Below are 56,563 nucleotides of genomic sequence, written 5' to 3'. Positions count from 1 at the left end.
GCCTCGCATGTCAGTACGCGCGTCATGCCAGGATTTTTCGCGGAGAAATTCAGCAGCATCAACGCGATTGCGCGCGCCTGCAGCACGCCGCTCTCCTCCTTGTCGACGATCTGGTTGATCAACCCGAAGATGGTCTGCTCGATGAACTCGATTAGTCCTTCGAACATTTGCGCCTTGCTTGCAAAGTGCCGATAGAGCGCGGCTTCCGATACGCCGAGCCGCGCCGCAAGCGCAGCCGTGGTGATTTTTTCGCTCTTCGGCGCTTCAAGCATGGACGCGAGCGTCTGGAGAATGTGCACGCGGCGCTCGCCCGGCTTCAGGCGCTGCGCGCGCGGTGCAGCCGGCGCGGCGGGATCGTGTTCGGCTAGGGCTTCGTCAGGCTTGTCGATCGGCTGCATGGCTGTCGTCCCGTCTGCTGGCGCTTCACTCGAACCGAGCGGGTGCTCAGTCGTAGCGATTTTAACGAACGAATGCTGCGATCGACATAGTGCGGCCGCCCTGTACCCGGCAGCCGCGTGGGCACGCCGTCCGCATGAGGCTTGCGCGGCAGATGGCCGGTGATCCACACCGTGCGGATGCCGAGCCGCCGGTAGTTCTTCAGGTGCGAGCGCGTGTCTTCGACGAGGATCACGTCTTTCAGCGACACATGAGCGTCGCGCATGGCCTTGCGCAACATCGCGTGGTCGGGTTTCGCGCGCCAGCGGCGCCGGTCGCGCATATGCTCGATGGCGATGACCTGCTCGAACAGACGCTCGATGCGAAGTTGCGCCAGCACCGCGCGCGCATAAGCTTCGGGTGCATTGGTCAGCACGATCTTGCGGCCGGGCAGCGCCGCGACGAGACGCGCGAGTCCACGCTCGTGACGGACCATAGAGCCGAGATCGGGGAACGTGTGCACGACCTTGAGGAAGTCGCTTGCGTCGAGCGGATGGTGGCGCGTCAGACCCAGCAGCGCAGCGCCGTAGCGCTGGGTGTAGCCGGTGCGCAGACGGTTGGCTTCGTCGAGCTCCACTTGCAGCGCGTCGATGATGTACTGCGTCATCGCCTGATTGATCGCGGGGAAGATGGCGTGCGACGCGTGGTGCAGCGTGTTGTCGAGATCGAACAGCCAGACCGGACGGCCGCCTGCGATGTGCGGACGGCGGCGTCGGGAAGTTGGAGTGCGCATGGTCAAGAAGGCCGTTCAGGCCGGAGCAATTGCTGCGCGCGGCGAACGTCGGCGTTCACGATACGGGCGGCGGATTTGCGGGGAAAAAGGAGGACTGGCTGGAGCGCCGTGGCGGCGCGCGGGAAGGCGCCGCGTTCTGCCGAATATGCCATGGAGGACATACGTTGCTGCAGTCTCGCCACAGGGCACATAAGGCGCGCCGGTTTGGCGTGCCTTATGTGCCGGGCGGGAGACAGCAATCAATGCGAGCGGATCATTGTGCCGAACGGCTGCTCGGTGAGAATTTCCAGCAGCACCGAATGCTCGATACGCCCGTCGATGATATGCACCGAGCGCACGCCGCTCTTGGCCGCGTCCAGCGCCGACGAGATTTTCGGCAGCATGCCGCCGGAGATCGTGCCGTCGGCAAACAGGCCGTCGATTTCGCGCGCGGACAAGTCGGTGAGCAGATTGCCTTCCTTGTCCATCACGCCGGGGATGTTAGTCATCATCACGAGCTTTTCGGCGTTCAGAACGACCGCCAGTTTGCCTGCGACGAGGTCCGCGTTGATGTTGTACGACAGGCCATCTTCGCCGAAACCGATTGGCGAGATCACCGGAATGAATGCGTCGTCCTGCAGCGCCTTCACAACCGCCGGATTGATGGCTTCGACTTCGCCCACCTGGCCTATGTCGACGTACTGACCAGGATTGTCGCGGTCGGGCATCAGCATCTTGCGCGCGTGGATCAGGCCGCCGTCCTTGCCGGTCAGACCGACCGCGTGACCGCCGAAGTGATTGATCAGCGTGACGATGTCCTGCTGCACTTCGCCGCCGAGCACCCATTCGACGACTTCCATCGTTTCTTCGTCGGTGACGCGCATGCCTTGAATGAACGTGCCCTGCTTGCCGACCTTCTTAAGCGCCTGGTCGATTTGCGGACCGCCGCCGTGCACGATGACCGGATTGATGCCGACCAGCTTCAGCAAAATGACGTCGCGCGCGAATCCCTGCTTCAGCCGCTCCTCCGTCATGGCGTTGCCGCCGTACTTGATGACCACGGTCTTACCGTGATACTGGCGAATGTAAGGCAGCGCCTCGGCCAGGATTTCAGCCTTCAGGGTGGGCGCAATCTGCGAAAGGTCGGGAAGCTCGGACATGGCGGCAGGCTCGGGCACGGAACAGTTAAAACACGGCGAATTGTACAGGACTGGCGCGCTGCAACAGGGTTTTCGACACGCGCGCCGGCGGCACGGGGCCGTCGTTTGCGCACTGCGCAAGCGGCGTTTGCAGCGCCAGCCGAAGACCGAGCGTACCGCGCTTGCCGCACGCCTGTGAACTAGCCGAACGGACGACTCACGGTAGGACGCCAGGCGTGGCATCATTTCCTCGTCGATGCTTCACGAGGCCATCTGCCTGCCATGAAACCGTCCGCTTCACGCCCGCAAGGCAGCGCGCGCTGCCCGCGCTGCGGCAACGCATTCGATTGCGCGATGCATGCAAAGCCTTTCGACTGCTGGTGCCGCGAAATGCCCGTACTGCCGCGCGACCGGCTGGACCCGGCCGGCCGTTGCCTTTGCCCTGAGTGTCTCGTTGCGGAAATCGCAAGAGCGGCTCAAGCCGAGCCTGGTGCGAATTTGCCGTGACCGCCGCAGGCTGCGGTGAAGCCGCGGCCGCGTCTTTGTCCCGTCAGGCCGCGCGGTGCCGGGCAGCGAGCGCATTGAGATCGCGGGCCACCGCCTCTAGCGCCGGGTCCCATTCGCCGAATTTTTCCTGGCGGTACAGCGTTGCGCCCGGATACCACGGGCTGTCGCGGCGACCGGTCAGCCACACCCAGTGCGGATTGACGTCGAGCAGCATCCACGTGCGCTGTCCGAGCGCGCCGCTCAGGTGCGCGGCCGACGTGCACACGGTAATAACAAGATCGAGCGCGCCGACAAAGGCGGCTGTATCGTCAAAGGTCGAAAATTCGGCGGTGTAGTCGGTGAGCGGCAGGCCTGCGGCGTTGGCCGAGCCAACATCGGCATGGGCACCGGGTTGCAGCGAATAGAACGCCACGTTCCGAATGCCGCCGAAGTGCTTCGCATAGCGTTCCCAGCCCACGCGGCGAAACGGATTGCGTTGATGACCATGGCTGCCGGTCCATGTGAGTCCGACCCTGAGCCTTGACTCGCCCGCAAGCCGTTGCTGCCAGCGCTGCACGGCAGCAGGGTCCGCATGCAGGTAGGGCGTGGTTGCGGGAATGGTCGCCTCGCGCGTGCCGAAGATCAGCGGCAGGCTCAGCAATGGAATCTCGAAGTCGAAAGGCGGCAGGGATTCGACGCCGCCGCCCGCCGAGTAGTGGTCGAGATGACCACCGAGACTCCGGGCGAGCAACGCGCCCATTTGCGGGAATGAATTCCATGCGAGGCGGCCACCTTCGCGATGCACACGCTCGGCCAGCATCGGAATGTAGCGGCTGAACTGCAACACATCGCCCATGCCCTGCTCACCCCAAACGAGCAACGTTTTGCCGGCGAGCGGCTCGCCGCGCCAGGTAGGTGCGGGCATGACGGGACGATTGCCGCGCAACTCGTACGAGCCGCTCCAGCGCGCCTCATGCGACAGCCAGCCGTTCGCATAATCGCCGCTCATGAGTTGCAGCATCGCGAGGTTCGAACGCATGCCGGCGTCAGCGGGCGCAAGCGTGCAAGCGGTTTGCGCGGCGTGCGTCGCCTCGGCCCAGCGTTGCGCTTCACGTAGTGCCAGCGCATAGTTGTTGTGGGCGTGCGGACTGAGCGGCGCGCACTGGACGGCTCGCGCGCCTGCTTCGAGCGCGCGAGGTACATCCATATTGTTGCGATAAACGTTCGACAGGTTGGTCCAGATGTTTCCATCGTCGGGTTGATCCCGGACCGCATGTTCGAGAAGCTCAATCTGTTCGCTCAGCTCGCCGTGGGTGAGCGCAAGCGCGCCGGCGAGATTGCAGCGGAGCGATGGCAAGGCGGGGTGGAGTGCGAGCGCGCTGCGATATGGAGCGATGGCTTCGCCGTGCCGGTTCGCCATTTGCAACGCGTAGCCGAGACGAAAATGCGCCTCGGCGTTGCTCGGGTCGAGTTGCGCAATAATGGCGGCCAGTTCAATTGCATCGCCGTGGCGCTGCTGGCCGATGAAAGCGTGGACGAGCGAGGCGAGCGACTCGTTCTCGTGAGGGTGCAGTTGCGCCGCGACATGAAGCAATTGCGCTTCGGATTCCGCAGCGCCGTTCTGCCCCGCCGCGGCGGCATGTCGGATAAAGTTAAGGAAAGCTGACGACATGTCAGAGGTGGCCATGGATAATTGCTGCCGAACGACCGGCGCGCGCTAACAAGGAAATCTATGGTATCGCCGTGCGGCGGCGAGATGATTCGGAAGCGTCCGAACGGGTAAACTGAAGTCATGCATCGTATAACCAACACGGGCCGGGTCAATCTGGGCCATCTGTTCTGGCTGCGCAGCCTCGCGATCATCGGTCAGTTACTGACAATCGCGTTCGTGCAGATCTTTATCGGCGTGCATTTGCCGTTGCCGGCCATGCTGCTCGTCATCTCGCTCGAGGTGCTCTTTAACGCACTCACGTGGTGGCGCGTCGCGCAGCAGCGGCCCGAATCGAACATGGAGCTGTTCGGTCAGATCTGGGTCGATCTCGGCGCGTTGTCTGCGTTGCTGTTTCTGTCCGGCGGCACGACCAATCCGTTTGTTTCGCTATACCTGCCATCGCTCGCCATTGCCGCAGCCGTTCTGCCGTGGCAACTGATGGCGTGGCTCGCCGCATTCGCCGTGGCCTGCTACGCAGTGCTCGGCTTCGACTCGGTGCCGTTGAATCTCGACAATCCCGCGAACCTGTTCGACTACTATCGCGCCGGCATGTGGGTCAACTTCATGGTGAGCGTCGGTCTGATTGCATGGTTCGTCGCGCGCATGTCACGAGCCCTGCGGCTACGTGACGCAGCGCTCGGAGACGCGCAGCAGCGCTTGCTTCACGACGAACGCGCGGTCGCGCTTGGCGTGCAAGCCGCTACCGTCGCTCACGAAATCGGCACGCCTCTGTCTACAATTGCGATGCTTTCCGAAGAACTGCGCGACGCGGCGCGAACCGATAAAGGGCTCGCGCCGTATAAGGCCGATCTCGAATTGCTCGAACAACAAATGGGCTTGTGCACGTCAGCGCTTGCCAGGTTGCGCAGCCGCGCAACGACCACGACCAACCGTCAACTCGTCGACGAGTGGCTCGAGTCGTTTGCCGAGCAGTGGCGCTTGCGTCATCCGCATGTGAAGTTCGAGCGGAGCGGCGCGCCGCCGGCCGATGTCAGTCTTGACGACACTGTTGCCGTCAGCCAGATTCTGACGATTTTGCTCGACAACGCCGCGCGAGCGAGCCGCGATCACGTCACGTTGTCGTGCAAGTTGACAGCGCGCGGCGATCAGGTCGAATTCGAAGTATGCGACGCCGGCCCCGGCATTCCAGCATCGCTGCGGGGCTCGCTCGGCGCTATGCCGGTCGAGAGCACGCAAGGCGGCCACGGCGTCGGCTTGTATCTGGCTTTTTCGGCGGCGGCGCGCCTCAAAGGTTCGATCGAATTGACCGACGTCAGCTCGATCAAGCCGCGTGGCACGCGCGCAGTTTTGCGGTTGCCGCTCACCGAGCGAAAAATTTCCGGCACGGGCCGTCAAGGCGCCGCACCATCCAACACGGAGAAACAGGCATGAGCGAAATGAATTTTCTGGTGATCGACGACGACGAGGTGTTCTCCGGCATCCTCGCACGCGGACTCACGCGGCGCGGGTACACGGTGAGCGAAGCGCACAACGCGGACGAGGCGATCAAGCTGGCAAACCAGCAGAAATTCAGCCAGATCACGGTGGATCTACACCTTGGCAACGACTCCGGCCTTACGCTCGTCGCACCGTTGCGCGATTTGCAGCCCGACGCTCGCATGCTGGTGCTGACCGGCTATGCGAGCATCGCCACTGCGGTGCAAGCCGTGAAAGACGGCGCGGACAACTATCTGGCAAAGCCTGCCAACGTCGAAACGATTTTGTCGGCGCTGCAAAGCGAGGCGAGCGCGCTTCAGGCGGAAGAGGCGATCGAGCATCCCACGCCGCTGTCTGTCGCGCGGCTCGAGTGGGAGCATATTCAACGCGTGCTTGCCGAGCATGGCGGCAACATCTCGGCCACCGCGCGCGCGTTGAACATGCATCGCCGGACCTTGCAGCGCAAACTCGCGAAACGGCCAGTCAAGCAGTAAGCGCGGCTTTATCGCTGAATATCACGCAAAAGAAAACGGGCTGCCTTTCTTCAGGCAGCCCGTTTTTTTGCGTTTGTTTAACGCTTCACGTCACTACGTCACTACGTCACAGCACGTAACGCGACAGGTCTTCGTCTTCGGCTACTTCGTTCAGCGCGCGGTCCACATATGCCGCGTCGATCTGCACCGTGCTGCCGGAGTGATTGCCGGCGGAAAACGACACTTCTTCAAGCAGCTTTTCGATCACCGTATATAGACGGCGCGCGCCGATATTCTCGGTCTTTTCGTTCACCGAATAAGCGATCTCGGCGAGGCGGCGAATGCCGTCGTCGGCGAATTCCAGATGCACGTCTTCTGTTGCGAGCAGTGCCTGGTATTGTTTGACGAGGCTCGCGTCCGTCGACACGAGGATCGACTCGAAGTCCTTCACCGACAACGAATCGAGTTCGACGCGGATCGGAAAGCGCCCTTGCAGTTCCGGAATCAGATCGCTCGGCTTGGCCAGATGGAACGCGCCGCTTGCGATGAACAGTATGTGGTCCGTCTTCACCATGCCGTACTTGGTGTTGATGGTGGTGCCTTCCACGAGCGGCAGCAGATCGCGCTGCACGCCTTGACGGGACACTTCGCCGCCGCCTGCCTCATTGCGCGACGCGATCTTGTCGATTTCGTCGAGGAACACAATGCCGTTCTGCTCGACGTTCTGGACAGCCTTGGTTTTCACCTCTTCGTCGTTGAGCATCTTGCCGGCTTCTTCGTCGGTGAGAACCTTCAGCGCTTCTTTCACCTTCATCTTGCGGCGGGTTTTCTTGCCGCCGCCGATGTTCGCGAACATGGAACGGATCTGCTCAGTCATGTCTTCCATGCCCGGCGGCCCCATGATGTCCATGCCGACTTGCGGCTGTTCGACGTCGAGTTCGATCTCCTTGTCGTCGAGCAGGCCTTCTCGCAGACGCTTGCGGAACGTCTGACGAGTGGCGCCGCCTTCGTCGGCGGTATCAGCGGCGCTCGAACTGGAGCCGAACCCAACTGGACGTGCGCTCGGCAGAAGGATGTCGAGAATGCGGTCTTCGGCCTGATCTTCCGCCTTGGTTCGCACTTTGCGCATTTCCGATTCGCGCGTCTGCTTGACCGATATCTCGATCAGATCGCGCACGATGCTGTCGACGTCGCGGCCCACGTAGCCCACTTCGGTGAATTTGGTGGCTTCGATCTTGATGAACGGCGCGTCCGCGAGCTTGGCCAGCCGTCGCGCGATCTCAGTCTTGCCGACGCCGGTCGGCCCGATCATGAGAATGTTTTTCGGCGTGATTTCCTGACGCAGCGGGTCTTCTACCTGCTGACGGCGCCACCGGTTGCGCAGCGCTACGGCCACCGCTTTTTTCGCGCGGCCTTGGCCGATGATGTGTTTGTCGAGTTCCGAGACGATCTCGGCAGGGGTCATGGTGCTCATCGTGGGTCCTTACTCGATCGTCTCGATGACGCGGTTATGGTTCGTGTAGATGCACATGTCGCCGGCTATCTCCAACGACTTTTCCACGATCTCGCGAGGCGACAACTCGGTGTTGTCGGCGAGGGCTTTCGCGGCGGCTTGCGCATACGCGCCGCCCGAACCGATCGCGCAAATGCCGCCTTCGGGGTCAAGCACGTCGCCGTTACCGGTGATGACGAGCGTGGTGGTCGCGTCCGCCGCAATCAGCATGGCTTCGAGACGACGCAACATGCGGTCCGTGCGCCAGTCTTTCGCGAGCTCCACCGCGGCTCGCGTGAGGTTGCCCTGATGCTTTTCGAGCTTCGCCTCGAAGCGGTCGAGCAGCGAAAATGCGTCTGCCGTGCCGCCTGCAAAGCCAACCAGCACCTTGCCGTTATAAATGCGCCGGACCTTCTTCGCGCCGCCCTTCATGACGATGTTGCCGAGCGTCACCTGGCCGTCGCCGCCGAGCGCGACCTTGTCGCCGCGGCGCACGGAGACGATCGTCGTGCCGTGAAATTGCTCCATATGCGTTCCTCTTTGCAAAGCGGGTAGGACGCGGCGGCCGGATGCGCCACCGCATGAATCCTGGAAGCGGACGGCGCGCGACGCCTGAAGTCATGGCGGTCGGCGCGCTCGTACAGCGCATGTCCGGTTTATTTTAGGGCTTGCGCTGTCATATCAAGAGCCGGCAAACGGCATAAGACAAAAAACGTGACTTCGCAGGATGACGTTCCCGCGTTATGCGCCAGATCCGCGCGCAAAAGAAAAAAGGCGCACGGATTACCGTGCGCCTCTCGACGAAGCAGCGTTTGTTGGCGCGGCGCCGAAGCCGCGCCGCCGGCGTTCAGTCGCCGAACAGCTTCTGGCGCAGTTCGCGGCGCTCCTGCGCCTCGAGCGACAGCGTAGCCGTGGGCCGCGCGAGCAGACGCGGAATGCCGATCGGCTCACCGGTTTCTTCGCACCAGCCGTAGTCGCCAGAGTCGATGCGCGCGATCGACTGCTGCACCTTCTTCAGCAGCTTGCGCTCGCGGTCGCGCGTGCGCAGTTCGAGAGCGTGCTCTTCCTCGATCGTTGCGCGGTCGGCCGGGTCCGGCACGATCACCGTCTCGCGCAAGTTCTCGGTCGTCTGGCCGGCATTGCGGAGAATGTCCGCCTGCAGCTGTTCGAGCTTGTTCTTGAAGAAAGCGAGCTGATCCTCATTCATGTAATCCTTGTCGCTCATCTTCAGGATTTCGGCTTCGGTCAAGAGTCGTTTCGTCGTCATCTGGCTTACTTCTTCAATGTGAGGCAAAACTCTGCATAGTGCCCGCACTTTCGTATTGCCCGCAAGGCGCTTGGGACGCTGAGCGCAGGGCGGACACGGACGATGGGCTGTCGTGACGCCGAAGCGTCTCTCGCCCACCTAGGGCGTCGCAACGCCAATGCGGGGCCGAACTCCTCTGGAAACCGATTCTCAAATGCTCCTGAGGTATTGCTCCCGGGCAGCAGCCTTGTCAGGCTGCGGCGGCGGGCACTGTCGGCGTGTTCCCCGGATCAGGTTTTCCGGCGCCGCTTCAGGCCCGGCGCGCAATACTCACTGACCGCGCACTGACCGGGCAAATCGTTCTCATTCTCCAGTGGGCACGTATTGTAACTGAATCACAATCCGGCACCGCAACTGGTGGAAATCCCTCTGCGGCGCACCGGTATCCCGAAAATATAACGCGCGAACGGTCAAAAAGCGATGGTCGTGCACGCATTAATACAGCAGGGTTTTCACGCGCTTTTCACACGTGTGCGCCAGCGCACATTTCACGGCGGCTATTGCGCCGCCGCGCCGTGTTTTTTCAGCTGACTATTGCCTGGAAGCGCCTGAAAGCCGCGAACGGCGTTCAGACGAGACAGGCGTCCAGGCCGTCTGTAATCAGGTCTTGCGGCAATTCGATACCGATAAACACCATCTTGTTGGTCTTCTTCTCGACCGGCTGCCATTTCGCCGCGAGATCGCTGCCCATCATTTGATGCACGCCCTGGAAGACGACTTTGCGATCGACACCCTTCATGTACAGCACGCCCTTATAGCGCAGCAGCCGTTCGCCGTAAATCTGCAGAATGCCGCCGAGAAAATCTTCCAGCTTGTTCGGATCGAACGGACGGTCGTTGCGGTACACGAACGACTTGATTTTGTCGTCGTGATGCGCGTGATGGTGGTGCGCGTGATCATGGCCTTCGTGATCGCAATGGCCATGGTCGTGATCGCAATTCGCGTGATCGTCATCATGACCGTGCGTGTGGCCGTGCTCGTCGTGCGCGTGCGCATGGCTATGCGCGTGTTCGTCTTCAACGAGGAAGTCCGGATCGATCTCGAGCTTCGAATTCAGGTTGAAGCCACGCAGGTCGAAGATTTCCTTGATGTCCGCTTCGCCGAAATTGACGACCTTGATCGCCGCCCTCGGATTCATATGCAGCAGACGGTGGCGCAGATCGGCCATGTGCTGTTCGTCGACGAGATCGGCCTTCGTGATGAACAGGCGGTCGGCGAAACCGACCTGGCGTTGCACGACTTCATGCTCGTCCAGTTGATGGTTCGCGTGCTTGGCGTCGACCAGCGTGATGATCGCGTCGAGCAGGAATTCGCTGGCGATCTGATCGTCCATGAAGAAGGTCTGCGCGACGGGACCCGGATTCGCGAGCCCTGTCGTTTCGATAACCACACGGTCGAAATCGAGCTGGCCCGACTGCTTCTGCGCGGCCAGGTCGCTGAGCACGCGCGACAGGTCGCCGCGGATCGTGCAGCAGATGCAGCCGTTGCTCATCTGGATGATCTGCTCGCTCGTGTCCTGCACGAGAATTTCGTTGTCGATGTTTTCTTCGCCGAACTCGTTCTCGATCACGGCGATCTTCATGCCGTGCTTTTCATTCAGGATGCGCTTGAGCAGGGTGGTTTTGCCGCTGCCGAGAAAGCCGGTCAGGATAGTGACTGGGATCATGTTGTTCGCCTATATGTCGTGAAACGATTCGTAATCGAATGGCTGTTCGCATGCATGAGCGCACGCATGAGCGTATGCAAAAGCGGGCGCGGCAGCCTTACGGCGCGCGGCCCGTCTAGCCGGTTATTGAAACATATCTGTCAAGCCGGCGCTGGCAGGCGGTATTCGGAAGCCGTCGCGGTACATGCCCCAGCGTGCCCCAGCGCGAAATAACCTTGAATCTATAGGCGATCAGGCGATTTGCAACAGCAGGCCTTTCAGGTATTCACCTTCCGGGAATGCTGTGAGCAACGGATGATCCACCCCGGCGCCCAGGCGCTTGAGGATGCGCGCGTCGACGCGTGCATCGGCGGCGGCGCTCGCCACGATTTTCTGAAACAACTCGGAATCGATCGCGCCGGAGCACGAATAGGTGAACAGCAGGCCGCCCGGGCGCAGCAGTTTGAGGCCGGTCAGGTTGATGTCCTTGTAAGCGCGCGACGCGCGGTCCACATGTTCGCGCGAAGGCGCAAACTTCGGCGGATCGAGCACGATCAGGTCGAAGCGCTCGCCTTCGTCGTAGAGGCGGCGCAGCGTTTTGAACGCGTCGGCGTCGAGCCAGGTCGCGCGTTCGGCGTCGAAGCCGTTCGCCGCCACGTTCTGCTGCGCAAGCGCCAACGCTTCGCCGGACGAATCGATCGAGACGACGCGCTTCGCGCCGCCTTTTAGCGCCGCCAGCGAAAAACCGCCGGTGTAGCAGAAGCAGTTCAACACGTCCCGATCCTGCGCGAGCTGCTGCACGAGCAGGCGATTGTCGCGCTGATCGACGTAAAAACCGGTTTTATGGCCGTTGCGCACGTCGACGTGATAACGCACGCCATTCTCGCTCGCGATCAGCGCCTCCGAAGGCGGCTCGCCCGCCAGCACGCCGGTGGTCTGTTCGAGCCCTTCCTTCTGACGAATCGACACGTCCGAACGCTCGTAGACATTCGGGCAGCCGGTCGCATCGGCCAGCGCCGCAACGATCGCCTCCTTCCACGTCTCCACGCCGGCCGCCATGAACTGGCACACGAGCTGGCTGCGCTGGCCTTTGTCTTCGGCGACGTAGTGATCGACGATCAGCCCCGGCAGGCCGTCCGCTTCGCCGAAAATGAGCCGCACTGCGCCGGTGTCGTGAACCATGGTTCGACGATGCGCGAGCGCGCGCTGCACGCGGCGCTTGAAGAACGCATGATCGATCGGCTCGCTTTCGTCGAAGCTCCACACGCGGGCGCGGATCTGCGAATGCGGGCTGTACGCGGCGCGTGCGAGGAACCGGCCGTCGTGCGTGCGCACCAGCACGGTCGCGCCGGGCGCGGGATTGCCGTCGATCCGGTCGATCGCGTTCGCATAGACCCACGGATGGCGGCGCAGCAGCGATTTTTCTTTCGACGGTTTGAGCGTAACGGTATTCATCAGGATGTCAGCGAGAACAAAGGGCCGCGCGGCTTGCTGCGCACGCGCGGCGTATGAAGCGAAGGCGGAGACCGAAAAACCGCAAAAGCGGCGTCAGTCGCGTTTTTTGGCGCGCGGATGCGCCTGATCGTAGACGTGCGCGAGATGCTGGAAATCGAGCCCGGTGTAGACCTGCGTCGCCGTGATGCTCGCGTGCCCGAGCAATTCCTGCACGGCGCGCAAGTCTCCGCTCGACTGCAGCACGTGCGTGGCAAACGAATGCCGCAGCACGTGCGGATGCACATTGGCGGGAATGCCGGCCACGAGGGCCGCGCGCTTCACGCGCTCGCGCACCACATTCGGCGACAGCCGGTTGCCGCGCGCCGACAGAAAAAGCGGATGCGGGTCGTGTTTCACCATCTGGTCGCGCACTGCCAGCCACGCGTTCAGCGCGTCGAGCGCCTTGCTGCCGACCGGCACGATGCGGCGCCGGTTGCCCTTGCCGAGCACTTCGACTTCGGCGGAATCGAGTTTGAGCCAGCCTGCCGAGCGATAACCGCCGCCGTCGACGAAACGGGCGTCCAGACCGACGAGTTCTGCGAGACGCAGCCCCGACGAGTAGAACAGTTCGAGCATGGCGTGATCGCGCAAACCTTCTGCCGATGCGGCGGGCGGGCTTTCCATCAGGCGGTTGGCGTCGTCGACGGACAGCGCCTTGGGCAGCGTCTTGGCCTGCTTCGGCGCGCGCACGGTGGCGACCGGATTGGCAGGCAGGCCGACGCGGCCGGCGAGCCAGCGGTAAAACGCGCGCCATGCCGACAGGCGGTGACTGATCGACCGCGCCGTCAGTCCGCCCGCATGCGCGCGCGAAACGGCGCCGCGAATGTCGACGGCGGTAAGGCTTTCGAACGGCCGGCCCTTGGCCAGCAGCCGGAGTTCTTCGAGTTCGTGCGTGTAGCCGCGCAAGGTATGCGCCGACAGCCGTCGCTCATGTTCGAGATTCGACAGATAGGCGGCGATGGGATCGGCTTCGGTCACGGTTGGCTTTTTAACCGGCAGTTGACGCGTGGCGCTCGCTGAATCAGCGCGGCAGCAGACGGCTGAGCGCCGCGCTCGCGAGCCCGCCGATCTGCGTGAGGAAGTCGGTCGCCATGCCTTCGTGGAAGCGCCGCGCATCCGCCGAGCCCATCACCAGCAGGCCGAAAGCCGACGCTTCTTCCTTGCCCTCCGGATCGCGCAGCGCGAGCAGCGCGATGGACTCTGTCGCATGCGCCGACTCGGGCGCGGCGCCCCCCGACGTGTTTTCGTCGGCCGCGCCGGTTGTGCCGGTTGCAGGCACCAGCCATTGCGCTGCCTCGAAACCCGTGTTCGCGCCGCAGTAGGGCGCGGTCAGGCTGTTCGCAAAAATGCGTACTTCCTCTCCGACGTGGCGCGCGAAGTCCGCCTGAGCGTACGGTTCGGCGACGTCCCAAACGCGCAGCGCGGCCTGAGGCACGTCGAAAATGTCGCGCAGGCCGTTGGCGATCGTGCGCGGCAGCGCGTACGAATCGCGCTCGGACATTACGCGGATCGTCCAGCGGTTAAAGCGGGAGGCGATGCTGTCGTTTTCATGGCCGTAGCGCAGCAGTTCGGCAAGCCGGCGCTCGAGATGCTTGTTCTTGTCGCGCAGCATTTCCATCTGCCGCTCCTGCAGCGACACCGCAGCTTTGCCGTGCGGGTTCGCGAGGCGGATGGTCGCGAGGATTTCCGCGTGTTCGGCGAAGAATTCGGGGTTGGCAAGCAGGTATTCGGCGACTTCGCGATCGTTCATGGTTTCGGCTGTAGGACTACGGGACGACGCCTTCATGCGACGCGTCGGTCAATGAGTTAGTGGATCAGTCATGCGCGATTGAACCGGACGCGTTCAATCGGCCAGTTCGATCTCGCCCTGAAAAACGGTTGTGGCGGGGCCTGCCATCAGCAGAGGCTCGTTTGGATGCTTGCTGTCCCATGTGATGGTGAGCTTGCCGCCATGCGTATGGACGAGCACCGGCGCGTCGAGCAGTCCGCGGCGAATGCCCGCTGCGACCGCCGCGCACGCGCCCGTGCCGCATGCCAGCGTTTCACCGGCACCGCGCTCATACACGCGCAGTTTGATTTCGCTGCGACCGACGATCTGCATGAAGCCCGCGTTGACCCGTTGCGGAAAGCGTGCATGCCGCTCGATCACCGGACCTTCGACGAGCACGGGAAACTCCTCCACGTCGTCGACGACTTGCACTGCGTGCGGATTGCCCATCGACACGGCCGAAATCCAGCGCGTGGTGCCGTTGACGTCGAGCGGCCACAGTGTGTCCGCGCCTTCCCGGCGCCCTTCGAGACCTTTGGTAGCGAAAGGCACGCGTTCCGGGTCGAACACCGGCGCGCCCATATCGACCAGCACTTCACCGTTTTCCTGCATGGTCAGCGTGATCGTGCCGTTCTGGACCTGCACGCGCACGCTGCGCTGATCGGTGAGGCCGCTGTCGCGGACGAACTTCACGAAGCAGCGTGCGCCGTTGCCGCAATGTTCGACTTCGCCGCCGTCGCAATTGAAGATGCGATATCTGAAATCGACGCCTTCTACCGTCGGCTTCTCGACCAGCAGAAGCTGGTCGGCGCCCACGCCAAAATGCCGGTCCGCGAGCGCGCGCACCTGCGCCGGCGTCAGGTTGACCGGTTGGGTGTAGCCGTCGAGCACGACGAAGTCGTTGCCCGCGCCGTGCATTTTGGTGAATTTCAGTTTCATCACGCTATTGTAAGTGACGCGCCCAGAAGTGAGCCAAGTCGGTGAGCCAAGTCGGTGAGCCGAACGGCGCGTTAATTCCGCGCTCGCCCGGCAGGCCCATGGTAGGCGGCCGGACGCGCGCCAGTCGGGCAACCGGCGTCAATACACGCTCGGCACGCCGGGCGGCCGCGTCTTGAAACGCTTGTGAACCCAGTAGTACTGCTCGGGCATCAACGGAATCTGTTCTTCGAGGAAAGCGTTCATGCGTCGCGCATCCTCGTAGTCGTCGCCGGTCGGATAGTTCTCCCACGGCTTGAACACCTTCAGGCGATAACCCTTGTAGTTAGGCAGCACTTCGCCGATGAACGGCACTACTTGCGCATGACCGACTTTCGAAAGACGCCCGACGGCGGTCAGAGTGCAGGTCTGCACACCAAAAAACGGCACGAAGGTTGAATTGCGCGCGCCGTAGTCCATGTCGGCGCCAAGCATGACCGGCTTGCGTTCGCGCAACCAGCGCAGCACGATGCGCGCGCTGTCGGCGCGGCTTGCCATGTCCGCGCCGAAGCGCGCGCGCGCCGCCTTGGCGACTTCTTCCAGCTCCGGGTTCGACATCGGCTGATAAAGCGAGCCGCAACGGCGCTTGAGCGAGTAATTGAGAAAGATCGAGCCCGCCTCGATGCCGACGAAGTGAAAGCCCAGAAAAAGCGTAGGCGGCAGATTCGGGTCGGTCAGGTCGATCGCGCTGTCGAGCTGGATCAGCTTCTCGAGTTTCTTTGCAGAGCCGAACCACTGCACGCTGCGTTCGAGGTAGCTGCGGATCGCGTGGCGGAAATGCTTCTGCGCGACGTCTTCACGCCGCTCGTCGCTCCATTGGGGGAAACACAGCTTCAGGTTGATATGGACGATGCGCTTGCGCCGGCTGGGAATCTGATACAGCAGCCAGCCGAGTCCGTCGCCGAGACGGGCGATGAAACCGTACGGCAGCAGCGCGAAGAGTTTGAGAAGGCCGATCGCGAGCCGGGCGCCATAGCGGCTCAGCATGTAGCCTCCGCGGAGGCGCTTTGCGGGACGGGGTTCAGGAAAGCGGAGAGGGGGACGTAATACCGCACTCGTGGACACTCTGTGACAATCAATGGAAGTCGCTATAATAAGGGCTTCGCCGAGTTAATAGACAACTTGCGGGGCGAAGCCGGGCGGTGCGATCCACGTGATATGCGCCTGCCGGTAAGGTAATCCGCTAAAGCGTCGCCGCTTCAGACTCCCGAAGCTGGCTACGTGAAACTCAACCGTAACCACAAAACAGGAGTCTGCAACGTGGCAAACGACTATTTCTTCACCTCCGAATCCGTTTCCGAAGGCCATCCCGACAAAGTCGCGGACCAGATTTCCGACGCGATTCTCGACGCCATCCTGACGCAGGACAAATACTCGCGGGTTGCCGCGGAAACGCTTTGCAACACGGGTCTCGTGGTGCTCGCGGGCGAAATCACCACCACCGCCAACGTCGACTACATCCAGATCGCGCGCAACACGATCAAGCGCATCGGCTACGACAACACCGACTACGGTATCGACTACCGCGGTTGCGCGGTGCTCGTCGCGTACGACAAGCAGTCGCCGGACATCGCTCAGGGCGTGGACCGTGCGCACGACAACAACCTCGATCAGGGCGCGGGCGACCAGGGCCTGATGTTCGGTTACGCGTGCGAAGAAACACCTGAATTGATGCCGTTGCCGATCCACCTGTCGCATCGTCTGGTCGAGCGCCAGGCGAATCTGCGCCGTGACGGTCGTCTGCCCTGGCTGCGTCCGGACGCGAAATCGCAAGTCACGGTGCGCTATGTCGACGGCAAGCCGCACTCCATCGACACTGTGGTGCTGTCCACGCAGCATTCGCCGGACATCGACCTCGGTACGCTGCGCGAAGCCGTGATCGAAGAAGTCATCAAGCCGACGCTGCCGGCTGAGCTCATCAAGGGCGACATCAAGTTCCTCGTGAACCCGACGGGCCGTTTCGTCATTGGCGGTCCGCAAGGCGATTGCGGTTTGACTGGGCGCAAGATCATCGTCGACACGTACGGCGGCGCGGCGCCCCACGGCGGCGGCGCGTTCTCGGGCAAGGATCCGTCGAAGGTCGACCGTTCGGCTGCTTATGCGGGCCGTTATGTCGCAAAGAACATCGTGGCCGCCGGCCTCGCATCGCGCTGCCTGATTCAGGTGTCGTACGCAATTGGCGTCGCGCAGCCGACTTCGGTCATGGTCAACACGTTCGGCACTGGCCGCGTTTCTGATGCAACGATCACGCGCCTCGTGCAGGAGCATTTCGATCTGCGTCCGAAGGGCATCATTCAGATGCTCGACCTGCTGCGCCCGGTCTACGAGAAGAGCGCGGCTTATGGTCACTTTGGCCGCGAAGAGCCGGAATTCACGTGGGAAGCCACCGACAAGGCTCTGGCGCTCGCCGAAGCTGCAGGTACCGAGCCGGTCGCTGCGCTGGCGGACTAACGCTAGCCGTACGCATCTTCAGCTTCAGTGTGAAAAAACCCCGCCGGCTTGCGCCGCGCGGGGTTTTTTATTGGCCGTCGATTGTCGGCGCGGACATCAAGCAATGCGTCGGCATCGCGCGTGGCTTGAGCAGCTCGTGCTTAAGCCGTCCGAAGCCGCTGGATCATTGCGCCTAGCGACGCTTTTGCTGATTAGCGGCTCGCGAACGCGAACGCAAACCAGCCCGTGCTGCCGTTCGTCGACATTCGGCGGGGACGGCGGCTCGCGCTTTGCGCCGGCACGGCGACCGGCGCGCGCTGAATAGCGCTCAGACGCAGCGGTGTCGGTTTGCGCAGGAGAGTGCGTAGTGAGAAGCGGCGCGAACCGCCGCGTGTGCGCAGCGCCGAGAAGAAAGTATTGAACCAGGTGCGAATGCCGTCGACCGCTTTGGCGTCGCGCCATTGTTCGCCTAAAGCGCGCGTGCGCGTGGCGTGGTGACGCAGGGCGCGCACCACGTGGCGGCGTGCGGGACGGGCGGCTTTGAGTGCGGCTCGGGTGAAACGGGTGCTCAGAAGAGTATGCATGGCTTCACAGGTAGGCAGCGTGTCGCGCGATCAAATGTGCGCCAATAGCAGCACCAAGCATGCCAATGGCGGCATCGCGATCGACTGCGCGGGAGCCCGGGATTCGATGGAAAACTGCCCGGCGGACAGCCGGGCGGGCCTTGATGGCCGGTGCAGCGTGCAAACAGGCGGGAATAGCAATCAACATGCGTGCAGGCTACACGTGATTCGTGACGTCTGAAAGTCGGTTTTTACCCTGCGGGTACGGGTTTTCACGAGGTGCGCGAAGACGTTGAACCGAATAGCGCTCGCTCCCCTTGCGTACGATTCGTGTGCGCGGTTGCCCGAGAAACGTGCGGCGTCGTCGCGAGCTGCATGCAAACAGTGCGCAACTGGCAGACTTGCATCAAGTTCATCGCAACACGCGAACGTCAAACAGCAGGCGGTATGATCGCGCCCGTTTTACAATCGAACATCGGTTTGTCGACGGTCACGGAACACCATGTCATTTCATTCGAAGAAAGAGCAGATTCAGACATTGCGGGAGCAGGGCTTCGTCGTCGTGCCTGGCCTTGTGCCGGCCGAGCGTTGCGAGGAAATGAAACAGGTCGCGCAACGTCAGTTGCAGGAAGCCGCGGCGCCCATCGAGTTCGAAGCGGATCTGCAATACCCCGGAGCGCCGTCTTCCAGACATGCGCCTGGCGGCCAGACCGTGCGGCGATTGCTCGATGCGTATGCCCGCGACCGCAGTTTCGCCCAATGGGCGACTGCCCCGGAAATTCGCGGCTGGATGGAACTGTATTTCGGTGAGGAACCGCGCCTGTCGCGCGCCCATCACAATTGCATGATGACTAAGCACCCGGCATACGGCAGCCTGACCGGCTGGCATCGCGATGTGCGCTACTGGTCGTTCGAGCGCGACGACCTGGTTTCGGTATGGCTCGCGCTAGGCAGCGAAACCGTCGACAACGGCGCGCTATGGTTCGTGCCTGGATCGCACACCGCTGTATTCACGGGTGAACGCTTCGACGACATGAAGTTCTTCCGCTCCGATCTCGAGGAAAACCAGGCGTGGATTCGCGCTGCCGTATCGCCCGAACTGAAAGCCGGGGACGTGGTGTTCTTTCATTGCAATACGCTGCATTCCGCGGGCAAGAACATCAGCGATCAGGTGAAGTTCTCGCTCGTGTACACGTATCACGGCGCGAGCAATGTGCCGTTGCCGGGCACCCGCTCAGCGGCGAAGCCTGAAATCGCCTTCTGATTTTTCGGCGCTTTCTGCCGCCGCCGAGGCCTGCGCCGCTTCGCGCCTAGCGCTTGCGGCCAGACAGGGCGATGCCCGTTATTCCCGCGAGCGTCGCCACCACGCCGCCTACGATCAGCATGATTGCCTTGTTCGACGGCGAACCTGTAAAGACGCGGGACAAGTCGCTGCTTACCGAATTGAACGCCTGCCCGCCGAAATACAGCAACACGATGCCACCCACAATCAGCGCGATTGAAATCGCCTTCGTCATTTAACGCTCCATAAGCTCGATCGGCGAAAGTGTAGGGGACCTGCAAGCAGTAGTCCATCCTGCATAGAGGCGTCTGCACGCATTCCGTCGATTGGCTACCATAGCGGTCTGGCCGCACATAAAAACAAACCCACAGCAGCACGCCTCCCGCAGCATGCGATTGCCCATGCCCGTAGATTCCCGGGCGACATCACCATCAAGGACACCAGCAATGGCTTACGAAGCAGCTTCAGAACGCTATTCGGACATGCAATACCGCGTGTGCGGCAAGTCAGGTCTCAAACTTCCCGCACTGTCGCTCGGCTTGTGGCACAACTTCGGCGATACGACGCCGCTCTCCACTCAACGTGAAATTCTGCGTACCGCGTTCGACCTTGGCATCACGCACTTCGATCTCGCGAACAACTACGGGCCGCCGTATGGCAGCGCCGAAACGAACTTCGGCCGCCACTTCAAGGACGACTTCAAACCGTATCGCGACGAGCTGCTGATTTCGTCGAAGGCCGGCTGGGACATGTGGCCCGGTCCGTATGGACAAGGCGGCGGTTCGCGCAAATATGTGCTCGCGAGTCTCGATCAAAGTCTGAAGCGTATGGGCCTCGACTACGTCGACATTTTCTATTCGCATCGCTTCGACGCGAACACGCCGCTCGAGGAAACCGCCGGCGCACTGGCGAGCGCTGTGCAGCAGGGCAAGGCGCTTTACATCGGCATTTCGTCATACTCAGCGAGCAAGACGCTGGAAATGGCGAAGCTGCTCGCCGAATACAAGGTGCCATTGCTGATTCATCAGCCCGCGTACAACATGCTCAATCGCTGGATCGAACACGATCTGCTCGACACGCTCGAACAGGTCGGCGCGGGCACGATTGCGTTCACGCCGCTCGCACAGGGCCTGCTCACCGGCAAGTATCTGAATGGCGTGCCGCAAGACGCGCGCGTCAACAAGCCGGGCGGCGGTTCGCTGAAGGAGGAGCATTTGAGCGCGCAGAACATCGAGCATGTACGCAAGCTGAACGATATCGCTCAGCGTCGCGGACAAAGCCTTGCGCAAATGGCGCTTGCGTGGGCGTTGCGCGATCCGCGCGTGACCTCGGTGCTGATCGGCGCGAGCCGCGCGGAACAGGTGCGTGAGAACGTCGGCGCGCTGAAGAACCTCGCGTTCACGAAAGAGGAACTCGCGGAGATCGACCGCTACGCGACCGAGGGCGGCGTCAACTTGTGGGAAAAGCCGTCGACCGATCAGGCGATCTGATTCCGGCGGCCCTGGCGCCACGCAAATGAAAAACGAAAGCCGCCGGTGAGGCGGCTTTTTTCGCTATACGAGTGCGGGCAAGCCTTCGACCAGCACGACTGCGAACATTACGCCGAGCAGCGCGCCCAGCACGCGCAGCGCGTTGTGCCGCAATTCCGTCTTGCAAGGAAGCGCGCCTACGAACAATGCCCCGGCAAGCGCCATCGGAATGACCAGAATGAAATCGCCGATCGTGAAATAGGTCGTCATACCCGTCTCCTTTTGTATTCGCGGCGCAATGAGCGGCTCTCGTTCAGAGTCGCGCGCTGCAACGCTCGATTTGAGTATAGGTGACGGCTGAGCCGGCGGAGGCGCGTCCGGTAACTCCCCGACGTTTATTCGCAATCCGTAGAAGCCAACTGCCGCAAGGCTTCGCGCGGTTGCCGCGACGCAGCAAACGCAGCCCAAAGGTGTGAAGCGTTTGCTTACGCGCCCCTTACTTTTTGGCCTCTTTCGATGCAGCTTGAATCACCGGCGAACTGAGCGATGAGACAGTCGCGGATTCGCCGGCGGCATTCAAGCCTGATCGAGCCGGCGCAATCTGAGCGTCGCCAGCACGCCGATCGCGAGCAGTGCGCAGACTAATCCCGCAACGCCGTTCCAACCGTAACCGGCCCACATGTGGCCGCCGTACGAGCCGATCAGGCTCGAGCCGATGTAGTACGCAAGCAGATATAGCGCGGCCGCCTGGCCTTTGGCCTCTTTCGCGAGACGCCCGACCCAGCCGCTTGCGACGGCGTGCCCCGCGAAGAAGCCGAACGTCACGCATGCGATGCCGCCGACAATCGCCGAAAGCGGACTCAACATGGTGAGCGCGAGGCCCAAGGCCATCAACAGCAAGCTCGCCGTCAGCACCCGAGCGCGGCCGAATGTGTCGGCCATGCGCCCCGACCACGGCGACGCGATGACGCCCGTCAGATAGACCACGAAGATCGCGCCGATCTCCGTTTGACTCAACCGGTACGGCGGCGCGAGCAGCCGGTAGCCGATGTAGTTGTACAGCGTGACGAAGCTGCCCATCAGCACGAAGCCGAGCAGAAACAGCAGGGGCAGGCCCGGCCGTCTGAATTGCCTGACGAGCGCGCTGCGATGATGCGTGAAGCCGAGCCCGCGCCGCGGCACGAAATGACGCGACGGCGGTAGCAGCGCGCGAAACGCGAGCATCGACAGAATGCCGAGCACGCCAATCGTGCCGATTGCGACGCGCCACGAAAACAGATCGGCGACGATGCCCGTAATCACCCGCCCCGCCATCCCGCCGATTGCGGTGCCGCCGACATACAGGCCCATTGCGAGCCCCAAGCCGTCGGGATGCACTTCTTCCGCGAGATAAGCCATTGCGACGGCCGGCACACCGCCGAGCGCGAGACCTTCGAGCGCGCGCAGCACGAGCAACTGGTGCCATTGCGGCGCAATCGACACGCCGATGGTGAGGAGCGCGGAGACGGTGAGCGACATCGTCATCAGCTTGTGACGGCTCCAGCCTTCGGAGACGAAGCCGGCCATGAAGATGGCGACTGCCAGTGCGGCCGTAGTCAACGAGACAGTAAGACTGCTTTGCGCAGGCGTCACGTTGAATGCCGACGAAAACGACGGCAGCAGCGGCTGCACGCAATACAGCAACGAAAACGTGGCATAGCCCGCGAACAGCAATGCGATGCTGGCGCGCCAATAAGCGCGGGTGCCGCGTTCGAGATAGGGCGTGTCGGAGGTGTTGGGCACGGCAGAGAGCAAAAGAGCAGGAGGCGACACGAAGCAGATGAAGAACCGGCAGCGATGTATCGGGTGCGGCGCGATGGTGGTCGACGCGCGCGAGACGACGCTCGTGCAAAGCAGTTAAGGATACGCTGAAAATGGCGCATGCGTGCGCCGCAAACGCGCGAGTCGCGCCGACGCCGCACGTTTTTGATATCTCTGCCCACGAGGGTTTATGATGGTCTCGTCGCGATGCCGCGCGTCTCGACGAATAAAGCGAAACGACGGGCGAAGCGCCCTCAGTTCCCGCTTTCCAAGGCCCCGCAAAACGGGAACAATGACTCGAAGCTCTCACGTGTATTCACGCGCAGCTATTTGGGTGCGTACGCAACGTTACCGGCGAAGCGGCGCTTTTATCATCACCTTGACCGGCACGAACTTATAAAGCCGGCTATGGGAGAACGGGGAAACATCATGCAAATCGGTTCCATTGTCCGATCAGTGCATATCGCCGTGCCGCAAGGCGCGCGCGGAATCGTCATGCGCATTCTCGGCGACATGGCCATGGTGGCGTGGTATGCCGGCGAGCCCGGCGCTTCGCCGCAGCTGAACACTGAACCCTTTTTCCTCGAAGACCTTATCGACACCGGCGAACTCGTGCGTCCGTCAAGCGCGCAGATGCATTAAAGCGTTCATGGTTCGGCGCGTCTGTCGCCTGGCGGCAGACGCGAGCCGCAGGTTGAACCGCGCTCGTCTTTGACGGCGGCGCGGCGCACAATGCGGGCATGAACGACATTCTCGATCCACAGGACGGCGCAGACCGCGCCGTGCCTTTCGCCCGGCTCCAGCCGGAAATCGTGCTCGACGCTCTCGACAGCGTGCTCGCCACAGCCGGCGTGCGCACCGACGGGCGTATGTTGCCGCTCAACAGCTACGAGAACCGCGTGTATCAGGTGGGCGTCGAAGACGGCCCGCCCGTCGTCGCGAAGTTCTATCGCCCTGAACGCTGGAGCGACGCCGCCATTCTCGAAGAACACGCGTTCGTTGCCGAACTGGCTGCGCGGGAAATTCCCGCTGTGCCGGCGCGTGCCTACGAGGGCCGCACACTGCATACCTTCGACGGTTTCCGTTTCTCGATCTTCGAGCGTCGCGGCGGACGTGCGCCCGATCTCGACCGGCGCGATACGCTCGAATGGCTGGGGCGTTTCATCGGCCGCATTCACGCCGTTGGGCAGACGCAGGACTACGCGGAGCGTCCCACGCTCGACATTCAAACGTTCGGCTTCGAACCGCGTGACTTTCTGCTCGCCCACCGCTTCATACCCGACGACGTGCGCGCCGCCTGGGAAACCGTCGTCAATCTGGCGCTGGAGGGCGTGGAACGCGCATTCGAGCGGGCAGGCGAGATCCGCAATCTCCGCATGCACGGCGACTGTCATCCGAGCAACGTGTTGTGGACCGACGCGGGCCCGCATTTCGTCGACTTCGACGATAGCCGCATGGGTCCGGCCGTGCAGGATTTGTGGTTGCTGCTGCCCGGCGAGCGCGCCGAGGCATCGCGTGCGCTGGCGGATCTGCTCGCCGGTTACGAAGACTTCTGTGACTTCGAGCCGCGTGAACTGCATCTGGTCGAAGCGTTGCGCACGCTGCGGCTGATTCATTACCAGGCGTGGCTCGCGCGCCGTTGGGACGATCCGGCGTTTCCGGCCGCGTTTCCGTGGTTCAACACGCAACGTTATTGGGAAGACCGCATCCTCGAAATGCGCGAGCAACTCGGCGCGATGCAGGAAGGGCCGTTGTGGCCGGTGTGAGCTTTTTGCCGCGATTGAGCAAATGCGCCAATTGTGTAATGATAGCCATTCTCAATTGAAGGGCATCGCCAGCTTCCTGTCACATTTCTCCTCCTCTGTGACTGCCAGCCAGCCTCTCAACAGGACGGCTCTGGACCGCAAGCCGGAGTTGTCCGCTCTCTCCTTCAGAATTCCGTCGCCGCCCGTCTCTGAGCGCGCTCCCTAACTGCGCGCGGGCGGCGGCTTAACCTGCTGTGCCTGGAGCATGATGTGAACGCGCCTGATTCGATCGATATGAAACCTGCTGCCAATGGCGCCTCGCGATATGTCGCCCATGAACAGCCGCCCGGCCATCATCTGATGGACGGCGCCGAGCAGGCAGCGCGGCGTCAGCGTTCGCGGCGCGCGAACTTCATCAAGTGGCTGCGGAAAGTGCATGGCTGGGTCGGCTTGTGGGGCGCGGTGCTCGGACTCATGTTCGGCGCAACCGGCTTCCTGCTGAACCATCGCGCGGGGCCGATGAAGGTGTCGACCGGACAGCCGCAGGTCGAGGAGTTGCAAATGGCCGTGCCGGAAAAGCCGTTTCATTCGCCGATGGACATGGCGAAGTGGCTCAAGGGCGAACTGAAAATCGACGGCAAACCCGGCAGGATGAAGCGCGAGCCGGCGCATCCGGTGGCTTGGGGTGATCGCAACACGATTCAGCCCGAGTTCTGGCAGATTGCATTCGCCGCGCCCACGCAGAACGTGCAAGCCGAGTACTGGGTGGGCAACGGCTTCGTCGCGGTCAAACGCACGCAAAATTCCTTCCTCGCGACGATGACCAATCTGCACAAGGGCGTGGGCTTGAGCATCGGATGGATGCTGCTGGTCGATACGATCGCCGGCTCGCTCATCCTGCTTTCGCTGACCGGTGTTCTGTTGTGGACCGAACTGAACAAACGCCGCGTGGTAGGCGTCGTGCTGATCGGCGGATCGGTGATCGCAGCCGTGGTTTGCGGGTTGATGTAAGAAGCCGCCGGGCGTCAGCCAGCCACGTGTCTGAATGCCCGAGCGTCGAGACGACTACGCGCTACAGGCTTCCCCGCCGGAAGCCGCAATTTCCCGCGCTGCCTTCGCGCCTTCGACCTTGAGCAGCGTCGGCAACGAAACGCCGTTTTTCGCCGCCGTCACTTCAGCGAGAATCGACACGGCGATTTCAGGCGGCGTGCGGCTGCCGATATAAATGCCGACCGGCCCATGCAACCGGGCCAGTTCCGTGTCGCTCAGGTCGAACTCTTTGAGCCGCTCGCGACGCGCCTTATTATTGCGCCTCGAACCCAAAGCGCCGACGTAGAACGCCGGCGTCTTGAGCGCTTCCATCAGTGCGAGATCGTCGAGCTTCGGGTCGTGTGTGAGCGCAATGACCGCGCAGCGCTCGTCGAGCTTCATGTCGAGCACGGTGTCGTCGGGCATGGTCCGCACGATCTTCGTGCCGGGGATGTTCCACTCTTCTGTGTACTCCTCGCGCGGGTCGCAGACCGTCACCTGATAGTCGAGACCCACGGCGATATTGCACAGATAGCGCGACAACTGTCCCGCGCCGATCACGAGCATGCGGTAACGCGGACCGTGAATCGTCAATAGACGCTCGCCGTCGAAATGCACGCCGTCTGTTGCGAGCGCCTTGCCGAGCCGCGCTTCACCCGAGTTCATGTTCAGTTCGCGCGCCACCAGCCGGCCTTCTTCCACGGCATTGCAGAGTTCGGCGATATCGCTTCGCGGCGTCAACGGCTCCAGCACCAGTTGGATCGTGCCGCCACAAGGCAGTCCGAAGCGATGCGCCTCTTCTGCCGAGATGCCGTATTTGACCGCCTCGGGATGCGCCTGCTCGATGCCGCGTTGCCGCACGCGATCAATCAGGTCGTCTTCGATGCAGCCGCCCGACACCGAGCCGACTACGAGTCCGTCGTCGCGTACCGCGAGCATGGCGCCCTCGGGGCGCGGCGACGAGCCCCACGTTTTCACCACCGTCACCAGTAGCGCGCGATGTCCCTCTTCCAGCCAACGTGCGCTGGTCTTCAGGACTTCGAGATCCACGCTGTCCATGATTTCTTCCTCTTCGTTGCATCGCCGCCGGACTCGCCGTCCGCGGCCTCGGTCGATGCCGTATTGTGCCCCGCCGCGTCGGTGGCTGCAGCGCCACCGTCATCTTCAGGGTTTTCATCGTCGACGGCACTGGCGCCTTCACCCTCGAATCGTGCCCCGAAGCGCTTGAAAAACTCGCCGGCGATCTTGCGCGCCGCGCCGTCGACGAGCCGCGAGCCGATCTGCGCGAGCTTCCCACCGACCTGCGCGTTCGCGGTGTAGCTGAGCTTTGTTGCAGCTTCGCCGTCGGCTTCGAGCGTGACTCGCGCGTTGCCCTTTGCAAAGCCAGCCGCGCCGCCCTGGCCTTCGAACACGATGTTGTACGCGTTGGGCGCGTCGATATCGGTCAGTTGCATGCGTCCTTTGAAGCGCGCCTTGACCGGGCCGACCGCGGCGCTCAACGCCACCAGGTACGCATTCTCGCCGTCCGGATCGATGCTTTCGCAGCCTGGAATGCAGGCGCGCAAAACCTCGGTGTCGTTCAGCGCATCCCACGTACGCTGTTGCGAAACCGGCAGCGTATGAGTTTCGGTCAGTTCCATGGACTTGCTCCCGCGGTGGACATGGCAACCACGTCCCGACGCGGCGCGCGCGTGAGTTGCGCGAGGTCGCGGCCGAACGCTGCCAGGCTGTCTAGATTATGAACCGGACGATGCGCGTCGACGTAGGGCAGGATTGCCTGCACGCCGCGCGCCTTCGGAGAAAAGCCGCTGAAACGCAGCAGCGGATTAAGCCATACGATACGGTGCGCGAAGCGGCGCAGACGGGCCATTTCTACCTCGAGCACGTCGATCGCTTCGTGATCGAGGCCGTCGGTCACGAGCAGCACCGTTGCGCGGCCGGTCAGCACGCGCCGCGCCCAGCGCCGGTTGAATTCGGCGAGCGCCGCGCCGATTCTCGTACCGCCCGACCAGTCGACAACCTGTTCGGTGAGCGCGGCAATCGCCACATCCGGATCTCGCTCACGCAATGCGCGGGTCGCGTTGGTGAGGCGCGTGCCGAACAGGAAAACCTGCAAGCGTTCGCGCGACTGCACGAGCGCGTGGCAAAAATACAGCACCGCGCGCGAATAACTGCTCATCGAGCCGGAGATGTCGAGCATCAGGACGAGCGGCGGCTTGCGCTCGACCACCGCGCGATATTTCCACACGGTCCAGTCGCCGCCCGCGCGCACCGCTTGCCGCGCACTCGCGCGCAGGTCCGCGTGCGTGCCATGCGACGCGGCCTTCAGGCGGCGCGTCGGCTCCTTCGCAAGCGGAAGACGCTGAGCGCGAATCAGATGACGCAGCGTGCGCCATTCATCGGCGGAAAGGGTGTCGAAATCGCGATGACGCAGCCGCTCTTCCGCGCTGAAGGTGACGTGCGCGCGCAATTCCTGTTGCTCGGTTTCCTGCGGGCCGGGCGTATGCGGCGAGGGCGGCGCGCGGACTGCGAGCGCGTCGGCGAGACGGTTGTTGCGTCTGGGCGGCGGAAGGCCGTCGCGCACCTTCGGCAGAAGCAGCGCACGCAGCTTGCCTTCCCAATCCGGATCACGCCAGAAAAGCTCGAACGCGGCGTTGAAGAGCTCGCGCTCGTCAGGCGCGGAGACGAGCGATGCGGCTAGCGCTGCGCGCACGTCGTCGCGGCGGCGCAAGTCGATCCAATGCAGGGCGGCGAGCGCATCGACGGCGTGTGCGGGCGACATCGGCAGGCCCGCGCCGCGCAGCACGCGCACGAAATGCACGACGTTGCGGGCGAGCGTTGGCGTGTCGGCAGGAAGTGGCGCGGCGGGATCGACAGCGGCGGCTGTCACGCGCTGAGCGCGCGGCGCGTCGTCGGCGCCCGTGCCTGCGCCTCTGCCTGTGCCTGTGTCGTCAACGGAGGGTGGCGTCGTCATGCTCGCTATCCCGGCGCGGCGAGACACTGGGCGATTTGATCCGCGTCGACACGCGCCAGATCGTCCTGATACTTGAGCAGGACACCTAGCGTGTTCTGCACCGATTGCGGGTCGAGTTCCGTGACCGAAAGTGCTTCGAGCGCGCGGCACCAGTCGATCGTTTCGGCGATGCCCGGCGCCTTGAACAGATCCATGCCGCGTAGCCGGTGCACGAAGTCGACCGCGCGCCGCTGCAACTCCGCCGATGTCTGCGGCGCGCGCGCCGCGACGATCTCAAGCTCGCGATCCCGCTCCGGATAGCCGATCCACTGATAGAGACAACGGCGCTTCAACGCGTCGTGCACTTCGCGCGTGCGGTTCGACGTCATTACGACGAGCGGCGGCTGCGCCGCGCGCACGGTGCCGTATTCGGGAATCGACACCTGGAAGTCTGAGAGCAGTTCAAGCAGGAACGCTTCGAACGGCTCGTCTGCGCGGTCGATTTCGTCGATCAGCAGCACGCGCCGCGCGCCCGGATGATTTTCGTCGGGCATCAGCGCTTGCAACAACGGGCGCTTGAGCAGGAATTCGCCGCGATACAGCGTGTCGTTATCGGGCCGGTCGCCGGCGGCTTCGGCAAGACGCAAGGCCATGATCTGCCGCGGATAGTCCCATTCGTACAGCGCGCTCGCCGTGTCGAGCCCTTCATAGCATTGCAGCCGCAGCATCGACGTATCGAGCATGCCGGCTGCGGCCTTGGCAAGTTCCGTCTTGCCGACGCCCGGCTCGCCCTCGACGAACAACGGCCGGTCCATGCGCAGCGCGAGATACAGCGCCGTCGCAAGCTCGCGGCTCGCGAAATACCGTTGAGCGGCGAGTTGCGCGAGGGTGTCGTCGATTGAAACGGGGTGCATGGCGTTCCTGAATCTGCGCGCTGTCTGCTTGTGAAGTGCAGCGTGAATGAAACGTGAAGCGCGTTCGTTGCGCGATACAGCATGCCTTGGCGAATGCGAGCGACTGACGTGCGCGAGCTAAAGGCTCGACACGTCAGCAGCCAATAGCAAGCAAGACTAACCGTTCGCCTTCGCCACTGCTCGCGCCGCCAGAACGGGGATCAGATGCGCGCGATATTCTGCGCTCGCGTGCATGTCGTCGTTCAGATTCGCCGACGGCACGCTGACCGCTCGCGCCGACTCCGGCGTGAAGTTCGCCGACAACGCGCTTTCCAGCTCGGGCACACGAAAGACAGACGCCGCCGCGCCCGTGACCGCAACGCGCACACCGCTTGCGAACTTCGCGACGAACACGCCGACGAGCGCGAAATGCGACGCGGGATTGCGGAATTTCTCGTAGGCCGCACGCTCGGGCACCGGAAACTCGACGGAGACGATCAACTCGTCCGGTTCCAGCGCCGTCTCGTACATGCCGACAAAGAAATCGCTCGATGCAATGCGCCGGCGCTGCGTGACGATGGTTGCGTCCAACCCCATCGCGGCAGCCGGATAGCAGGCCGCGGGATCGTTGTTGGCGAGCGAGCCGCCCAGCGTGCCGAGCGCGCGCACCTGGCGGTCGCCGATATGCGCGGCGAGATCGGCGAGCGCCGGCGACACGCGCCGCAACTCGGCGTGATCGGCGACGTCCGCATGACAGACGGCCGCGCCGATCGTGACCGTGTTTGCGTCGACGGCGATCGACTTCAGCGCGGGAATGCGCGTCACGTCGATCAGTTGCGATGGCTGCGCGAGACGCAGCCGCATGGTGGGCAACAGGCTTTGACCGCCGGCGAGAAACTTGGCATCGCTGTCTGCAGCAATGGCTGCGGCGGCCGTTTGCGGATCTGTCGCGCGTTGATACTCGAATGAATACATGTCGAATGCTCCGCTCAGGGTCTCAATGGGCTGTCTGCTTGGCGGCGTGAATCGCCGACCATACGCGATGCGGCGTTGCCGGCATTTGCAGATCGGTCACGCCCAGGGGCGCGAGCGCGTCGATGATCGCGTTGATCACCGCCGGCGGCGAACCGATCGCGCCTGCTTCGCCACAGCCTTTTACGCCGAGCGGGTTGTGTGTGCACGGCGTGCCCTTCGAGGTTTCCACGGTGAAGTCCGGCAGGTCCGACGCATGCGGCATCGCGTAGTCCATATACGAGCCCGACAGGAGTTGGCCGCTTTCGTTGTCGTACACGCAGCGTTCGAGCATGGCTTGCCCGATGCCTTGCCCGAGTCCGCCATGAACCTGGCCTTCGACGATCATCGGATTGATCACGTTGCCGAAGTCGTCCACAGCGGTGAACTGCTGGATCTGGCACACGCCGGTGTCCGGATCGACTTCGACTTCGCAGATGTACGCGCCCGATGGATACGTGAAGTTGCTCGGATCGTAGAACGCGCTTTCTTCGAGGCCGGGTTCAAGCACGTCGAGCGGATAGTTGTGCGGCACGTAAGCCGCGAGCGAAATCTCGGCGAACGCCTTGGTGCGATCCGTGCCCGCAACACGGAATACGCCGTCTTTGAACTCGATGTCTTCCGCCGCGGCTTCGAGCAGATGCGCGGCGATTTTCTTCGCCTTGGTTTCGATCTTGTCGAGCGCCTTCATGATCGCCGAGCCGCCCACCGCAATCGAGCGTGAGCCATACGTGCCCATGCCGAATGGAATGCGGCCGGTGTCGCCGTGGACGATCTCCACGCTTTCGAGCGGAAGGCCGAGCCGGTCGGCGACCACCTGCGCGAAGGTCGTTTCGTGACCCTGGCCGTGACTATGCGAGCCGGTAAACACGGTGACCGAACCGGTCGGGTGCACGCGAATCTGCCCGACTTCGAAGAGACCCGCGCGAGCGCCCAACGCGCCGGCAATATTCGACGGCGCGAGTCCGCACGCTTCGATGTAGCACGAGTAACCGAGGCCGCGCCGCTTACCGTTCCTTTCGGATTCCTGCCTGCGCGCTTCGAAGCCTTTGACATCGGCGAGTTCGAGCGAGCGCGCGAGGATCGTCTCGTAGTCGCCGGTGTCGTAGGTGAGGCCAACCGGCGTCGCATAAGGAAATTCGCGGATGAAATTGCGGCGGCGAATTTCCGCCGGATCGAGCTTCATCTCGCGCGCGGCCGTTTCAACCAGACGTTCTACCACGTAGGTCGCTTCGGGGCGGCCCGCGCCGCGATACGCATCGACGGGAACGGTGTTGGTGAAAACGGCTTTCACTTCCGCGTAGATCGCGGGCGTCGCGTACTGGCCTGCGAGCAGCGTCGCGTACAGGATGGTCGGCACGCTGGAGGCGAACGTGGACAGATACGCGCCCATGTTCGCGATGGTGTGAATGCGCATGGCGAGGAACTTGCCGTCGGCATCCATTGCCAACTCGGCTTTCGTCACGTGGTCGCGACCATGCGCGTCCGACAGGAAAGCTTCCGAGCGCTCGGCGGTCCATTTCACGGGGCGGCGAATTTTCTTCGATGCCCACGTCAGCGCGACGTCTTCCGCATAGAGGAAAATTTTCGAACCGAAGCCACCGCCGACGTCCGGTGCGATCACGCGCAATTTCGACTCAGGCAATGACAACACGAAAGCGGCCATTAGCAGACGCTCGACGTGCGGATTCTGATTTGCGACATAGAGCGTGTAGCTGTCGTCCTGCGACGAATAGCTCGCATTGACGGCGCGCGGCTCGATCGCGTTCGGCACGAGCCGGTTGTTGACGATGTCGAGCGTCGTGACGTGTGCGGCTTTGGCGAAGGCGGCGTCGGTAGCGGCTTTGTCGCCGTGGCCCCAGTTGTAGCAGACGTTGTCCGGCACTTCGTCGTGAACGGCCGGCTGGCCTGCGTCGGCTGCATGCGCGGTATCGACCACAGCGGGCAGCACGTCGTAGTCGACTTCGATCAGTTCGGCGGCATCTTTCGCGGCCTTGATCGAATCGGCGATCACGAGTGCGACCTGATCCCCGACATGGCGCACTTTCGTATGCGCGATGATCGGATGCGGCGGCTCGTTCATCGGCTTGCCGTCGGTGCTGTGAATCAACCAGCCGCACGGCAGGCCGCCGACATTTTCCGCGGCCATGTCCGCGCCGGTGAAGATCGCGACCACGCCGGGCGACTGTTTCGCCGCGGTCGTGTCGATGCTGTTGATCTTCGCGTGCGCGTGCGGCGAGCGCAGAAACACCGCGTAGGTTTGCTGCGGTAGCAGGATGTCGTCGGTGTACTGACCGTTGCCGGTCAGGAATCGGTAGTCTTCCTTACGTTCGACGGAAGCGCCGATCAGGCTGTGAGTTTCGGGTGCGTTCATCGTCGACTCCTCAGGCGGTGGCCGCTGCGTTGGCGTTTGCCGATGCATTCGCATCGGCATTTGCGGTGGCGTTCGCTGTGCCAGAGGACTTCATGCCTTCGGCGCCTTCGAGCACTGCCTTGACGATGTTGTGATAGCCAGTGCAGCGGCAGAGGTTGCCGTCGAGTTGCGCGCGGACGTCGTCGCCGGTGAGATCTGGCTGACGCTGCACGAGCGAGATAGCGCTCATCACCATGCCGGGTGTACAGAAGCCGCATTGCAAGCCGTGACAGTGTTTGAAGGCGGCTTGCATTGGATGCAGCGCGCCGTCTTTGGCGAGGCCTTCAATGGTGGTGATGTGCGCGCCGTCCGCTTGGGCCGCGAGGATGTTGCACGATTTGATTGCGCGGCCGTCGAGGTGGACGGTGCATGCGCCGCATTGGGCCGTATCGCAGCCGACGTGCGTGCCGGTGAGCCGGAGCTGATCGCGAAGGAACTGGACAAGCAGGGTGCCGGGCTCGACTGAAGCGCTGATGGGCGCGCCGTTCACCGTCAGACTGATGCTGATCGCCATGAAGTTCGTCTCCTTATGGGGTGAAACCGGACCGTTTTGTTTTTGCCTTCAGCCTGCCTTCGTGGGCCCGATTAGGGTGCTGCGGTTTTTATGAGTCTGCCGAAAAGTAAAGCACAAATCGGGCGGGCGCGCTATGAGGGGTTTTTTGCCCGCCCTCGGTAATGAACCGCTACCTGGCCAAATGCGACCGGCGACGCGAGTACCCGAAATAAATCACCATCCCAATCAGAAGCCACACTACAAAAGCGACCCACGTCACCGCTTGCAGATTCGCCATCAAAAACAGACACGACGCGACTGCGAGCACCGGCACCACCGGCACACCAGGGCACCGGAACGCCCGCGGCAATTCAGGATGCGTCTTGCGCAAGACGAGAACCGCAATCGACACCATCGAGAACGCTGCCAGCGTGCCGATGTTGATCAGTTCAGCCAGCACGTTCAGCGGCACCAGAGCCCCAATCAGCCCGAAGAAAATGCCGACGAGCCATGTGGTGAAGAACGGCGTCGCAAAGCGCGGATGCACGCGCGAAAGCCGCGCCGGCAGCAAGCCGTCGCGTGACATCGCGAAGATCACCCGGGTCTGGCCGTAAGCCATCACGAGGATCACGGTGAGCATGCCCAGTACCGCGCCAAGGTCGATGAAGCCCGCCACCCACTTCTGACCCGCCACCTGCAACGCGTACGACACCGGATGTGAAATGTTCGCGAACTGCGCCGACGGCACGATGCCGGTCACGACCGCCGCGACCGCCACGTACAACACTGCGCACACGCCGAGCGACGCAATGATGCCGATGGGCAGATCGCGCTTCGGGTTTTTCACCTCTTCGGCGGCGGACGACACCGAGTCGAAGCCGATGAACGCGAAGAACATCACCGCGGCCGCGCCGAATACGCCGTTCCAGCCGTTCGGCATGAACGGATGCCAGTTGGCCGGCGTCACGTGAAACACACCCACGGCGATCACCAGCAGCACCACGACCACCTTGATCGCGACCATGATGTTGTTGATGCGCGCGGATTCGCGCACGCCCACCGACAACAGCGCGGTGATCGCCATCATCACGAGGAACGCGGGCAGATTGAAGAGGGTTTCGTGGCCAGGCAGCGCGCCCGGCGCCGCCGTAAGCGCGACCGGCAGCGAAACGCCAAAGCCCGACAGCAGCGATTGCAGATACCCCGACCAGCCCACGGACACGGCCGAGGTCGCGAGCCCATATTCGAGCATCAAGTCCCAGCCGATGATCCACGCGGCCAGTTCGCCGAGCGTCGCGTACGAATAGGTGTAGATGGAGCCCGCGACCGGAATCGTCGACGCGAACTCGGCATAGGCCAGCGCGGCAAAGCCGCATGCCACTGCGGCGATCAGAAACGAGACCATCAGCGCAGGGCCGGCCTGCACCGCGCCCGTGCCCGTGAGCACAAAAATGCCGGTGCCGATGATGGCGCCGACGCCGAGAAACGTCAGGTCGAGCGCGCCGAGCGCTTTTTTCAGGCCGGCATTCTGAGCGCTCGTCGCGATCATGTGCTCGACGCTCTTCTTGCGAAAGAGGGACATTGGCGGGGGTCTCCAGTAGTGCACGCGTGTCGCGCGCCGAATGTCGGGGAAACCCGCAATTTTAGCGGATGCGCGCCGTATGCACCTTTTTGGGACGCGCTGTTGAACTGGTCTTGCCGGTGTTCAATTGCCTAACGTCGCGCGGTGGCGGCGAAGCGATAACGAAGCGGCAAGAGCGATAGCAGACCGGAGTTCAGCCCGCCATCGCCGGATTCAGGTCGATGAGGCGATTGCTCATCACGTAGAAAGTGAGTTCCGCGTTGTTGCGCAGCTTCATCTTCTCGAGCAGACGGGTGCGATACACGCTCACCGTTTTCACCGACAACGACAGTGCTTCGGCGATGTCGGTCAGCCGCTTGCCCGAAGCGAGCATACACAGCGTCTGGTATTCACGGTCGGAGAGCTTTTCGTGCGGCAACTGTTCGCCGTCGAAAGAGACGTAATCGGCTAGCGCCTCCGCCATCGCCGGGCTCACGTACTTGCGGCCCGCGGCGACCTGCTGGATCGCGCCGATCATCTGCGCGGCGTCGACGGTCTTCGACAGATAGCCCGCCGCGCCGGCCTTCAGCGCCCGCACCGCGTACTGATCCTCGCGGTACATCGAGAACATCAGCACCGCCACGCGCGGCGCCTTGCGCTTCAGGCGCTTGAGTACTTCCACGCCGTTCATGTCCGGCAGCGAAATGTCGAGCAACACGACGTCGTAGCTCTGGCTGGCGACGGCGTCGAGCGCTTCCGCGCCGGTTTGCGCCTCGCTGACCTCGCGCGCCACGCCGCGGTCGAGCAGCAATTGACGCACACCCTGGCGGACCACGGCGTGATCGTCGGCGAGCAGGATGCGCAGGCTCATGACGGCTCGCTCACGATTGCACCGCGCGCAGTCCGGCGTGCCCGTCGGCGAGCATCGCGTCCCACGCGAAGCGCGCACGCACGCGCGTGCCGCGCGAGCCGTCGCTGCTGTCACCGCGCGGGCTATCGTTCTGGCCGCGCCGTGCAGTCACGCGCAGCGTGCCGTCGAAGGCGGCGCAGCGCGCCTTCATTCCGCTCAAGCCGAAATGGCCATTGCTCCGCTGGGCGTTGCGCGAAACGCCGATACCGTCGTCGCAGACGATCAGAGTGAGATGGCGGCGGCTTGTCTCGATGCGGACGTCGGCGGATTGCGCGCGTGCATGTTTGGCGACGTTGTTCAGCGCCTCCTGCGCGACGCGGAACACGGCCAGCGCCGCGTCGGCGGGTAGCCGCGTGAGGCGTACGTCGGCCGCGCAGACGAAACTCGTGCGCAACTGCGTGCGGGCGGCGAAGTCGCCGGTCCATTGCGCGAGCGCGCCGACGATGCCCGCTTCGAGCGCCGGCGCGTGCAGCTCCGCCACGGCTTGACGCGTTGCGGTGCAGACGGCGTCGAGCGAGCGGTTCGCGACGGCGAGCGCGGCCGAGCATTGTGCGGGAGCGTCGGCGGGTAACCACGTTTCAACGCCGGCAAGTGCAAAGCGCGTTGCGGTCAACTCGGCGCCCACGCCGTCGTGCAGCTCGCGAGCAACGTGGCGGCAAGCCGCTTCCTGGGCCCTGACGAGTTCGGTGGAAAGTTCGCGCACCCGTGCGCGCAACCGCGCCAGTTCGCGCTCAGCCGACTCAGCGGTCAGGCCGCTCTCGCCGAAACCGTCGCGCAGCAACGGGGTTGACGAATGAGCGGCTAATCGGACGACAGTCGACGTATCCATGACTTTCTCTCAGGAAGCGGCGCGGACAACGAAAGAGTGGCGCATCGGCGCCGCAAAAACGAAAGAACGCATAAGGTCTCAGGCCATCGCTGACGGGCCGTATCAGAGAAGCCGGACAGGCAAATTCACTACCGGCAACGTAACGAAATTTACATTCAGTAACAAGCCGGGCGTACCACGTGCCACCACAAAATCAACCGACAGTGCGCCGCGATCATATCTCAAAAATGGGAAAAATACAGGCCCACAAAGGGTTAGAGCGGATATCTAGCGCAATGGTCGACGTCTTTGATCAGCGTTTTGTAGGAAGAATTCCGACGTCTAACGTCAAATCTGTTACGTCGAATTGTAACTGCGAAAAAAAAGGAGCCAGAAGGCTCCTTTTTCTTGATTTGCGGCATGGGCCGCGAAAAATCCGCTTAACCGACGAACGCTTTTTCGACCACGTAATGGCCCGGCGCATTGTTGCTGCCCTCCTGGAAACCGAGGTCGTCGAGCAGTTTGCGCGTGTCGCGCAGCATGTGCGGGCTGCCGCAGAGCATCACACGGTCGTCTTCTAGTGAGAAGCCCGGCACGCCGAGGTCGGCGAACAGTTTTTCGGTTTCGATCAGTTCGGTGATACGGCCGCGGTTCTGGAACGGCTCACGCGTGACGGTGGGGTAATACAGCAGCTTTTCCTGCACCAGTTCGCCGAGGTGCTCGTGCGCCGGCAGGTGGTCGGTGATGTATTCCTTGTACGCCAGTTCGTCGACGAAACGGCACGTGTGCGTGAGGACCACGCGCTCGTAACGGTCGTAAATGTCCGGATCTTTGATGATCGACATGAACGGCGCGAGGCCCGTGCCCGTGGACAACAGCCACAGCGTCTTGCCCGGCAGCAGGTTGTCGGCCATCAGCGTGCCGACCGGCTTCTTGCCGATCAGCACCTGGTCGCCCACCTTCAGGTGCTGCAAACGCGACGTGAGCGGGCCGTCCTGCACCTTGATGCTCAGGAATTCGAGATGTTCTTCGTAGTTCGCACTTGCGAGGCTGTAAGCGCGGATCAGCGGCTTGCCGTCGACTTCGAGGCCCACCATCGTGAACTGGCCGTTTTCGAAACGGAACGACGGATCGCGCGTGCAGGTGAAGCTGAAAAGCGTATCGGTCCAGTGATGGACGCTCAGGACGGTTTGTGAATTGAGGTTGCTCATGGCTTCTTGGATAGTGCGAAAACAAAGGCGGCCAGTCGTTCAAGCCGGCCGGCACGGCAAGGGCGATGCTGCGCTCACCCGCGAACGGGAAGTGCGCGCAATCCATTATTTTACCGCGCCCGCAGCCGGTGGGCCGTGGCGCGGCGATCGGGCGCGACAAATACGGGGACAAGCGCCGCCAGAAGCGCGGCCAAAAGCGTTGCGGCGAGCGCCGATACAGCGGTCCGAGCGACGGTTATCAGCCCACGGTCGTCAAGCGGATTACTGGTTTAGAAGCGCCCGCGCCGGGTCTGATTGCGATCGGCGGCGGGAAAACCTGGCGTGATTGCAGCCGCGCTTCACCACGGGTACGGCGATGGGCGAAAGCCGCGCAGGGCGGTCGCCATTGGCTGTCGGCTTGCGCCGGATAGGTGCGCCGCGCGGCCAACATTTTCGGGATGATACCGAAACCTGCCGTGCGGCGCAGCATAGACCCTGCCGATAAAGCAGGCAAACGCGCCAGAAAAAAGCCGCGCAAAGCAGCCTGACGACGCACGATGACGGCGGCTCGTCGGCTCGGCCCACCGCCACTCCCTATCCACTCCACCGCCGCCTAACTCTGCGCCTGCACCGCCATCCGCTTGTTACCCCTTTGCTTCAGCACTCTGGCTTGCAAAACGATGACGAGCAGCAGAAACACGCCCCGAATCACCGATTGCCAGTACGCCGACAGGCTGATGAACCCGAGGCCGTTCTCGAAGTTCAGCAGGTTGAACACGAGGCCGAGCAGCAACACGCCGGCAATCGTCATCGCAATCGAGCCTTCGCCGCCCGTGAGCAGTGTGCCGCCGAGCACGACTGCGGAGATCGCGAACAACTCCCAGCCGACGCCTTCGTTCGGCTGCCCCGCGCCGAACTGCGCGGCCAGGATCACGCCCGCCATGCCGGCGAGCAGGCCGCTGACCGCATAGGCCATCACGAGTGTGCGGTCCACGTTCAGACCCATCAACCGCGCGGCTTCCTCACTTCCGCCGATGGCGAGCGAATGCCGCCCAAAGCGCGTGCTGCGCAGCGCAAGCCAGCCGGCCACGGCGACCAACGCGGCGACGATCCCAGGAATCGGTAAGCCGAACAGATCGCCTTGGCCGAAGTTGGCAAAATTCGAATCCGAGGCGATCGACACCGCATCGTTCTTGCCGAGCAGCAACGCGACGCCGTGTGCGCCGAGGCTCGTCGCGAGCGTCACGATGAAGGGCAGAATCTTCAGCCGCGTGATGATGACTCCATTCAGCACGCCGGCGGCGAGCCCGGCCGCGCACCCCGCGACCACGGCGACCCAACCTCCGTGCGCGCTCGCCATTGCCGCTACGACGCTCGACATGGCCGCGACCGTGCCCACCGACAGGTCGATGCCGCCCGTGATGATCACGAACGCCATGCCGACCGAGATGAGCGCGAACATCGAGTTGTAGCGCCAGAAGGAAGTGATGTTGTACGCCGACGCGAAATGCTCGTAGCGCACGAGGCCGAGCACGACGAGCGCAACCAGCGCGAGCAGGATAGGCAGATTCTTTTTCATCGCGACGAGGTCCCTGGCGTTAGCGCGAGCGCCGCTGCACGTACACTGCGGCGACGATAATGCCGGCCTTCACCACCAGCGCGGCCGCATCGGGAATGCCGTGCGCGAGCAACGTGTAGCGCAGCAACTGGATGATTAGCGCGCCGACCAGCGTGCCGCCGATAAACGCCTTGCCGCCGGTCAGCGCCGTGCCGCCCACCGCGACCGCGGCGATTGCATCGAGTTCGATGCCGAGCCCGACCACGTTCGCATCCGAAGAAGAATTGACGGAGATCGAAATCAGCCCGGCGAGTCCCGCCAGCGCCGCACACAGCGTATAGGCGATCAGCTTGACGCTCGCCGTCGGCACGCCCGACAGATAAGCCGCCTTCTCGTTGCCGCCGGTGATCAGCAGATACTGGCCGAACAGTGTCTTACGCACGACCCACGCGAATGCAACCACCAGCGCGAGCATGAGGAGCACCTGGAACGGCACTCCCGCAACCTTGCCAAGCGCGATCCACTGGAAGGCCGGCGTATTGAAAGCCTGCAGGCTGCCGTCGGTGACGACTTGCGCAATGCCGCGTCCGGCAATGAAAAGCACGAGCGTCGCAACAATCGGTTGAACGGCGAGCCTTGTTACCAGCAGTCCGTTGAAGACACCGCACAACGCCGCGGCCAGCACCGGCAGTACAAACGCCAGCGCGATGCCGCCGGGTCCAGGTATGTTGAGAAAGAGCATCGGCGCGAGCGCGCCCGAGATGGCCATCGATGCGCCGACCGACAGGTCGATGCCGCCTGTCGCGACCACGAGCGTCATGCCGATGCCGACGATCACGATCGTCACCACTTGCGTGAGATTCACGTTGAACGTCTGTAGCGACCAGAAATGCGGCGTGAAGATCAGGTTGAACAGCACCATCGCCAGCAGCACGATCACTTCTCGTTGCATCGCGAGGCGCCGCCAGTTGCGCACGGTGGTGGCCTGGGAAGCGCGCGGCGCATTTGCCGGCGAGCTTGCCTGCTGAGGCGCAGCTTCGCTGCCGGCTTGCGGCCCGGCATGCCCGGCCTGCGGCTCGCTTTGCAAAGACTCCTGGTCCAGCTTAAACACCATGACGGTCGCCCTCCAGCGCGTCTTCGATATGTGCGGCATTCGCCGTCTGTGCCGCTTCGGCCAGCTGCGAACTGCTGTCGCCGCCGTAGGCGATGGCGTCCATGATCGCGCTCTCGCTCATCTCGGCGCCGTTCAGTTCCGCGACGGTCCGGCCGTCGCGAATCACGACCGCACGGTCGGCCACCGCCGTCAGCTCTTCCAGCTCCGAAGCGGACATGAGCACGGCGAGGCCCGCGTCGCGCAATTCGCGCACGATCTTCGCGACGTCCGCCTTCGCACCCACGTCGATGCCGCGCGTCGGTTCGTCGAGCAGCAGAAGCGATGGTTCGGCGGCGAGCCAACGCGCAAGCAGCACCTTCTGTTGATTGCCGCCCGAGAGTTCGCGGATCGGTTGATCGGCGGAACGCAGCTTGATGCCGAGCGAAGCAATGAAGCGGTCGACAATCGCCTGCTGCTTCTTCACATCGACGATGCCGTTTCTCGTCAGCGTGCGCAGACAGACGAGCGTGAGGTTGTCGCGCACCGATAGTTCCGGAACGATGCCTTCGGCCTTGCGGTCTTCGGTTAGATAAGCGAGACCGCGCGCGATCGCGTCTTGCGGCGATTTCAGCGTCACCGTTGCACCGTCGATCGAGACCGACCCGCGTTCCAGCGGATCCGCGCCGAACATCAGCCGCATGGTTTCAGTACGCCCTGAACCGAGCAGGCCCGCCAGACCCACGGCTTCGCCCGCATGGACTTCGAGCGAGACGTCGCTCACTTTCGGATGCGCGCCGAGATCGCGCGCGGCGATGGCCTGCTTGCCGCGTCGTGCGAGATTCGCTTCGCGTGCCGCGGGATCGTCGTGGACGACGGCAGCGAGCGTACGGCCGAGCATCGTTGTCACGAGTTGCAGTTTGTCCATCTCAGCCATCGTGCTTTGCGCGACCGTCTGGCCGTCGCGCATCACAGTGACGCGGTCGCACAGCGCATACAGTTCGTCCAGCCGATGCGACACGAATATCACCGCGCGCCCGTCGTCGCGCAGCTTGCGGACCACGGTGAACAGCAACTCCACTTCGCGTTCGTCGAGCGACGAAGTGGATTCGTCCATGATCACCATCTTCGCGTCGGAGGAAACGGCGCGCGCGAGCGCCACCATCTGCTGGATCGCGGTCGAATAGCGGCCCACCGGTTTCTTCACATCGATATGCAGGCCAAACGAGTCGAGCAGTGCGGCGGCGCGATGCTGCACCGTGCGCCAATCGATCAGACCGAAGCGGCGGGGCTCGCGGCCAAGAAAAATGTTCTCGGCCACCGAGCGGAACGGCACCAAGTTGATCTCCTGATAGATCGTGCTGATGCCGGCTTCGCGCGCCTGCTTCGGTGTGCGGAAATCGACTTCGCGACCCTCGAAGCGCACGCTGCCCGAGCCGCGCCGATAGGCGCCGGTCAGGATCTTGATCATGGTTGATTTGCCTGCGCCGTTCTGGCCGATTAGCGCATGCACTTCGCCCGCCGCGACGCTGAGATTCGCGCCGCGCAACGCGGGCACGCCGCCAAAGCTGATGCCGATGTCCCGCATCTCGAGTAATAGCGGACGCGTAGCTGGAGACTGCGAAGGCTGCGGGGAGTGTGGCGTGTGCGTGCCGGATTGCGTCACAGGTGTCCTCCTGATGCGCGTACAGCGGTCGACGTTTTGCGCCTGACCATCTTACGCTGCATAAAAGCGAAGCGACGGTCCGTGGTTCACGGGCGCGTCGCTTCGAACCCTTCCGTCATCCGCTTGCAGAGGAGACTGTTTCAAGGCGGAGACTTCTTGCTGCCTGGTTGCCGAGCTTCGCCAGCAATACCGTCAATAGCCGTATTGCATGCTCTGCTGCACGTTGCTCTTGTCGTAGAAACGGTCCGACACCTTGACCCAGGTCGGGATCTTTTCACCCTTCGCGTAACGCTGTGCGACGTCGCAGGCGAGCGGCCCGAAGAACGGGCTCGACTGCACGCTCGCACCCAGTTCGCCGGCGGCGATTGCATCGAGTCCGCCCTTGGTGCCGTCGATTGTGACGATCTGGATGTCTTTGCCCGGCTGCTTGCCCGCCGCCTTGATTGCGGCGATCGCGCCGAGCGCCATCTCGTCGTTGTGCGCGTAGACGGCGGTGACGTCCGGATGGGCCTGCAGCAACGTTTCCATCACTTGACGGCCCTTGTCGCGAGCGAAGTCGCCGCTTTGCGACGCGATGATCGTCATGCCCGGATTCTTTGCAATGATTTCGTCGAAGCCCTTCTTGCGATCGTTCGCTGCGGACGCGCCGGTAGTGCCTTCGAGCTCGATGATCTTCGCCTTGCCGCCCGTTGCCTTGATGAGCCAGTCTGCGGCGCGATGACCCTGATCGATGAAGTCGGAGCCGATAAACGTGATGTAGTCGCGGCCCGCAACCGCCACCGACTGATCGACGTTACGGTCGACCAGAATCACCGGAATGCCGGCCTTCTTCGCCTGCAGCACCACGGGTGCAAGCGGCTTTTCTTCACGCGGCGGGAACACCAGCAGATCGACGTGCTGCGCGATCATGCTCTGAATGTCGGACACCTGCTTGGAGTTGGAGCCGTTGGCGTCGGTCATCACGAGCTGCCAGCCGCATTTCGCGGCCACTTCCTTGAAGCTGCGTGTTTCCGCGAGGCGCCACGGGTTATTGCTTTCGGTCTGCGCGAAGCCGACCTTGAGTGGAGTCTTGCCGGGCAGTTTGGGCAGCGCGTCGTCCGCGTGCGCCGCGATCGCACCAAGACCCGCGCCGAGACCGACTGCCAGAGCCAGCAGCGAACCCGCCAGCGGACGAATCTTCTGCGTGCGCGCATTTCTGCGCGCCTCTTTGTTTAGCAACGCCATGTCTTCCTCCAGTACCTGGTGAGGTGTATTTTGCTTTTTGATTTTCCTGCCGCCCGACAACTTCGCCACGACCGGGCCTGTCGATTATTTCATCGCGAATTATTATCGGTCAATCACTAATAATATTAGTCATGGGCTTTTTCGCCTCGGTAATTACCCGCACTGACGCACGTTCGACCAACGGTCCGTCGAGCTTCACCACACGATGCCGCACCGGCGCACCGGCCGCCCGGTTGTGTTCTTCCTGAAGCAGGGTTTCGACAGCCCAACGTCCGAGTTCGTAGTTCGGCAGCACCACCGTGGACAGCGGCGGATGCGTATGGCGCGCGATCTCCTGGTCGTCGTAACCGAGCACGGAGACGTCTTCGGGAACCCGCAGGCCGAGCTGCTTCAGCGCTTCGATTGCGCCGATCGCGGTCAGGTCGTTTGCGCAGAAAATCGCTGATGGCGGATTGGGCTCGCGCATCAGCGAAAGCGTCAGTTCGAAGCCGAGTCCGGAGCTCCAGTCGCCGTCGCGCACGAGTTCGGGCGCATAGGGCAGATCGGCCGTTGCCAGCGCGGTGCGATAACCCTTGAGCCGGTCTTTCGACGCATCCTGCCATGGCTCGCCGTTGATATAGCCGATCCGCCGATGCCCGGCTTGCAGCAGGTACTCGGTGGCCAGATGACCGCCCGCGACTTCGGCGGGCACCACGGATGAAAAACCACTGTCGCCCGTGTAGCAGTTCAGAAGCACGGTCGGCACGCGGGAGAGCGCGGCTGGCGGCGTCACCTTGCGCGTATAGACGGTCGCATAAATTACGCCGAGCACGTGCGGGTTCGACAACGTTGTGTCGAGAACCTGCTTTTCGATGTCGGCGTTGCCGTGCGTCGAATAGACCGCCAGCATCTTGCCGCTCGCGTAGGCCGCGTCGCGGGCGCCGTCCACATTGACGACCGGATGCGGGCTCGTCGAGATTTCATCGGCGAGATAGACGATCAGATTGCGTTCGTCGCTCGATGCCGCGACCGGCGCGCGCGGCGAAAGCCGGTAGCCGAGGTCGTGCGCGGCCTTGAGAATCTTCTTGCGGGTGTTCTCGGAAAACTTCGCGCCGGTCGCGTTGTTGAGCACCAGGGAGACAGTCGATTGCGACACGCCGGTGAATTTGGCGATGTCGGTCATGGTGGGACGGCGTTGAGTCGATTTTTTCATTGTGCGGGCCGCGCTGCAGCGGCGCTAAAGCGAAGACATGCTGAACATTCTGTGCTGACGGTACCACTAATAATATGCGCGCGGCAACGCGCGCTAACCCGTCACACGAGGCGCAGGCCGTAGGACATCGTGCAGCCACGCAGACCTGATTATTACTAATAATATTGACCGACACGCCCTGGCGTGCGATTCTGCGACGCGCGGACCTTACGATCCGCACGGACCGCGCAGAGTGTGCGGTACATCGACGCTAACAGCGTCCGCGTTGTCGCCGTCTTCGCGCGATGCCACGTTTTCTCTCTCACCATGCCCGACGTTTCCGCCAATCCTAAGCAGCCCGCTGCAACCGATCTTGCCTGGCTCGACGATCCTTCCATCGCGTCGCAGCTTGTCACGCTGACGGCCGGCACGCTACGGCTCGTAATCGCGCCTGCCATTGGCGGCGCGCTGGCTGCTTTCTACGAGAGCACGCCGAACGGTCCTATGCACTGGCTGCGGCCCGCTTCGCATGCCGCATTCGCTGAGCAGGACCCGTTGCGCATGGCGAGCTTTCCGCTCTTTCCATATTGCAACCGGATTCGCGATGCGCGCTTCGGATTCGATGGCGCCACAGTCGATCTCAGCGGTAACGACCCGCGCTTCGCGCACGCGCTGCATGGCAATGCGTGGCGACGTCCGTGGCAAGTAGCCGCGCTGATGCAAAGCTCGGTGGACCTGCATTTCGAGCACGAACCCGATTCGCGCATTGCCGGCGATTGGCCGTTCCGCTATTGCGCGCGGCAGCGCATCGAGCTCACCGATCAGGCGTTGCGCATCACGCTGTCCGCGCAAAACCTGGCCGGGCGGGCGATGCCTTTCGGCATGGGACATCATCCGTACTATCCGCGCACGCGGCAAACGCGGATCTACGCCGATGTAAAGGCGATGTGGCACGCCGACGCTCACGTGCTGCCGACGCATCTCGGCGAGCATCCGGCTGTCGATGCGTTGCGCGGCGACGGTCTCTCTCCGGATGCTTTCGATCTGGACAACAACTTCGCAAACTGGGCACGCGAGGCGACGATTGCATGGCCCGACGAACGCCGTCAATTGACGATGACCGCCGAGGCGCCGTTCGACCATATGGTGATTTTCGCGCCCGCGAACGACCCGCAGCTATGCGTGGAGCCGGTGACGAACACGACGGATTGCTTCAACGCGTCGGGCCCGCGTGAGCATGTGGGCGGCTGCGTGCTGCAACCGGGCGAAGAGCTCGCGGCCACGGTGACATGGACGCCGAAACGAATCTAGCCGCTTGGGCGTGGAGTCTGCGGGAGCGTTTTACGCGCTACCGCGCTATAGAAAGGAGCGGGCGCACCGCCCCCGCAACGTCGATACACACGCCGTCATTCGACACGCAACCGCGCCATATACGGCAGATGATCCGAGAGCCACGCGGTCTCCTGCGTCGGCTGGATCCACTCAATCGGCTTCATGCCGCGGATAAACATCTTGTCCAGCGCGAGGGCCGGCGAGAAGGCCGGGAAGGTGCGGCCGGATTCGCCAAGCAGTGTGGCGACTTCGTGCAGCCCGTGTTCGCCGAAAAGCGGCACCGAGTCGTTGCGCCAGTCGTTGAAGTCGCCGGCCAGCACGAGCGGGCCGTCCGGCGCTTCCTTCGCGATCCAGTGAGCGATCCAGTTCATCTGACGCAAGCGCGCCGAGCGCGTGAGGGCAAGGTGCGCGCACAACAACGTGACCGAATGTCCGCCGAACGTTGCGCGCGCGACCAGCAAGCCGCGTTTTTCGAAGCGATGCGCGGAGATATCCCAACGTCCGCCGAGATCGAGCGGATGCGGCGACAGGATCGCATTGCCGTGCCGCCAGGACGGCTTGAACACGTTGGGTCCGAGCGCGATTTCCAGCTGGAGCGCCCGCGCGATTTCGGTCGCCTGGCAATGCCACACATCGCTTAGCGGTTCGGCAACCGGTGCGCCGAAACTGCTCCCCAGCACCGGCGACGGCATGCGCCGCGCCATTGCTTCCTGGAGGAAATAGGCGTCGGCCTGGGTCGACTGAACCCAGCGCTGCATGGCCTGCCAGGCTTGAAAGCCGAGCGGTGTTCGCCCTTTGTGAAGGTTCCAGCTCACCGCCACAAAATCTTTGGGTGCTGTGCTTTCGCGGATCAATTCTTCGGGGTTTCGCATGCCGCGTTATCCACGTGTTCTGTTTTCGGGGCTTTGATTATTCGTGCGTTGTTCGCGCTACGGTTAGGTTGGCTCTTCAGCGTCGCTTTTCAATCCTTCGCTTTTCAACGCTTCGCTTGCCGCTCAGTTCGTGGCGTTCGCGCCACTTGCGGCACTCGTGCCTCCCGCGCCAGTCGCCCCGTTAGTCAGGCTCGCGCGGACGCGATAGACCAGCGTCGGATCTTTGGCGACGATCGTCCAGCTTGCCGATTGACCCGCTGCCACTTTCAGACCCGGGTGGCTCGCGCTCACCTGGCGCGGCTGCGGCGGCAGTTTGCAGCCGGTGTCGGTTTGCCGCGCGGCGGGGTCCTCGAAAGTTTCCTGCGCCTCGATGGACAGCGTGACCTCGTTACTGTCCGCCTGCAGCGGCGACACCGTTAGCGTCCGCGCGAGGTCGATGCTGCCGGCCGGCTGGTCCTTGCAGCCGACGTTATGCTGAACTACCTTGTGATGCGTATCCGTGCGCGCCTGGCCGACCGTGGTGGTGCCCTCGAACGCGTCGATCTGCTGACCGTCGCGTAGTACTTGCAGCTCCCACTGCACGACCGGCTGCGGCGGCCGTTGTTGCGCCTGTGCGAGCAACGAAGTGCCAAGCAGCACGGCCACGATACTGGTTTTCCACATAAAGCAAATCTCCGGTGACTGCGTCCGGCAGGGTAGTCAGATGGCCATCTTACGCCTGATGAGCGGAACGCTTTTCTGACAGGTTAAACGGGGCCGGGTTCAGCAACAATGCATTTCCTGTTGGGCCGGTAATCCCGACGGCGCTTCCCGCGCGAGTCTCAAACAACCGGCCGTTAGCAGCAGAGCCGCACGACTGCTGGCTTGCGTGCCGATCTGTCCTCGTTAAACTGAACCTGAAACGGCGCCCGTCTTGGGTGCCGCCGAGCAGGGCCAGCCAGAACGGGGTGAGCAATGACAACAGCAATGGTCAAACAGGAAATCGCCGTGGCATCGTTCAGTCAGGTGTACGACCTCGATCAGGTCGAAACCGCGCTGAACGATCTCGGCGAAGGTGCCAACGATGCGCTACGCACAACCTACGAAAAGATGCTGAAAACCGGCAATTTGCGCTTCTGCGTCAAGCCGAACCGCATGCCGTCCATCGACGATCTGATCGACGCACTGCCGAACTTCGCCGACCCGCTCGACGACATTCGCAAGCAGGTCGCTCTCTGTCTCGAGACGGAAGACCGGCTCGAACTGATGCCGATCCTGCTGCTCGGCGACCCCGGCATCGGCAAGACACATTTCGCGAAGCAGTTAGCGCGCCTGCTCGGCACGGCTTACCATTACGTCGCGATGAGTTCGTTGACGGCTGGGTGGATTCTTTCTGGCGCGTCGTCACAATGGAAAAATGCGAAGCCGGGCAAGGTGTTCGACGCGCTCGTGAACGGCAGCTATGCAAACCCTGTCATCACGGTCGACGAAATCGACAAGGCCACCGGCGACTCGCAATACGATCCGCTCGGCGCGCTGTACGCGTTGCTGGAGCATGACACGGCACAGACTTTCATCGACGAATTCGCCGAAATTCCAATCAACGCCGGCCATGTGATCTGGATCGCCACAGCCAACGACGAGCGCTCGATTCCAGAGCCGATCATGAACCGGATGAATGTGTATGAGATTCCGCCGCCGGACCGCGACGGCGCGCGCCGGATCGCGCAATCCATTTACGCGGAAATTCGCGGCGCACACAACTGGGGTCTGCGTTTTCCGGAACAACTCGGAGATGGCGCCTTGGAGGCGCTGAAGAATGCGTCGCCTCGCGAAATGCGTCGAGCGATTCTGAACGGCTTCGGCGCCGCGCGGATCGACGGGCGCGACGAGATCGGCGGCGGCGACATCCGGCTCGACTACGGCAACCGTCGCAGACCCATCGGCTTCTGACGGCTCATGTTCGCTCCTTGCGCGCAAATCAGAGCGCTGATGCCCGAGATCCCGCCGCCCGGAAACGGCGGAGGGCATCAAGCTCTGTGCGGCGTCGTACAATTCGACGCAGCGGTTGCGAAACGGCAGTGCGTTCGCCAGCGAGCGGTGTTAGACGTTCGATGGCTGCATGCTGGCGTTATCTATATTGGTGAATGAGGCGGCGCGCGGCGAAGTCGGCTGCGTCGAGGGACATGGACCAAATCGAATGTGTCGTGATCGGCGCGGGCGTGGTCGGGCTCGCGGTGGCGCGCGCCCTGGCGGCGCGCGGGCGAGAAGTGATCGTGCTGGAAGCGGCTGAGGCGATCGGCGTAGGTACGAGTTCGCGCAACAGCGAAGTGATTCACGCGGGCATCTACTATCCGCGCGGCTCGCTCAAGGCAACGCTGTGCGTGCGGGGGCGCGAGATGCTCTACGACTACTGTGTCGAGCATAACGTGCCGCATTCGCGCTGCGGCAAGCTACTTGTAGCGACGTCGCATAATCAGATTCCGCAGCTGGAAAGCATCATGCACAAGGGCCGCGAAAACGGCGTGCTCGACCTGATGCGTATTACCGGCGACCAGGCGCAGGCGCTGGAACCTGCGCTCGAATGTGTCGCGGCGGTGTTCTCGCCGCAGACGGGCATTGTCGACAGTCATCAGCTGATGCTCGCGTTGCAAGGCGACGCCGAACGCGATGGCGCGGTGTTCGCGTTTCACTCGCCTGTGGAGGCGATCGAAGCGAGTAATGGCCGCTTCATCATCAAAGTGGGCGGCGACGCGCCCACCACCATCAGTTCGGCTTGCGTGATCAACAGCGCCGGCCTGCACGCAAACGCGCTGGCCCGCAAGATCCGCGGACTCGACGCGCGCCACGTGCCGCCGCTTTATCTCGCGCGCGGCAACTATTTCGGTATCTCGGGGCGCGCGCCGTTCAGCCGGCTGATTTATCCGATGCCCAACGAAGCGGGACTCGGCGTGCATCTGACGATCGACCTGGGCGGCCAGGCGCGTTTTGGTCCCGACGTCGAATGGGTCGATGCAATCAACTACGACGTCGATCCGCGACGCGCCGAATCTTTCTACGCCGCGATCCGCGCCTACTGGCCCGCGCTCCCCGACAATGCGTTGCAGCCCGCCTATGCAGGTATCCGTCCAAAGCTGTCGGGTCCGGGCGAACCTGCTGCCGACTTCGTGATTCAGGGGCCTGCCGCGCATGGCGTGCGCGGACTCGTCAATCTGTTCGGCATCGAATCCCCGGGACTGACTGCTTCGCTCGCGATCGCGCAACGCGTCTGCGAGTTGAGCGGGCGCGCGTGAGCAGGGCCGCTGCGTCTCACGCCACGCTGCGTCAATTCGTACCGATTCGCTTATCTCTATCATTTGAGCCGTCACGCACGGCGGCTTCATTGCTATGCTTGGGGACCGCTGTCGATAGAACGGCGATCAGTTCAATATAAACGGAGTGAGTCCCCATGAAAGCTTCCCGTCGTACGTTTTTGATCACCAGTATCGGTGTTGCCTCGTCGCTCGCGCTGTCCCGCCAGGCGTTCGCCGACGCGCCCAAGGTCGCCGAAAGCGATCCGACCGCTCAAGCGCTCGGCTACAAGGAAGACGCCAGCAAGGTCGACAAGGCGAAGTTCGCCAAATACGCGCCGGGCCAGGACTGCGGCAATTGCAGCTTCTATCAGGGCAAGGCGACAGACCCATACGCGCCGTGCCCGATGTTCGCCGGCAAGCAGGTCGCATCCAAGGGTTGGTGCAGTGCATATAACAAGAAGGCGTGAGCGCGCAGCCGACAGGCCGCGCTCAATTGCAGCGTGAAAAGCGCTGCAACATTGCGGCGCACATGCAATGAGCCATCACCCGGGCGTCTGCCGCGAAGCGCGGCAGACGCCCGCCTAAGCCAGATAGCAAACGCGTCGCCTAGCTGCGCGCTTTGATAAGCGGCGGCCGCTTGTCAAACCACGGGCGCGCCGCTTCCAGTTGGGCGGCGAGGCGCAACAGCGTCGCTTCTCCACCGTCGCGCGCGGCGAACTGCACACCGACCGGGAGTCCGCGTGCATTCCAGTAAAGCGGTATCGACATGGCCGGCTGGCCGCTCAGATTGAACAACTCCGTGCAGCCTGCCCACGCAAACGCTTTATTCGCCGCTTCGGCGAGTAGTTTCTTTAGCAGCGGTTCAAGAGGCATCGCGCTGACCGCGCGCATTTGCATGCGTTCCGCCGAAGTAGGCTGCATCTCGCCGATCCTGATTGGCGCACCCGCAAGCGTCGCACACAAGATCACGTCGTAACGCTGCAGCAGACCCGTCAAACGTTCGGTGATGCGGCGCTGTTCTTCGAGCGCAGCGGGCAGGCCGCGTTCACCGAGCTTGCGGCCCACGTGCGCCATCGCCCACGTCGAGATTTCGAACTCTTCGCGCAGCGGTTTGCGCCCGGTGATGCGTTCGGCGTTCAGCACGAGGTCTTCCGCGGTGACCGACCATAGCGTGAGAAATGCGTGTCTGACGGCCGCGAAATCGATGCCGAGCGAAATCGGCTCGATGTTATGGCCAAGCGAACTCGCGAGTTGCGCGGCGTCCTCAAGCGCGGTGCGCGCATCGGCCGAGAGGGACGGCGCGAGCATCGGCTCGGTTACGTAAGCGATGTTCAGCCGTTTGCACGGCTCGCGGCTCGCGCCGAGAAACGTACCGGGCGCGCCGAGCGGACGGTCGGCATTGCCGGCAAGAAGGTCGAGCAACAACGCACTGTCGCGCACGCTGCGCGATACGCCGTGATCGATGCCGAGTTCGCCGGCCGTGACCGCGGCGGGCATGCGCGGCACGCGTCCGCGCGAAGGCTTCAGTCCAAAGAGGCCGCAGCACGATGCAGGAATGCGGATCGAGCCGCCGCCGTCCGACGCATGCGCAAGCGGCACGATGCCGGCCGCTACTGCCGCCGCCGCACCGCCGCTGGAGCCGCCCGGCGTATGGTCGAGGTTCCACGGATTGCGGCATGCGCCAAACAGTTCGGGCTCCGTATAAGGCATCTGGCCAAGCTCGGAAGTGCTGGTCTTGCCGAAGATGTTCAACCCTGCCGCCTTGGCAAGCGCGACCACTGGTGCGTCGTCGCCGGGAATGAAGTGACGGTAGTGGCGGCTACCCATTGTCATGCGCAATCCTGCAACCGGAGCGCCGAGATCCTTGATCAGATACGGCACGCCGGCGAGCGCGGTCTGCGCGGTCGGCGTCGTTCCTGGGCTGCCGGCGTCTGCGGGATTCGCTCCGTTCGTCATGCTTGCGTCGTAACGCGATGCGCGTTCGCGGGCCGCGTCATAATCCTTCAGCACGATTGCGTTGATCGCCGGATTGACCGCCTCGGTGCGCGAGATCGCTGTGTCCACCAACTCGCGCGCGCTCGCTTCTCGAGTTCGCACGAGTTCGGCCAGGCCGATGGCGTCATGGGCAAGATAGTCTGATAGCACGACGGAGGAGCCCTCGCTGCCGAATGTTGAATGGCGGATGTTCATGTGCGCCAGCGGCTGCGGCGAACAGAACGCCGCGATCTTCCAGCCGCTCGTGGGCGCGCACAAAAGAAGACGGCGCGCTGGCGACGCGCCGTTTCTGACAGGGTAACCGACTTACGCGCAGGCGTGAGGAGCCGCGCGCATCGTGCCGACTATCGGCTCGACTTAAGCACGCTCGCCGAGGAACGTCAGCGTGCGGCCATGCGCGAGCGCCGAAGCGCGCTGGTTATACGACGCACGGTCCCAGCAGTTGAAGCCGTGATCGGCATTCGGATAGATGTGGAACTCGGTATCCGTGCGGCCCGCAAAGCGCTCCTGAATCTGACCGACGGCCGACAGCGGAATGTGCTCGTCGAGTTCGCCGTAGTGAAACTGCATCGGCACCTTGATCTTCGCGGCTTCGTCGAGCTGGTTCTGGATACCGCCGCCGTAATAGGCGACTGCGGCGTCGACGCTGCCTCGTGCCGCCGCCATATATGCAAGGCGTCCGCCGAAGCAAAAGCCGATGGCGGCGATCTTGCCGGTGACTTCGGGCATCGCGCGCAGTGCTGCGGCAGCGGCGCCGATGTCGTCGGCCGCCTCGTTCGCGTCGAGCTTCTGCATCAGTTCGATGCCCTTTGCGCGGTCGGCGCCTTCATACGTCAGCTCGACACGCGGCTGCACCCGCCAGAACACGTCCGGGGCAAGCGCGATATATCCGTCTTGCGCGTATTGATCCGCGACCGAGCGGATATGGCTGTTCACGCCGAAAATTTCCTGAATGATGATGACGGCCGGCCCCTTGCCGCTTTTGGGCAACGCCAGATAGCCGCCGAACGTGTCGTTGCCGGCAGGGATGTCGATCCATCGGGAAGTCGTGCTCATGATGTTCTCCATAGTCGCGCGTTGCTGCGCGAGTTCAGTCTGCGAATTGAGTCCAGGTCAACGCAAGAGGCTCGAATGCCTGAAGCGGGCGGTCAGTTTGCCATCAAAAGAAAGCGGCTGCAGGCAGGGTCCTCGAAGCCTTGCGCGCAGGCTTAGAAAGCCCGCATGACGGGCCTTTTAGAGGCAATCTCGTAAGGCGATTGAAACATTCTCGATAATTCATTTTTCCGTTGCGCGCGGGGCCGGTAGAGTCCACGGTAGTGGTCCGCCGCTACGAGGAGCGGGTCGCGCGAAGGAGAATCGATCATGAGTGAAGTCAATTTTGTGACGCCGTTTGCCGAGCGTTTTGCATTGCGAGTGCCGGTCGTTCAGGCGCCGATGGCGGGCGCTACCACGCCGGAGCTGGTGGCCGCAGTGTCGAATAGCGGCGGCTTGGGTACGCTGGCGGGCGCGGCGTTGTCGCCGGAGAAAATCGCAACCGATGTCGCGGCGATTCGCGCGCTCACGGATCGTCCGTTCGGCATCAATCTGTTTGTACTGGAGCCGGCCTCGCCGGACGACTCCACAGTGCGCCGCGCGCTCGAAGCAATCGACCCGGTGCGCGCGGACCTCGGCTTGCCGCCGGGCCGGCCGCTCGAACGCTATGCACCCGATTTTCGCGCGCAACTGGAGGCGCTGATCGAGTCGCGCGTGCCGGTGGTGAGCTTCACATTTGGAGTGCTGTCGAGCGAGGATGTCGCGCGGCTTCATGCCAACGGTCAATACGTAATCGGCACCGCGACGCATGTCGCCGAAGGTGTCGCATGGCGCGATGCCGGCGCCGATGCAATTGCCGCGCAGGGAGCGGAGGCGGGCGCGCATCGCGGCACGTTTATCGGCTCATTTGAAGAGGCGCTGGTCGGCACAATGGCCCTCGTGCCGCAACTCGTCGATGCAACCGGGCTGCCGGTGCTGGCCGCGGGCGGCATCATGGACGGACGCGGGATCGTCGCCGCGCTTGCGCTCGGCGCACAAGCCGCGGTAATGGGCACCGCGTTTTTGACAAGCCGCGAGAGCGCGATACCGCAGGCATGGAAAGAGCGGCTGCGTTCGATCACGGACACGTCGACTTCCGTGACGCGCGCCATCACAGGCCGTCATGCCCGCGGCATACGCAATCCGCTCATGCAGCGTTTGAGCGACGTGCCGCAGAACATCGCGCCGTATCCCGTGCAGAACGCATTGACACAAGAGTTGCGTCAAACAGCCGCCCGCGCGCAGAACGGCGACTATCTCTCGCTGTGGGCGGGGCAGGGCGCACCGTTGGGCCGTGCGCGACGCGAAGACTTCGGCGCCGCCGAGTTGATGGAGCAACTCGAGCAGGAATGGCATGCGGCAAGCGCACGTATTGCGGCATTCAGGCGCTGATCGGCATGAGTCAGGCGCGCATCGCCCCCGCTTGCTGTGCGCGTCGTTTTCACAATCAAAAGCCGCTCGAAGCTTATTCGAACCATTAACGGTTTAACCCGCTAAAAGCTTGAGGCCTGGTTCCGGGATGAACGCTTTACATAGCGGAAACCCGCATGGGCTGGTGTTCTCCGGGGCGTCATGCAGGCCGGAAGCGGTCGCTGCTGGATAAACGCTATTAGTGTTCATCCCACTTCCTCAAAAAAGTCCCACAAATTAATTTGATGGCCTACACTTGCGCGCAAGTACGGGTCGCCGCCTGCCACAAACAGTCCGGCGGACGTACTGGCCAAGTGCATGAACGATGCAACCGGCGTGGTCGTCCACGGGACTGAGCGACACGTGTAGGGGAAGCGGGGGCACAGGGCGATTACGTTGTTTTTGGGACCGAAACTGGAGACTTACATGAACATCAAGATTCAAAAGCTGTTGCCGATCAGCGCTGCGGCGATGCTGTTCGCGACGTTGGCAACATCGGCTGCGGCTGACACGGTCGTCAAGATCGGTCACGTTGCACCGTTGACTGGCGGTATCGCTCACCTGGGGAAAGACAACGAAAACGGCGCTCGCCTCGCGGTTGAAGAAATCAACGCGAAGGGCCTGACAATTGGCGGCCAGAAAGTCACGCTGCAACTCGACGCGCAAGACGACGCAGCCGACCCGCGTACCGCTACGCAGGTCGCGCAGAAGCTGGTCGACGACAAAGTCGTCGCAGTGGTCGGCCACCTGAACTCGGGTACGTCGATTCCGGCTTCGAAGATCTATAGCGATGCAGGCATCGTGCAGATCTCGCCGTCGGCAACGAACCCGGCCTACACGCAACAAGGTTTCAAGACGACGTACCGCGTCGTCGCGACCGATGCGCAACAAGGTCCGGCACTGGCGAACTACGCAGCGAAGGGTCTGAAAGTGAAGAGCGTCGCGATCGTCGACGACTCGACCGCTTATGGCCAGGGTCTCGCGAACGAATTCGAAAAGACGGCGAAGTCGCTGGGCCTGAACGTGATGTCGCATGACGCGACGAACGACAAGGCTGTCGACTTCCGCGCAATTCTGACGAAGATCAAGGGTGAAAATCCGGACGCCATCATGTACGGCGGCATGGACGCAACCGGCGGCCCGTTCGCAAAGCAAGCCAAGCAGCTCGGCCTGCGTGCGAAGGTGCTGGCAGGCGACGGCGTGTGTACCGACAAGCTGTCCGATCTGGCCGGCGACGCAACCGACAACATCGTCTGCTCGGAAGCCGGTATGGCGCTCGAGAAGATGGAAGGCGGCCCGGCGTTCCAGGCAAAGTATCTGAAGCGTTTCGGCCAGCCGATCCAGATTTACGCTCCGTTCACGTATGACGCGGTGTACATCATCGTCGACGCAATGAAGCGCTCTGGCTCGACCGATCCGTCGAAGATCCTGGCTGCAATGCCGAACACCGACTACAAGGGTGTGATCGGCCAGACGACCTTCGATTCGAAGGGCGATCTGAAGCACGGCGTGATCTCGCTGTACAACTACAAGTCGGGCAAGAAGACGCTGCTCGACGTCGTGAAGATGTAAGAGCGCATGTGCGCGGGCAGCTTGCGCTGTCCGTGAACGCATGATTAAAAAAGGCACGCGTACCGTCAGGTCGCGTGCTTTTTCTTTTGGGTGCTGCGCGTTGTTGCTACGTTGTTGCTAGATATTCAGGCGTCGTAGTACTTTCGGGCCCGCGAACGCAATCAACGCACAACACACGGCGACCACGGAAAGCCCAATCGACAGATTGGTCACTTGCGCGACTGCACCGATCACCACTGGCCCGAACAGCAGCCCGAAATATGCGAGCCCTGCGACGTGCGCGAGGCCTTCGGCTGCGTGAACGCCCTTCACGCTCGCCGCGGCCGCGAACAGCACCGGCATCATGTTGGCCAGGCCGAGGCCCATCAAAGTGAAACCGACTAGCGCGGCGACCGGAGTCGGCAGCAAGAGCGCGCCGATCATTCCTGCGAGCGCAAGGGTTGCGCTGCCCATCACGAGTTGCGGAGCGCCGAAGCGGGCACGCACGGCGTCGCCGGCAAAACGGGCCGCTGCCATGCCGCCGGAAAACGCCGCGTAGGCGGCGCTAGCAAGAGCCGGCGTGGCGAGGACGACGTCGCGCATATACACAGTTGCCCAGTCGTACATCGCGCCTTCCGCGATCAGCGCGACGAGCGCCATGATGCCGAGCGCCCACAACGCCGGCGAGCGCCAGCGATTGGCGCGCGGCGTCCCGGAATCCGGATGTT

At 62.9% G+C, this 56,563-nt stretch carries 54 protein-coding genes (2 of these 54 cut by a window edge); 16 read left to right on the top strand and 38 right to left on the bottom strand.

Annotation, left to right across the window (positions count from 1 at the left end; all coding sequences use genetic code 11):
- From slmA to argB, 3 genes are all read right to left on the bottom strand, one after another.
- Positions 1-398: the 5' portion of a nucleoid occlusion factor SlmA gene (gene slmA, locus JMY24_RS15025; protein WP_128594050.1), read on the bottom strand. It extends 283 nt beyond the left edge of the window; only the first 398 of its 681 coding nucleotides appear in the window; the start codon lies at positions 396-398; its stop codon lies off the left edge, out of view.
- Positions 365-1,168 carry a pyrimidine 5'-nucleotidase gene (locus tag JMY24_RS15020; RefSeq protein ID WP_128584927.1) on the bottom strand — a complete coding sequence of 268 codons (804 nt, stop codon included), beginning with the start codon at positions 1,166-1,168 and terminating at the stop codon, positions 365-367. The genes slmA and JMY24_RS15020 overlap by 34 nt, the downstream gene beginning before the upstream one ends.
- Before the next feature lie 239 nt (positions 1,169-1,407).
- Positions 1,408-2,307: an acetylglutamate kinase gene (gene argB / locus JMY24_RS15015; protein ID WP_013337747.1), complete on the bottom strand. Its 900-nt coding sequence runs from the start codon at positions 2,305-2,307 to the stop codon at positions 1,408-1,410.
- A gap of 261 nt (positions 2,308-2,568) precedes the next feature.
- On the opposite strand from argB, the gene JMY24_RS15010 reads away from it, so the two are divergent.
- Positions 2,569-2,793 carry a cysteine-rich CWC family protein gene (locus JMY24_RS15010; protein WP_128584928.1) on the top strand — a complete coding sequence of 75 codons (225 nt, stop codon included), beginning with the start codon at positions 2,569-2,571 and terminating at the stop codon, positions 2,791-2,793.
- Positions 2,794-2,836: 43 nt separating this feature from the next.
- Here JMY24_RS15010 and JMY24_RS15005 read toward each other — a convergent pair whose 3' ends face one another.
- Positions 2,837-4,459 (bottom strand): tetratricopeptide repeat protein, encoded by a 1,623-nt coding sequence (locus JMY24_RS15005; RefSeq protein ID WP_128594051.1) that lies wholly within the window; start codon positions 4,457-4,459, stop codon positions 2,837-2,839.
- Between the two features lie 105 nt (positions 4,460-4,564).
- Between JMY24_RS15005 and JMY24_RS15000 the strand changes: the two genes are divergently transcribed.
- Together JMY24_RS15000 and JMY24_RS14995 are read left to right on the top strand one after the other, a co-directional pair.
- Positions 4,565-5,875, top strand: coding sequence for an ATP-binding protein (locus JMY24_RS15000; RefSeq protein WP_128594052.1), 1,311 nt, complete (start codon positions 4,565-4,567; stop codon positions 5,873-5,875).
- Positions 5,872-6,414: a response regulator transcription factor gene (locus JMY24_RS14995; protein WP_007179684.1), complete on the top strand. Its 543-nt coding sequence runs from the start codon at positions 5,872-5,874 to the stop codon at positions 6,412-6,414. Before JMY24_RS15000 ends, JMY24_RS14995 begins: the two co-directional genes overlap by 4 nt.
- Before the next feature lie 106 nt (positions 6,415-6,520).
- On the opposite strand, the gene hslU is transcribed toward JMY24_RS14995, so the two are convergent.
- The 9 genes from hslU to JMY24_RS14950 all read right to left on the bottom strand — a co-directional run bounded on the left by hslU (position 6,521) and on the right by JMY24_RS14950 (position 16,060).
- A complete protein-coding gene (gene hslU / locus JMY24_RS14990; RefSeq protein WP_201702323.1) occupies positions 6,521-7,867 on the bottom strand; it encodes an ATP-dependent protease ATPase subunit HslU in 1,347 nt (448 codons plus the stop codon).
- Between the two features lie 9 nt (positions 7,868-7,876).
- Positions 7,877-8,413: an ATP-dependent protease subunit HslV gene (gene hslV / locus JMY24_RS14985; RefSeq protein WP_006050517.1), complete on the bottom strand. Its 537-nt coding sequence runs from the start codon at positions 8,411-8,413 to the stop codon at positions 7,877-7,879.
- Positions 8,414-8,732: 319 nt separating this feature from the next.
- The gene (gene dksA, locus JMY24_RS14980; RefSeq protein ID WP_012431412.1) at positions 8,733-9,152 is read right to left on the bottom strand and encodes an RNA polymerase-binding protein DksA; all 420 of its coding nucleotides are present in this window, start codon (positions 9,150-9,152) and stop codon (positions 8,733-8,735) included.
- A gap of 607 nt (positions 9,153-9,759) precedes the next feature.
- Positions 9,760-10,857, bottom strand: a complete 1,098-nt coding sequence (locus tag JMY24_RS14975; protein WP_128594053.1) for a CobW family GTP-binding protein — start codon at positions 10,855-10,857, stop codon at positions 9,760-9,762.
- A gap of 231 nt (positions 10,858-11,088) precedes the next feature.
- The gene (locus tag JMY24_RS14970; protein ID WP_128594054.1) at positions 11,089-12,291 is read right to left on the bottom strand and encodes a class I SAM-dependent rRNA methyltransferase; all 1,203 of its coding nucleotides are present in this window, start codon (positions 12,289-12,291) and stop codon (positions 11,089-11,091) included.
- Positions 12,292-12,384: 93 nt separating this feature from the next.
- Positions 12,385-13,308, bottom strand: coding sequence for a tyrosine recombinase XerC (xerC, locus tag JMY24_RS14965; protein ID WP_201702322.1), 924 nt, complete (start codon positions 13,306-13,308; stop codon positions 12,385-12,387).
- Between the two features lie 43 nt (positions 13,309-13,351).
- Positions 13,352-14,080: a DUF484 family protein gene (locus JMY24_RS14960; RefSeq protein WP_201702321.1), complete on the bottom strand. Its 729-nt coding sequence runs from the start codon at positions 14,078-14,080 to the stop codon at positions 13,352-13,354.
- 93 nt (positions 14,081-14,173) lie between these two features.
- On the bottom strand, positions 14,174-15,037 hold the full coding sequence (gene dapF, locus JMY24_RS14955; RefSeq protein WP_128594056.1) for a diaminopimelate epimerase: 864 nt from the start codon (positions 15,035-15,037) through the stop codon (positions 14,174-14,176).
- A 138-nt stretch (positions 15,038-15,175) separates the two neighbouring features.
- Complete coding sequence (locus JMY24_RS14950) at positions 15,176-16,060, bottom strand: lipid A biosynthesis lauroyl acyltransferase (protein ID WP_128584934.1); 885 nt, start codon at positions 16,058-16,060, stop codon at positions 15,176-15,178.
- A gap of 273 nt (positions 16,061-16,333) precedes the next feature.
- Between JMY24_RS14950 and metK the strand changes: the two genes are divergently transcribed.
- On the top strand, positions 16,334-17,524 hold the full coding sequence (gene metK, locus JMY24_RS14945; protein WP_128584935.1) for a methionine adenosyltransferase: 1,191 nt from the start codon (positions 16,334-16,336) through the stop codon (positions 17,522-17,524).
- A gap of 191 nt (positions 17,525-17,715) precedes the next feature.
- Here metK and JMY24_RS14940 read toward each other — a convergent pair whose 3' ends face one another.
- Complete coding sequence (locus JMY24_RS14940) at positions 17,716-18,087, bottom strand: hypothetical protein (protein ID WP_128584936.1); 372 nt, start codon at positions 18,085-18,087, stop codon at positions 17,716-17,718.
- Positions 18,088-18,568: 481 nt separating this feature from the next.
- Here JMY24_RS14940 and JMY24_RS14935 point away from each other — a divergent pair, with 481 nt between their 5' ends.
- Positions 18,569-19,330 (top strand): phytanoyl-CoA dioxygenase family protein, encoded by a 762-nt coding sequence (locus JMY24_RS14935; RefSeq protein ID WP_128594057.1) that lies wholly within the window; start codon positions 18,569-18,571, stop codon positions 19,328-19,330.
- Between the two features lie 46 nt (positions 19,331-19,376).
- On the opposite strand, the gene JMY24_RS14930 is transcribed toward JMY24_RS14935, so the two are convergent.
- Positions 19,377-19,583, bottom strand: a complete 207-nt coding sequence (locus JMY24_RS14930; RefSeq protein WP_128594058.1) for a DUF3185 family protein — start codon at positions 19,581-19,583, stop codon at positions 19,377-19,379.
- Positions 19,584-19,794: 211 nt separating this feature from the next.
- Here JMY24_RS14930 and mgrA point away from each other — a divergent pair, with 211 nt between their 5' ends.
- Positions 19,795-20,838, top strand: a complete 1,044-nt coding sequence (gene mgrA / locus JMY24_RS14925; protein ID WP_128594059.1) for an L-glyceraldehyde 3-phosphate reductase — start codon at positions 19,795-19,797, stop codon at positions 20,836-20,838.
- A gap of 63 nt (positions 20,839-20,901) precedes the next feature.
- Here mgrA and JMY24_RS14920 read toward each other — a convergent pair whose 3' ends face one another.
- Both JMY24_RS14920 and JMY24_RS14915 read right to left on the bottom strand, forming a co-directional pair.
- Complete coding sequence (locus JMY24_RS14920; protein WP_020067230.1) at positions 20,902-21,087, bottom strand: hypothetical protein; 186 nt, start codon at positions 21,085-21,087, stop codon at positions 20,902-20,904.
- A gap of 306 nt (positions 21,088-21,393) precedes the next feature.
- Positions 21,394-22,599, bottom strand: coding sequence for an MFS transporter (locus tag JMY24_RS14915; RefSeq protein ID WP_128594060.1), 1,206 nt, complete (start codon positions 22,597-22,599; stop codon positions 21,394-21,396).
- A gap of 447 nt (positions 22,600-23,046) precedes the next feature.
- Here JMY24_RS14915 and JMY24_RS14910 point away from each other — a divergent pair, with 447 nt between their 5' ends.
- The 3 genes from JMY24_RS14910 (at position 23,047) to JMY24_RS14900 (ending at position 25,373) form a co-directional block, all read left to right on the top strand.
- Positions 23,047-23,259, top strand: a complete 213-nt coding sequence (locus JMY24_RS14910) for a hypothetical protein (RefSeq protein ID WP_006050502.1) — start codon at positions 23,047-23,049, stop codon at positions 23,257-23,259.
- A 98-nt stretch (positions 23,260-23,357) separates the two neighbouring features.
- Entirely contained in the window at positions 23,358-24,383 is a 1,026-nt protein-coding gene (locus JMY24_RS14905; RefSeq protein ID WP_128594061.1) for a serine/threonine protein kinase, read from the top strand.
- 249 nt (positions 24,384-24,632) lie between these two features.
- On the top strand, positions 24,633-25,373 hold the full coding sequence (locus tag JMY24_RS14900) for a PepSY-associated TM helix domain-containing protein (protein ID WP_128594062.1): 741 nt from the start codon (positions 24,633-24,635) through the stop codon (positions 25,371-25,373).
- A gap of 54 nt (positions 25,374-25,427) precedes the next feature.
- Here the strand turns inward: JMY24_RS14900 and JMY24_RS14895 are convergent, their stop codons facing one another.
- The 11 genes from JMY24_RS14895 to JMY24_RS14845 all read right to left on the bottom strand — a co-directional run bounded on the left by JMY24_RS14895 (position 25,428) and on the right by JMY24_RS14845 (position 37,644).
- Positions 25,428-26,450, bottom strand: a complete 1,023-nt coding sequence (locus JMY24_RS14895; protein ID WP_128594063.1) for an XdhC family protein — start codon at positions 26,448-26,450, stop codon at positions 25,428-25,430.
- Entirely contained in the window at positions 26,423-27,031 is a 609-nt protein-coding gene (locus JMY24_RS14890; RefSeq protein WP_201702320.1) for a CoxG family protein, read from the bottom strand. Before JMY24_RS14890 ends, JMY24_RS14895 begins: the two co-directional genes overlap by 28 nt.
- Positions 27,022-28,365: a vWA domain-containing protein gene (locus tag JMY24_RS14885; RefSeq protein WP_236597405.1), complete on the bottom strand. Its 1,344-nt coding sequence runs from the start codon at positions 28,363-28,365 to the stop codon at positions 27,022-27,024. The genes JMY24_RS14890 and JMY24_RS14885 overlap by 10 nt, the downstream gene beginning before the upstream one ends.
- 5 nt (positions 28,366-28,370) lie before the next feature.
- Positions 28,371-29,258 (bottom strand): AAA family ATPase, encoded by an 888-nt coding sequence (locus JMY24_RS14880; protein ID WP_128594064.1) that lies wholly within the window; start codon positions 29,256-29,258, stop codon positions 28,371-28,373.
- Positions 29,259-29,414: 156 nt separating this feature from the next.
- Positions 29,415-30,212: an FAD binding domain-containing protein gene (locus JMY24_RS14875; protein ID WP_128594065.1), complete on the bottom strand. Its 798-nt coding sequence runs from the start codon at positions 30,210-30,212 to the stop codon at positions 29,415-29,417.
- 22 nt (positions 30,213-30,234) lie between these two features.
- The gene (locus JMY24_RS14870; protein ID WP_128594066.1) at positions 30,235-32,622 is read right to left on the bottom strand and encodes a xanthine dehydrogenase family protein molybdopterin-binding subunit; all 2,388 of its coding nucleotides are present in this window, start codon (positions 32,620-32,622) and stop codon (positions 30,235-30,237) included.
- A 10-nt stretch (positions 32,623-32,632) separates the two neighbouring features.
- Positions 32,633-33,175 carry a (2Fe-2S)-binding protein gene (locus JMY24_RS14865; protein ID WP_128594067.1) on the bottom strand — a complete coding sequence of 181 codons (543 nt, stop codon included), beginning with the start codon at positions 33,173-33,175 and terminating at the stop codon, positions 32,633-32,635.
- Positions 33,176-33,344: 169 nt separating this feature from the next.
- Entirely contained in the window at positions 33,345-34,736 is a 1,392-nt protein-coding gene (locus tag JMY24_RS14860; RefSeq protein WP_201702319.1) for an amino acid permease, read from the bottom strand.
- A gap of 193 nt (positions 34,737-34,929) precedes the next feature.
- The gene (gene rqpR / locus JMY24_RS14855) at positions 34,930-35,586 is read right to left on the bottom strand and encodes a response regulator transcription factor RqpR (protein ID WP_201702318.1); all 657 of its coding nucleotides are present in this window, start codon (positions 35,584-35,586) and stop codon (positions 34,930-34,932) included.
- 10 nt (positions 35,587-35,596) lie between these two features.
- The gene (locus tag JMY24_RS14850; protein WP_201702314.1) at positions 35,597-36,454 is read right to left on the bottom strand and encodes a sensor histidine kinase; all 858 of its coding nucleotides are present in this window, start codon (positions 36,452-36,454) and stop codon (positions 35,597-35,599) included.
- 419 nt (positions 36,455-36,873) lie between these two features.
- The gene (locus tag JMY24_RS14845; RefSeq protein WP_020067214.1) at positions 36,874-37,644 is read right to left on the bottom strand and encodes a ferredoxin--NADP reductase; all 771 of its coding nucleotides are present in this window, start codon (positions 37,642-37,644) and stop codon (positions 36,874-36,876) included.
- A gap of 65 nt (positions 37,645-37,709) precedes the next feature.
- On the opposite strand from JMY24_RS14845, the gene JMY24_RS14840 reads away from it, so the two are divergent.
- On the top strand, positions 37,710-38,054 hold the full coding sequence (locus tag JMY24_RS14840; RefSeq protein ID WP_201702312.1) for a hypothetical protein: 345 nt from the start codon (positions 37,710-37,712) through the stop codon (positions 38,052-38,054).
- Positions 38,055-38,236: 182 nt separating this feature from the next.
- Here the strand turns inward: JMY24_RS14840 and JMY24_RS14835 are convergent, their stop codons facing one another.
- From JMY24_RS14835 to JMY24_RS14815, 5 genes are all read right to left on the bottom strand, one after another.
- The gene (locus JMY24_RS14835) at positions 38,237-39,202 is read right to left on the bottom strand and encodes an ABC transporter permease (protein ID WP_128594068.1); all 966 of its coding nucleotides are present in this window, start codon (positions 39,200-39,202) and stop codon (positions 38,237-38,239) included.
- Between the two features lie 19 nt (positions 39,203-39,221).
- A complete protein-coding gene (locus JMY24_RS14830) occupies positions 39,222-40,295 on the bottom strand; it encodes an ABC transporter permease (RefSeq protein ID WP_193424926.1) in 1,074 nt (357 codons plus the stop codon).
- Positions 40,285-41,937 (bottom strand): sugar ABC transporter ATP-binding protein, encoded by a 1,653-nt coding sequence (locus JMY24_RS14825; protein ID WP_128594069.1) that lies wholly within the window; start codon positions 41,935-41,937, stop codon positions 40,285-40,287. The genes JMY24_RS14830 and JMY24_RS14825 overlap by 11 nt, the downstream gene beginning before the upstream one ends.
- A 192-nt stretch (positions 41,938-42,129) precedes the next feature.
- Complete coding sequence (locus JMY24_RS14820) at positions 42,130-43,161, bottom strand: ABC transporter substrate-binding protein (RefSeq protein ID WP_128594070.1); 1,032 nt, start codon at positions 43,159-43,161, stop codon at positions 42,130-42,132.
- Between the two features lie 109 nt (positions 43,162-43,270).
- Positions 43,271-44,323, bottom strand: coding sequence for a LacI family DNA-binding transcriptional regulator (locus tag JMY24_RS14815; RefSeq protein ID WP_128586222.1), 1,053 nt, complete (start codon positions 44,321-44,323; stop codon positions 43,271-43,273).
- 336 nt (positions 44,324-44,659) lie between these two features.
- Here JMY24_RS14815 and JMY24_RS14810 point away from each other — a divergent pair, with 336 nt between their 5' ends.
- Positions 44,660-45,643, top strand: a complete 984-nt coding sequence (locus tag JMY24_RS14810) for an aldose 1-epimerase (RefSeq protein WP_128594072.1) — start codon at positions 44,660-44,662, stop codon at positions 45,641-45,643.
- 95 nt (positions 45,644-45,738) lie between these two features.
- Here the strand turns inward: JMY24_RS14810 and JMY24_RS14805 are convergent, their stop codons facing one another.
- Together JMY24_RS14805 and JMY24_RS14800 are read right to left on the bottom strand one after the other, a co-directional pair.
- Entirely contained in the window at positions 45,739-46,536 is a 798-nt protein-coding gene (locus tag JMY24_RS14805) for an endonuclease/exonuclease/phosphatase family protein (RefSeq protein ID WP_128586220.1), read from the bottom strand.
- Between the two features lie 123 nt (positions 46,537-46,659).
- A complete protein-coding gene (locus JMY24_RS14800) occupies positions 46,660-47,199 on the bottom strand; it encodes a hypothetical protein (RefSeq protein ID WP_128594073.1) in 540 nt (179 codons plus the stop codon).
- A gap of 291 nt (positions 47,200-47,490) precedes the next feature.
- Here JMY24_RS14800 and JMY24_RS14795 point away from each other — a divergent pair, with 291 nt between their 5' ends.
- From JMY24_RS14795 to JMY24_RS14785, 3 genes are all read left to right on the top strand, one after another.
- On the top strand, positions 47,491-48,468 hold the full coding sequence (locus JMY24_RS14795) for an AAA family ATPase (protein ID WP_128594074.1): 978 nt from the start codon (positions 47,491-47,493) through the stop codon (positions 48,466-48,468).
- Between the two features lie 233 nt (positions 48,469-48,701).
- On the top strand, positions 48,702-49,808 hold the full coding sequence (locus JMY24_RS14790) for an NAD(P)/FAD-dependent oxidoreductase (protein ID WP_128594075.1): 1,107 nt from the start codon (positions 48,702-48,704) through the stop codon (positions 49,806-49,808).
- A 155-nt stretch (positions 49,809-49,963) separates the two neighbouring features.
- Positions 49,964-50,275: a high-potential iron-sulfur protein gene (locus JMY24_RS14785; RefSeq protein ID WP_128586217.1), complete on the top strand. Its 312-nt coding sequence runs from the start codon at positions 49,964-49,966 to the stop codon at positions 50,273-50,275.
- A gap of 139 nt (positions 50,276-50,414) precedes the next feature.
- Here the strand turns inward: JMY24_RS14785 and JMY24_RS14780 are convergent, their stop codons facing one another.
- Entirely contained in the window at positions 50,415-51,953 is a 1,539-nt protein-coding gene (locus JMY24_RS14780) for an amidase (protein WP_201702351.1), read from the bottom strand.
- A 207-nt stretch (positions 51,954-52,160) separates the two neighbouring features.
- Positions 52,161-52,859 carry a dienelactone hydrolase family protein gene (locus JMY24_RS14775; protein ID WP_128594077.1) on the bottom strand — a complete coding sequence of 233 codons (699 nt, stop codon included), beginning with the start codon at positions 52,857-52,859 and terminating at the stop codon, positions 52,161-52,163.
- Between the two features lie 306 nt (positions 52,860-53,165).
- Between JMY24_RS14775 and JMY24_RS14770 the strand changes: the two genes are divergently transcribed.
- Together JMY24_RS14770 and JMY24_RS14765 are read left to right on the top strand one after the other, a co-directional pair.
- Entirely contained in the window at positions 53,166-54,266 is a 1,101-nt protein-coding gene (locus JMY24_RS14770; RefSeq protein ID WP_128586215.1) for an NAD(P)H-dependent flavin oxidoreductase, read from the top strand.
- A 444-nt stretch (positions 54,267-54,710) separates the two neighbouring features.
- Entirely contained in the window at positions 54,711-55,856 is a 1,146-nt protein-coding gene (locus JMY24_RS14765) for a branched-chain amino acid ABC transporter substrate-binding protein (RefSeq protein ID WP_128586214.1), read from the top strand.
- Positions 55,857-55,973: 117 nt separating this feature from the next.
- Here JMY24_RS14765 and JMY24_RS14760 read toward each other — a convergent pair whose 3' ends face one another.
- On the bottom strand, positions 55,974-56,563 hold the final stretch of the coding sequence (locus JMY24_RS14760; RefSeq protein ID WP_201702311.1) for an MFS transporter. The gene runs 622 nt beyond the window's last position; the window shows 590 of its 1,212 coding nt (coding positions 623-1,212); its start codon lies beyond the right edge, outside the window; it ends in the stop codon at positions 55,974-55,976.

The organism is Paraburkholderia kirstenboschensis, assembly GCF_904848585.1.
GTDB classification, from domain to species: domain Bacteria; phylum Pseudomonadota; class Gammaproteobacteria; order Burkholderiales; family Burkholderiaceae; genus Paraburkholderia; species Paraburkholderia kirstenboschensis.
Note: the sequence above shows the minus strand (reverse complement) of the source record. Positions and strands in the feature narration are given on the sequence as shown.

Bases quoted from the DNA above. Each gene is read 5' to 3' on its own strand.
- JMY24_RS15020 (WP_128584927.1), bottom strand. From the start codon at position 1,168: ATGCGCACTCCAACTTCCCGACGCCGCCGTCCGCACATCGCAGGCGGC.
- argB (WP_013337747.1), bottom strand. From the start codon at position 2,307: ATGTCCGAGCTTCCCGACCTTTCGCAGATTGCGCCCACCCTGAAGGCT.
- JMY24_RS15010 (WP_128584928.1), top strand. From the start codon at position 2,569: ATGAAACCGTCCGCTTCACGCCCGCAAGGCAGCGCGCGCTGCCCGCGC.
- JMY24_RS15005 (WP_128594051.1), bottom strand. From the start codon at position 4,459: ATGGCCACCTCTGACATGTCGTCAGCTTTCCTTAACTTTATCCGACAT.
- JMY24_RS15000 (WP_128594052.1), top strand. From the start codon at position 4,565: ATGCATCGTATAACCAACACGGGCCGGGTCAATCTGGGCCATCTGTTC.
- JMY24_RS14995 (WP_007179684.1), top strand. From the start codon at position 5,872: ATGAGCGAAATGAATTTTCTGGTGATCGACGACGACGAGGTGTTCTCC.
- hslU (WP_201702323.1), bottom strand. From the start codon at position 7,867: ATGAGCACCATGACCCCTGCCGAGATCGTCTCGGAACTCGACAAACAC.
- hslV (WP_006050517.1), bottom strand. From the start codon at position 8,413: ATGGAGCAATTTCACGGCACGACGATCGTCTCCGTGCGCCGCGGCGAC.
- dksA (WP_012431412.1), bottom strand. From the start codon at position 9,152: ATGACGACGAAACGACTCTTGACCGAAGCCGAAATCCTGAAGATGAGC.
- JMY24_RS14975 (WP_128594053.1), bottom strand. From the start codon at position 10,857: ATGATCCCAGTCACTATCCTGACCGGCTTTCTCGGCAGCGGCAAAACC.
- JMY24_RS14970 (WP_128594054.1), bottom strand. From the start codon at position 12,291: ATGAATACCGTTACGCTCAAACCGTCGAAAGAAAAATCGCTGCTGCGC.
- JMY24_RS14960 (WP_201702321.1), bottom strand. From the start codon at position 14,080: ATGAACGATCGCGAAGTCGCCGAATACCTGCTTGCCAACCCCGAATTC.
- dapF (WP_128594056.1), bottom strand. From the start codon at position 15,037: ATGAAACTGAAATTCACCAAAATGCACGGCGCGGGCAACGACTTCGTC.
- JMY24_RS14950 (WP_128584934.1), bottom strand. From the start codon at position 16,060: ATGCTGAGCCGCTATGGCGCCCGGCTCGCGATCGGCCTTCTCAAACTC.
- JMY24_RS14940 (WP_128584936.1), bottom strand. From the start codon at position 18,087: ATGCATACTCTTCTGAGCACCCGTTTCACCCGAGCCGCACTCAAAGCC.
- JMY24_RS14935 (WP_128594057.1), top strand. From the start codon at position 18,569: ATGTCATTTCATTCGAAGAAAGAGCAGATTCAGACATTGCGGGAGCAG.
- JMY24_RS14930 (WP_128594058.1), bottom strand. From the start codon at position 19,583: ATGACGAAGGCGATTTCAATCGCGCTGATTGTGGGTGGCATCGTGTTG.
- mgrA (WP_128594059.1), top strand. From the start codon at position 19,795: ATGGCTTACGAAGCAGCTTCAGAACGCTATTCGGACATGCAATACCGC.
- JMY24_RS14920 (WP_020067230.1), bottom strand. From the start codon at position 21,087: ATGACGACCTATTTCACGATCGGCGATTTCATTCTGGTCATTCCGATG.
- JMY24_RS14910 (WP_006050502.1), top strand. From the start codon at position 23,047: ATGCAAATCGGTTCCATTGTCCGATCAGTGCATATCGCCGTGCCGCAA.
- JMY24_RS14905 (WP_128594061.1), top strand. From the start codon at position 23,358: ATGAACGACATTCTCGATCCACAGGACGGCGCAGACCGCGCCGTGCCT.
- JMY24_RS14895 (WP_128594063.1), bottom strand. From the start codon at position 26,450: ATGGACAGCGTGGATCTCGAAGTCCTGAAGACCAGCGCACGTTGGCTG.
- JMY24_RS14890 (WP_201702320.1), bottom strand. From the start codon at position 27,031: ATGGAACTGACCGAAACTCATACGCTGCCGGTTTCGCAACAGCGTACG.
- JMY24_RS14885 (WP_236597405.1), bottom strand. From the start codon at position 28,365: ATGACGACGCCACCCTCCGTTGACGACACAGGCACAGGCAGAGGCGCA.
- JMY24_RS14880 (WP_128594064.1), bottom strand. From the start codon at position 29,258: ATGCACCCCGTTTCAATCGACGACACCCTCGCGCAACTCGCCGCTCAA.
- JMY24_RS14875 (WP_128594065.1), bottom strand. From the start codon at position 30,212: ATGTATTCATTCGAGTATCAACGCGCGACAGATCCGCAAACGGCCGCC.
- JMY24_RS14870 (WP_128594066.1), bottom strand. From the start codon at position 32,622: ATGAACGCACCCGAAACTCACAGCCTGATCGGCGCTTCCGTCGAACGT.
- JMY24_RS14865 (WP_128594067.1), bottom strand. From the start codon at position 33,175: ATGGCGATCAGCATCAGTCTGACGGTGAACGGCGCGCCCATCAGCGCT.
- JMY24_RS14860 (WP_201702319.1), bottom strand. From the start codon at position 34,736: ATGTCCCTCTTTCGCAAGAAGAGCGTCGAGCACATGATCGCGACGAGC.
- rqpR (WP_201702318.1), bottom strand. From the start codon at position 35,586: ATGAGCCTGCGCATCCTGCTCGCCGACGATCACGCCGTGGTCCGCCAG.
- JMY24_RS14850 (WP_201702314.1), bottom strand. From the start codon at position 36,454: ATGGATACGTCGACTGTCGTCCGATTAGCCGCTCATTCGTCAACCCCG.
- JMY24_RS14845 (WP_020067214.1), bottom strand. From the start codon at position 37,644: ATGAGCAACCTCAATTCACAAACCGTCCTGAGCGTCCATCACTGGACC.
- JMY24_RS14840 (WP_201702312.1), top strand. From the start codon at position 37,710: ATGCTGCGCTCACCCGCGAACGGGAAGTGCGCGCAATCCATTATTTTA.
- JMY24_RS14835 (WP_128594068.1), bottom strand. From the start codon at position 39,202: ATGAAAAAGAATCTGCCTATCCTGCTCGCGCTGGTTGCGCTCGTCGTG.
- JMY24_RS14830 (WP_193424926.1), bottom strand. From the start codon at position 40,295: ATGGTGTTTAAGCTGGACCAGGAGTCTTTGCAAAGCGAGCCGCAGGCC.
- JMY24_RS14820 (WP_128594070.1), bottom strand. From the start codon at position 43,161: ATGGCGTTGCTAAACAAAGAGGCGCGCAGAAATGCGCGCACGCAGAAG.
- JMY24_RS14815 (WP_128586222.1), bottom strand. From the start codon at position 44,323: ATGACCGACATCGCCAAATTCACCGGCGTGTCGCAATCGACTGTCTCC.
- JMY24_RS14810 (WP_128594072.1), top strand. From the start codon at position 44,660: ATGCCCGACGTTTCCGCCAATCCTAAGCAGCCCGCTGCAACCGATCTT.
- JMY24_RS14805 (WP_128586220.1), bottom strand. From the start codon at position 46,536: ATGCGAAACCCCGAAGAATTGATCCGCGAAAGCACAGCACCCAAAGAT.
- JMY24_RS14800 (WP_128594073.1), bottom strand. From the start codon at position 47,199: ATGTGGAAAACCAGTATCGTGGCCGTGCTGCTTGGCACTTCGTTGCTC.
- JMY24_RS14795 (WP_128594074.1), top strand. From the start codon at position 47,491: ATGACAACAGCAATGGTCAAACAGGAAATCGCCGTGGCATCGTTCAGT.
- JMY24_RS14790 (WP_128594075.1), top strand. From the start codon at position 48,702: ATGGACCAAATCGAATGTGTCGTGATCGGCGCGGGCGTGGTCGGGCTC.
- JMY24_RS14785 (WP_128586217.1), top strand. From the start codon at position 49,964: ATGAAAGCTTCCCGTCGTACGTTTTTGATCACCAGTATCGGTGTTGCC.
- JMY24_RS14775 (WP_128594077.1), bottom strand. From the start codon at position 52,859: ATGAGCACGACTTCCCGATGGATCGACATCCCTGCCGGCAACGACACG.
- JMY24_RS14770 (WP_128586215.1), top strand. From the start codon at position 53,166: ATGAGTGAAGTCAATTTTGTGACGCCGTTTGCCGAGCGTTTTGCATTG.
- JMY24_RS14765 (WP_128586214.1), top strand. From the start codon at position 54,711: ATGAACATCAAGATTCAAAAGCTGTTGCCGATCAGCGCTGCGGCGATG.